This window comes from Priestia sp. FSL R5-0597 (genome assembly GCF_038006305.1).
GTDB lineage: Bacteria > Bacillota > Bacilli > Bacillales > Bacillaceae_H > Priestia > Priestia zanthoxyli.
Genome location: NZ_JBBOUZ010000001.1, coordinates 3,520,532 through 3,574,737, shown reverse-complemented (window position 1 = coordinate 3,574,737; position 54,206 = coordinate 3,520,532). Strand labels below are relative to the sequence as shown.

At 36.7% G+C, this 54,206-nt stretch carries 70 protein-coding genes, 2 pseudogenes and 1 riboswitch (1 of these 73 cut by a window edge); of the genes and pseudogenes, 48 read left to right on the top strand and 24 right to left on the bottom strand.

Annotation, left to right across the window (positions count from 1 at the left end; genetic code table 11):
- Positions 1–2: 2 nt before the first annotated feature.
- A complete protein-coding gene (locus tag MKX72_RS18795) occupies positions 3–542 on the bottom strand; it encodes a DUF2199 domain-containing protein (protein WP_155007732.1) in 540 nt (179 codons plus the stop codon).
- A 152-nt stretch (positions 543–694) separates the two neighbouring features.
- Between MKX72_RS18795 and MKX72_RS18790 the strand changes: the two genes are divergently transcribed.
- From MKX72_RS18790 to MKX72_RS18775, 4 genes are all read left to right on the top strand, one after another.
- The gene (locus MKX72_RS18790; protein WP_155007733.1) at positions 695–1,360 is read left to right on the top strand and encodes a sigma-70 family RNA polymerase sigma factor; all 666 of its coding nucleotides are present in this window, start codon (positions 695–697) and stop codon (positions 1,358–1,360) included.
- 29 nt (positions 1,361–1,389) lie between these two features.
- On the top strand, positions 1,390–1,971 hold the full coding sequence (gene clpP, locus MKX72_RS18785; RefSeq protein ID WP_034271305.1) for an ATP-dependent Clp endopeptidase proteolytic subunit ClpP: 582 nt from the start codon (positions 1,390–1,392) through the stop codon (positions 1,969–1,971).
- A 145-nt stretch (positions 1,972–2,116) separates the two neighbouring features.
- Positions 2,117–2,761: a Bax inhibitor-1/YccA family protein gene (locus MKX72_RS18780; protein WP_028409806.1), complete on the top strand. Its 645-nt coding sequence runs from the start codon at positions 2,117–2,119 to the stop codon at positions 2,759–2,761.
- A gap of 140 nt (positions 2,762–2,901) precedes the next feature.
- Complete coding sequence (locus MKX72_RS18775; RefSeq protein ID WP_257041728.1) at positions 2,902–3,036, top strand: hypothetical protein; 135 nt, start codon at positions 2,902–2,904, stop codon at positions 3,034–3,036.
- Between the two features lie 84 nt (positions 3,037–3,120).
- On the opposite strand, the gene MKX72_RS18770 is transcribed toward MKX72_RS18775, so the two are convergent.
- A complete protein-coding gene (locus MKX72_RS18770) occupies positions 3,121–3,363 on the bottom strand; it encodes a hypothetical protein (RefSeq protein WP_033579987.1) in 243 nt (80 codons plus the stop codon).
- A 200-nt stretch (positions 3,364–3,563) separates the two neighbouring features.
- Here MKX72_RS18770 and MKX72_RS18765 point away from each other — a divergent pair, with 200 nt between their 5' ends.
- Both MKX72_RS18765 and MKX72_RS18760 read left to right on the top strand, forming a co-directional pair.
- The gene (locus MKX72_RS18765; RefSeq protein WP_028414939.1) at positions 3,564–4,016 is read left to right on the top strand and encodes a hypothetical protein; all 453 of its coding nucleotides are present in this window, start codon (positions 3,564–3,566) and stop codon (positions 4,014–4,016) included.
- A 142-nt stretch (positions 4,017–4,158) separates the two neighbouring features.
- Complete coding sequence (locus MKX72_RS18760; protein ID WP_328132295.1) at positions 4,159–4,842, top strand: hypothetical protein; 684 nt, start codon at positions 4,159–4,161, stop codon at positions 4,840–4,842.
- Positions 4,843–4,946: 104 nt separating this feature from the next.
- Here the strand turns inward: MKX72_RS18760 and MKX72_RS18755 are convergent, their stop codons facing one another.
- The 3 genes from MKX72_RS18755 to MKX72_RS18745 all read right to left on the bottom strand — a co-directional run bounded on the left by MKX72_RS18755 (position 4,947) and on the right by MKX72_RS18745 (position 7,650).
- On the bottom strand, positions 4,947–5,108 hold the full coding sequence (locus MKX72_RS18755) for a hypothetical protein (protein ID WP_165636182.1): 162 nt from the start codon (positions 5,106–5,108) through the stop codon (positions 4,947–4,949).
- A 67-nt stretch (positions 5,109–5,175) separates the two neighbouring features.
- Entirely contained in the window at positions 5,176–6,492 is a 1,317-nt protein-coding gene (locus tag MKX72_RS18750) for a CitMHS family transporter (protein ID WP_034267599.1), read from the bottom strand.
- Between the two features lie 297 nt (positions 6,493–6,789).
- Complete coding sequence (locus MKX72_RS18745; protein ID WP_049165982.1) at positions 6,790–7,650, bottom strand: LysR family transcriptional regulator; 861 nt, start codon at positions 7,648–7,650, stop codon at positions 6,790–6,792.
- Between the two features lie 184 nt (positions 7,651–7,834).
- Between MKX72_RS18745 and MKX72_RS18740 the strand changes: the two genes are divergently transcribed.
- The 3 genes from MKX72_RS18740 (at position 7,835) to MKX72_RS18730 (ending at position 10,570) form a co-directional block, all read left to right on the top strand.
- Complete coding sequence (locus MKX72_RS18740) at positions 7,835–8,962, top strand: 2-methylaconitate cis-trans isomerase PrpF family protein (protein WP_063247156.1); 1,128 nt, start codon at positions 7,835–7,837, stop codon at positions 8,960–8,962.
- Positions 8,963–9,065: 103 nt separating this feature from the next.
- Positions 9,066–9,731 carry a cyclase family protein gene (locus tag MKX72_RS18735; RefSeq protein WP_155007734.1) on the top strand — a complete coding sequence of 222 codons (666 nt, stop codon included), beginning with the start codon at positions 9,066–9,068 and terminating at the stop codon, positions 9,729–9,731.
- Positions 9,728–10,570, top strand: a complete 843-nt coding sequence (locus MKX72_RS18730; RefSeq protein WP_155007735.1) for a GNAT family N-acetyltransferase — start codon at positions 9,728–9,730, stop codon at positions 10,568–10,570. The genes MKX72_RS18735 and MKX72_RS18730 overlap by 4 nt, the downstream gene beginning before the upstream one ends.
- A 27-nt stretch (positions 10,571–10,597) precedes the next feature.
- On the opposite strand, the gene MKX72_RS18725 is transcribed toward MKX72_RS18730, so the two are convergent.
- A complete protein-coding gene (locus MKX72_RS18725) occupies positions 10,598–11,182 on the bottom strand; it encodes a YjgB family protein (protein WP_049165979.1) in 585 nt (194 codons plus the stop codon).
- A 402-nt stretch (positions 11,183–11,584) separates the two neighbouring features.
- On the opposite strand from MKX72_RS18725, the gene MKX72_RS18720 reads away from it, so the two are divergent.
- Entirely contained in the window at positions 11,585–11,953 is a 369-nt protein-coding gene (locus MKX72_RS18720) for a hypothetical protein (RefSeq protein ID WP_048020426.1), read from the top strand.
- 89 nt (positions 11,954–12,042) lie between these two features.
- On the opposite strand, the gene MKX72_RS18715 is transcribed toward MKX72_RS18720, so the two are convergent.
- A complete protein-coding gene (locus MKX72_RS18715; protein ID WP_157876221.1) occupies positions 12,043–12,192 on the bottom strand; it encodes a hypothetical protein in 150 nt (49 codons plus the stop codon).
- Between the two features lie 352 nt (positions 12,193–12,544).
- Positions 12,545–12,651: riboswitch (SAM riboswitch) on the top strand.
- Positions 12,652–12,726: 75 nt separating this feature from the next.
- Here MKX72_RS18715 and MKX72_RS18710 point away from each other — a divergent pair.
- The 5 genes from MKX72_RS18710 (at position 12,727) to MKX72_RS18690 (ending at position 17,985) form a co-directional block, all read left to right on the top strand.
- Positions 12,727–13,737, top strand: coding sequence for a BMP family protein (locus MKX72_RS18710; protein ID WP_033579996.1), 1,011 nt, complete (start codon positions 12,727–12,729; stop codon positions 13,735–13,737).
- 82 nt (positions 13,738–13,819) lie between these two features.
- Positions 13,820–15,352, top strand: a complete 1,533-nt coding sequence (locus tag MKX72_RS18705) for an ABC transporter ATP-binding protein (protein WP_049166396.1) — start codon at positions 13,820–13,822, stop codon at positions 15,350–15,352.
- The gene (locus MKX72_RS18700) at positions 15,327–16,394 is read left to right on the top strand and encodes an ABC transporter permease (RefSeq protein ID WP_176544749.1); all 1,068 of its coding nucleotides are present in this window, start codon (positions 15,327–15,329) and stop codon (positions 16,392–16,394) included. The genes MKX72_RS18705 and MKX72_RS18700 overlap by 26 nt, the downstream gene beginning before the upstream one ends.
- Positions 16,381–17,298, top strand: coding sequence for an ABC transporter permease (locus tag MKX72_RS18695; protein ID WP_049165977.1), 918 nt, complete (start codon positions 16,381–16,383; stop codon positions 17,296–17,298). The genes MKX72_RS18700 and MKX72_RS18695 overlap by 14 nt, the downstream gene beginning before the upstream one ends.
- Positions 17,299–17,322: 24 nt before the next feature.
- Complete coding sequence (locus MKX72_RS18690) at positions 17,323–17,985, top strand: sulfite oxidase-like oxidoreductase (protein WP_028414925.1); 663 nt, start codon at positions 17,323–17,325, stop codon at positions 17,983–17,985.
- 33 nt (positions 17,986–18,018) lie between these two features.
- Here the strand turns inward: MKX72_RS18690 and MKX72_RS18685 are convergent, their stop codons facing one another.
- Positions 18,019–18,531 carry a MogA/MoaB family molybdenum cofactor biosynthesis protein gene (locus MKX72_RS18685; protein ID WP_049165975.1) on the bottom strand — a complete coding sequence of 171 codons (513 nt, stop codon included), beginning with the start codon at positions 18,529–18,531 and terminating at the stop codon, positions 18,019–18,021.
- Between the two features lie 12 nt (positions 18,532–18,543).
- Positions 18,544–19,032 (bottom strand): cyclic pyranopterin monophosphate synthase MoaC, encoded by a 489-nt coding sequence (gene moaC / locus MKX72_RS18680; RefSeq protein ID WP_033580001.1) that lies wholly within the window; start codon positions 19,030–19,032, stop codon positions 18,544–18,546.
- Positions 19,033–19,146: 114 nt separating this feature from the next.
- On the opposite strand from moaC, the gene MKX72_RS18675 reads away from it, so the two are divergent.
- On the top strand, positions 19,147–20,412 hold the full coding sequence (locus MKX72_RS18675) for a molybdopterin molybdotransferase MoeA (protein ID WP_098626223.1): 1,266 nt from the start codon (positions 19,147–19,149) through the stop codon (positions 20,410–20,412).
- A 14-nt stretch (positions 20,413–20,426) separates the two neighbouring features.
- On the opposite strand, the gene MKX72_RS18670 is transcribed toward MKX72_RS18675, so the two are convergent.
- Positions 20,427–20,558: a YvrJ family protein gene (locus MKX72_RS18670; protein ID WP_014458777.1), complete on the bottom strand. Its 132-nt coding sequence runs from the start codon at positions 20,556–20,558 to the stop codon at positions 20,427–20,429.
- Positions 20,559–20,988: 430 nt separating this feature from the next.
- Positions 20,989–21,420, bottom strand: a complete 432-nt coding sequence (locus tag MKX72_RS18665; RefSeq protein WP_049165972.1) for a hypothetical protein — start codon at positions 21,418–21,420, stop codon at positions 20,989–20,991.
- 156 nt (positions 21,421–21,576) lie between these two features.
- On the opposite strand from MKX72_RS18665, the gene MKX72_RS18660 reads away from it, so the two are divergent.
- Positions 21,577–22,359: a GNAT family N-acetyltransferase gene (locus MKX72_RS18660; protein WP_049165971.1), complete on the top strand. Its 783-nt coding sequence runs from the start codon at positions 21,577–21,579 to the stop codon at positions 22,357–22,359.
- Positions 22,360–22,590: 231 nt separating this feature from the next.
- Positions 22,591–22,776, top strand: coding sequence for a hypothetical protein (locus MKX72_RS18655; RefSeq protein ID WP_033580005.1), 186 nt, complete (start codon positions 22,591–22,593; stop codon positions 22,774–22,776).
- Between the two features lie 124 nt (positions 22,777–22,900).
- Here MKX72_RS18655 and MKX72_RS18650 read toward each other — a convergent pair.
- A pseudogene (locus tag MKX72_RS18650) lies at positions 22,901–23,095 on the bottom strand (winged helix-turn-helix transcriptional regulator); the annotation flags it as partial.
- A 325-nt stretch (positions 23,096–23,420) separates the two neighbouring features.
- On the opposite strand from MKX72_RS18650, the gene MKX72_RS18645 reads away from it, so the two are divergent.
- Positions 23,421–23,990 (top strand): MEDS domain-containing protein, encoded by a 570-nt coding sequence (locus MKX72_RS18645; protein WP_028414918.1) that lies wholly within the window; start codon positions 23,421–23,423, stop codon positions 23,988–23,990.
- Positions 23,991–24,239: 249 nt separating this feature from the next.
- Positions 24,240–25,112, top strand: coding sequence for an AraC family transcriptional regulator (locus tag MKX72_RS18640; protein ID WP_155007736.1), 873 nt, complete (start codon positions 24,240–24,242; stop codon positions 25,110–25,112).
- A gap of 378 nt (positions 25,113–25,490) precedes the next feature.
- Here MKX72_RS18640 and MKX72_RS18630 read toward each other — a convergent pair whose 3' ends face one another.
- Entirely contained in the window at positions 25,491–25,697 is a 207-nt protein-coding gene (locus MKX72_RS18630; RefSeq protein ID WP_340760670.1) for an SPW repeat protein, read from the bottom strand.
- A 189-nt stretch (positions 25,698–25,886) separates the two neighbouring features.
- Here MKX72_RS18630 and MKX72_RS28340 point away from each other — a divergent pair, with 189 nt between their 5' ends.
- The gene (locus MKX72_RS28340) at positions 25,887–26,159 is read left to right on the top strand and encodes a DUF3973 domain-containing protein (RefSeq protein WP_049165968.1); all 273 of its coding nucleotides are present in this window, start codon (positions 25,887–25,889) and stop codon (positions 26,157–26,159) included.
- A 43-nt stretch (positions 26,160–26,202) separates the two neighbouring features.
- Here the strand turns inward: MKX72_RS28340 and MKX72_RS18625 are convergent, their stop codons facing one another.
- Entirely contained in the window at positions 26,203–26,844 is a 642-nt protein-coding gene (locus MKX72_RS18625) for a DUF1232 domain-containing protein (protein WP_028414916.1), read from the bottom strand.
- Between the two features lie 119 nt (positions 26,845–26,963).
- Between MKX72_RS18625 and MKX72_RS18620 the strand changes: the two genes are divergently transcribed.
- From MKX72_RS18620 to MKX72_RS18600, 5 genes are all read left to right on the top strand, one after another.
- Positions 26,964–27,545, top strand: coding sequence for a manganese efflux pump (locus MKX72_RS18620; protein ID WP_063247141.1), 582 nt, complete (start codon positions 26,964–26,966; stop codon positions 27,543–27,545).
- A 390-nt stretch (positions 27,546–27,935) separates the two neighbouring features.
- Positions 27,936–28,373, top strand: a complete 438-nt coding sequence (locus MKX72_RS18615; RefSeq protein WP_235918727.1) for a DUF3267 domain-containing protein — start codon at positions 27,936–27,938, stop codon at positions 28,371–28,373.
- 557 nt (positions 28,374–28,930) lie between these two features.
- Positions 28,931–29,116: a hypothetical protein gene (locus tag MKX72_RS18610; protein WP_028414911.1), complete on the top strand. Its 186-nt coding sequence runs from the start codon at positions 28,931–28,933 to the stop codon at positions 29,114–29,116.
- An 81-nt stretch (positions 29,117–29,197) separates the two neighbouring features.
- Positions 29,198–29,479 (top strand): hypothetical protein, encoded by a 282-nt coding sequence (locus MKX72_RS18605; RefSeq protein WP_034267520.1) that lies wholly within the window; start codon positions 29,198–29,200, stop codon positions 29,477–29,479.
- Between the two features lie 196 nt (positions 29,480–29,675).
- Positions 29,676–30,167 (top strand): hypothetical protein, encoded by a 492-nt coding sequence (locus MKX72_RS18600; protein WP_155007737.1) that lies wholly within the window; start codon positions 29,676–29,678, stop codon positions 30,165–30,167.
- A gap of 79 nt (positions 30,168–30,246) precedes the next feature.
- Here MKX72_RS18600 and MKX72_RS18595 read toward each other — a convergent pair whose 3' ends face one another.
- A complete protein-coding gene (locus tag MKX72_RS18595; RefSeq protein WP_155007738.1) occupies positions 30,247–30,477 on the bottom strand; it encodes a hypothetical protein in 231 nt (76 codons plus the stop codon).
- Between the two features lie 270 nt (positions 30,478–30,747).
- Here MKX72_RS18595 and MKX72_RS18590 point away from each other — a divergent pair, with 270 nt between their 5' ends.
- A complete protein-coding gene (locus tag MKX72_RS18590) occupies positions 30,748–31,266 on the top strand; it encodes a YfiT family bacillithiol transferase (protein WP_098999659.1) in 519 nt (172 codons plus the stop codon).
- Positions 31,267–31,478: 212 nt separating this feature from the next.
- Here the strand turns inward: MKX72_RS18590 and MKX72_RS18585 are convergent, their stop codons facing one another.
- Together MKX72_RS18585 and MKX72_RS18580 are read right to left on the bottom strand one after the other, a co-directional pair.
- A complete protein-coding gene (locus MKX72_RS18585; RefSeq protein ID WP_049165965.1) occupies positions 31,479–31,949 on the bottom strand; it encodes a hypothetical protein in 471 nt (156 codons plus the stop codon).
- A 4-nt stretch (positions 31,950–31,953) separates the two neighbouring features.
- Complete coding sequence (locus tag MKX72_RS18580; RefSeq protein ID WP_155007739.1) at positions 31,954–32,742, bottom strand: hypothetical protein; 789 nt, start codon at positions 32,740–32,742, stop codon at positions 31,954–31,956.
- A gap of 265 nt (positions 32,743–33,007) precedes the next feature.
- Here MKX72_RS18580 and MKX72_RS18575 point away from each other — a divergent pair.
- Positions 33,008–33,109, top strand: a pseudogene (locus MKX72_RS18575) (esterase); the annotation flags it as partial.
- A 221-nt stretch (positions 33,110–33,330) separates the two neighbouring features.
- Here MKX72_RS18575 and MKX72_RS18570 read toward each other — a convergent pair.
- Positions 33,331–33,489 carry a hypothetical protein gene (locus tag MKX72_RS18570; RefSeq protein ID WP_165636196.1) on the bottom strand — a complete coding sequence of 53 codons (159 nt, stop codon included), beginning with the start codon at positions 33,487–33,489 and terminating at the stop codon, positions 33,331–33,333.
- Between the two features lie 83 nt (positions 33,490–33,572).
- The gene (locus tag MKX72_RS18565; RefSeq protein ID WP_047750082.1) at positions 33,573–33,782 is read right to left on the bottom strand and encodes an alpha/beta-type small acid-soluble spore protein; all 210 of its coding nucleotides are present in this window, start codon (positions 33,780–33,782) and stop codon (positions 33,573–33,575) included.
- 513 nt (positions 33,783–34,295) lie between these two features.
- Here MKX72_RS18565 and MKX72_RS18560 point away from each other — a divergent pair.
- The 10 genes from MKX72_RS18560 to MKX72_RS18515 all read left to right on the top strand — a co-directional run bounded on the left by MKX72_RS18560 (position 34,296) and on the right by MKX72_RS18515 (position 41,448).
- A complete protein-coding gene (locus MKX72_RS18560; protein ID WP_028414907.1) occupies positions 34,296–34,502 on the top strand; it encodes a hypothetical protein in 207 nt (68 codons plus the stop codon).
- A 133-nt stretch (positions 34,503–34,635) separates the two neighbouring features.
- Positions 34,636–34,818, top strand: a complete 183-nt coding sequence (locus tag MKX72_RS18555) for a hypothetical protein (protein ID WP_033580015.1) — start codon at positions 34,636–34,638, stop codon at positions 34,816–34,818.
- A 218-nt stretch (positions 34,819–35,036) separates the two neighbouring features.
- Positions 35,037–35,780 carry an HAD family hydrolase gene (locus tag MKX72_RS18550; protein ID WP_033580016.1) on the top strand — a complete coding sequence of 248 codons (744 nt, stop codon included), beginning with the start codon at positions 35,037–35,039 and terminating at the stop codon, positions 35,778–35,780.
- A 125-nt stretch (positions 35,781–35,905) separates the two neighbouring features.
- Positions 35,906–36,094 carry a hypothetical protein gene (locus tag MKX72_RS18545; protein WP_028414904.1) on the top strand — a complete coding sequence of 63 codons (189 nt, stop codon included), beginning with the start codon at positions 35,906–35,908 and terminating at the stop codon, positions 36,092–36,094.
- 183 nt (positions 36,095–36,277) lie between these two features.
- The gene (locus MKX72_RS18540; protein ID WP_033580017.1) at positions 36,278–36,616 is read left to right on the top strand and encodes a CotD family spore coat protein; all 339 of its coding nucleotides are present in this window, start codon (positions 36,278–36,280) and stop codon (positions 36,614–36,616) included.
- A gap of 201 nt (positions 36,617–36,817) precedes the next feature.
- The gene (locus MKX72_RS18535; RefSeq protein ID WP_016766356.1) at positions 36,818–36,925 is read left to right on the top strand and encodes a YjcZ family sporulation protein; all 108 of its coding nucleotides are present in this window, start codon (positions 36,818–36,820) and stop codon (positions 36,923–36,925) included.
- Positions 36,926–37,209: 284 nt separating this feature from the next.
- Positions 37,210–37,362 carry a YjcZ family sporulation protein gene (locus tag MKX72_RS18530; RefSeq protein WP_013058439.1) on the top strand — a complete coding sequence of 51 codons (153 nt, stop codon included), beginning with the start codon at positions 37,210–37,212 and terminating at the stop codon, positions 37,360–37,362.
- Positions 37,363–37,553: 191 nt separating this feature from the next.
- Positions 37,554–37,967 carry a helix-turn-helix domain-containing protein gene (locus tag MKX72_RS18525; RefSeq protein ID WP_033580018.1) on the top strand — a complete coding sequence of 138 codons (414 nt, stop codon included), beginning with the start codon at positions 37,554–37,556 and terminating at the stop codon, positions 37,965–37,967.
- Between the two features lie 1,398 nt (positions 37,968–39,365).
- Positions 39,366–40,724, top strand: a complete 1,359-nt coding sequence (locus MKX72_RS18520) for an SLC45 family MFS transporter (protein ID WP_047750085.1) — start codon at positions 39,366–39,368, stop codon at positions 40,722–40,724.
- 166 nt (positions 40,725–40,890) lie between these two features.
- Positions 40,891–41,448 (top strand): sugar O-acetyltransferase, encoded by a 558-nt coding sequence (locus MKX72_RS18515; protein WP_034267473.1) that lies wholly within the window; start codon positions 40,891–40,893, stop codon positions 41,446–41,448.
- Positions 41,449–41,579: 131 nt separating this feature from the next.
- Here MKX72_RS18515 and MKX72_RS18510 read toward each other — a convergent pair whose 3' ends face one another.
- Positions 41,580–42,749, bottom strand: coding sequence for an MFS transporter (locus MKX72_RS18510; protein WP_155007740.1), 1,170 nt, complete (start codon positions 42,747–42,749; stop codon positions 41,580–41,582).
- Positions 42,750–42,830: 81 nt separating this feature from the next.
- The gene (locus MKX72_RS18505) at positions 42,831–43,340 is read right to left on the bottom strand and encodes a cyclophilin-like fold protein (RefSeq protein ID WP_154992250.1); all 510 of its coding nucleotides are present in this window, start codon (positions 43,338–43,340) and stop codon (positions 42,831–42,833) included.
- A gap of 178 nt (positions 43,341–43,518) precedes the next feature.
- Here MKX72_RS18505 and MKX72_RS18500 point away from each other — a divergent pair, with 178 nt between their 5' ends.
- The gene (locus MKX72_RS18500) at positions 43,519–44,421 is read left to right on the top strand and encodes a LysR family transcriptional regulator (protein WP_154992248.1); all 903 of its coding nucleotides are present in this window, start codon (positions 43,519–43,521) and stop codon (positions 44,419–44,421) included.
- 529 nt (positions 44,422–44,950) lie between these two features.
- On the opposite strand, the gene MKX72_RS18495 is transcribed toward MKX72_RS18500, so the two are convergent.
- The 3 genes from MKX72_RS18495 to MKX72_RS18485 all read right to left on the bottom strand — a co-directional run bounded on the left by MKX72_RS18495 (position 44,951) and on the right by MKX72_RS18485 (position 46,310).
- Entirely contained in the window at positions 44,951–45,226 is a 276-nt protein-coding gene (locus MKX72_RS18495; RefSeq protein ID WP_140451129.1) for a hypothetical protein, read from the bottom strand.
- A gap of 47 nt (positions 45,227–45,273) precedes the next feature.
- Positions 45,274–45,432 (bottom strand): hypothetical protein, encoded by a 159-nt coding sequence (locus MKX72_RS18490; protein WP_156830711.1) that lies wholly within the window; start codon positions 45,430–45,432, stop codon positions 45,274–45,276.
- Between the two features lie 113 nt (positions 45,433–45,545).
- Positions 45,546–46,310, bottom strand: a complete 765-nt coding sequence (locus MKX72_RS18485; RefSeq protein ID WP_228123018.1) for a COG4705 family protein — start codon at positions 46,308–46,310, stop codon at positions 45,546–45,548.
- A 510-nt stretch (positions 46,311–46,820) separates the two neighbouring features.
- Between MKX72_RS18485 and mreC the strand changes: the two genes are divergently transcribed.
- From mreC to MKX72_RS18440, 9 genes are all read left to right on the top strand, one after another.
- Positions 46,821–47,612, top strand: coding sequence for a rod shape-determining protein MreC (mreC, locus tag MKX72_RS18480; protein WP_186808508.1), 792 nt, complete (start codon positions 46,821–46,823; stop codon positions 47,610–47,612).
- Positions 47,613–47,794: 182 nt separating this feature from the next.
- A complete protein-coding gene (locus MKX72_RS18475; RefSeq protein ID WP_154989919.1) occupies positions 47,795–48,490 on the top strand; it encodes a response regulator transcription factor in 696 nt (231 codons plus the stop codon).
- 261 nt (positions 48,491–48,751) lie between these two features.
- The gene (locus tag MKX72_RS18470; RefSeq protein ID WP_154989921.1) at positions 48,752–49,435 is read left to right on the top strand and encodes a response regulator transcription factor; all 684 of its coding nucleotides are present in this window, start codon (positions 48,752–48,754) and stop codon (positions 49,433–49,435) included.
- Positions 49,436–50,854 (top strand): HAMP domain-containing sensor histidine kinase, encoded by a 1,419-nt coding sequence (locus MKX72_RS18465; RefSeq protein ID WP_155007742.1) that lies wholly within the window; start codon positions 49,436–49,438, stop codon positions 50,852–50,854. It begins immediately after the preceding gene.
- Between the two features lie 140 nt (positions 50,855–50,994).
- Positions 50,995–51,663 carry a phosphatase PAP2 family protein gene (locus tag MKX72_RS18460; RefSeq protein ID WP_155007743.1) on the top strand — a complete coding sequence of 223 codons (669 nt, stop codon included), beginning with the start codon at positions 50,995–50,997 and terminating at the stop codon, positions 51,661–51,663.
- A gap of 492 nt (positions 51,664–52,155) precedes the next feature.
- Complete coding sequence (locus MKX72_RS18455; RefSeq protein ID WP_033580025.1) at positions 52,156–52,311, top strand: hypothetical protein; 156 nt, start codon at positions 52,156–52,158, stop codon at positions 52,309–52,311.
- Between the two features lie 281 nt (positions 52,312–52,592).
- Positions 52,593–52,922 (top strand): PadR family transcriptional regulator, encoded by a 330-nt coding sequence (locus MKX72_RS18450; RefSeq protein ID WP_034267458.1) that lies wholly within the window; start codon positions 52,593–52,595, stop codon positions 52,920–52,922.
- Positions 52,909–53,472, top strand: a complete 564-nt coding sequence (locus MKX72_RS18445; RefSeq protein ID WP_155007744.1) for an HAAS signaling domain-containing protein — start codon at positions 52,909–52,911, stop codon at positions 53,470–53,472. Before MKX72_RS18450 ends, MKX72_RS18445 begins: the two co-directional genes overlap by 14 nt.
- A protein-coding gene (locus MKX72_RS18440; protein WP_155007745.1) for a DUF4097 family beta strand repeat-containing protein crosses the window boundary here: on the top strand, positions 53,462–54,206 show its 5' portion. It continues 119 nt past the right edge of the window; the window shows 745 of its 864 coding nt (coding positions 1–745); the start codon lies at positions 53,462–53,464; its stop codon lies beyond the right edge, outside the window. Before MKX72_RS18445 ends, MKX72_RS18440 begins: the two co-directional genes overlap by 11 nt.

Here is a 54,206-nt window from a genome sequence, read left to right as displayed (position 1 = left end):
TTTTAATAGGTAGCCAATTGTTTTTGTATGTCTTTGATTCGCTCTAGCGTTATCCCTTCCCGCTGCTCGGTGGCTAAAGGATGATCGGTTGGTTCTAATTCAATGAGAGGTCTCGTTCCAACAGGTCTTGTATGCACATTTGTTTTTAAATTTAACGTTTCAGGATAGCCTGGAATTGAAACTGAAAACCAGCCGAAATAAGGCGGTTCATGTTCTCTTTCGTCACTTTCCCATAAATTTATCATTCGATGAAAATTTTCTTCGCTTAAAGAAACCCAAATGTTCCAAATGAAAGGGTCTTCTTCATTAAGAACGGGAATTTCAACACAGCCTCTGACGAAAAAATGTTCTTGATTCATGATACAAATCTCTGAATATAGTTCAAAGTCGTTTTGTTTTTCGTCTTCTGACGCCTCATAATAGTAAAAAGGAGCTTCACTTGTATAACTCATAGGCAAAGCGGGCAGAGAGTGTTCACAAGTTAAGTCTTTATAGTGAAGTTTGTTCGTTTTCTTTTTGCCGTATAATCGTCTTCTTCGCATATCATTTTAGACTCCTTAGATAAAAGTATCTTCATTATAATACAAAAAAATGGCTGCTTAAGCGTATAATGTATAAAAAAGTTTGATTCCCCGTATCTTTTGAACTTCCTTTAATCGTTTAGTAAATAGAGAGTGCAAAAGGAGTGAAAACCATGTCACATTCAAAAAAAATTGAAAAACAAACAGAAAGCTTTAACGATGCCTGCTGGAACGAGCATTACCCAAAACTGCAGCAGTACTGCCGCTTTTTAGCACAAAATGTGTGGGACGGAGATGATATCGCGCAAGAAACGTTTTTAAAAGCTCAGCGATATAAAGGCGAAGAGCACAATTTGTCTTCTGCGCTGTTAAATAAAATTGCGTACCACCACTGGATTGACCTGCTGCGAAAACGAAAGCGTGAAGGAATAGTCGAAGAAAAAGCTTTGGAACAACAAGCCGACAAGCATGCGTTTGATAGTAAGGGACACTCGGTCGAACTGCTGCTTAGTCAATTTACGCCGAAGCAAGCGGTTATCTTTTTCTTAAAAGAAGGCTTTCGCTATCAGCTGAAAGAGATCGCTTCGATTTTACAAACGTCAGAAACAGCGGTGAAAAGCAATTTACATCGTGCTAAGCAGCGGTTAGAAAAAGACAGTGAGCCGTTTTCTACAGATTCTTTTTGGAATGAACAAGAACGCAAAAAGCTGTCAGAGCTGTTTTATAAAACGTTAGAATCGCAGGATCCAGCTCTTTTGATTCAAGCTTTACCTTCCTTAAAAAGCATCATCCAAAAACCGACGTATACTCCGACATGCACTCTCTACATGGCTGCATAGCCATATTACGTGTGATAGGGAGGATATATATGAGTACCATTCCATATGTAATTGAACAAAGTAACCGCGGTGAACGTTCGTATGATATTTATTCAAGGCTGTTAAAAGACCGAATTATTTTAATTGGTGATGAAATCAATGATCATATTGCTAACAGCGTGGTCGCGCAGCTCTTATTTCTTGCGGCAGATGATCCTAAAAAAGATATTTCACTGTATATTAACAGCCCCGGAGGTTCGACTTCAGCAGGGTTTGCGATTTATGATACGATGCAGTACATTGAGCCGGACGTTCAAACAATTTGCACGGGCATGGCCGCTTCTTTTGGCGCACTGCTTCTACTAGCAGGAGCAAAAGGAAAGCGCTATGCGCTTCCGAACAGTGAAGTTATGATTCATCAGCCTCTAGGAGGAGCTAGAGGGCAGGCGACTGAAATTGAAATTAGCGCCCGGCGGATTTTAAAATTGAAGCAGCATATTAATGAAATCATATCAACACGAACGGGGCAGCCGGTTGAAAAAGTGGCAAACGATACGGAACGAGATTATTTTATGAGCGCTGAAGAAGCAATGACTTACGGAATTATTGATGGCATTCTGTTGCCGAAATAAAGAGGTGACAAGCAAGCATAGACGGTAGCGTCTATGCTTGCTTGTCTATAGAAATAAGAAAAAAGACCTTAGTATTATCTTTATTTTTCTTGAAAAGGTAGGTATTATATAAAATATAACAGATTTTAGAAAGAAGGTTTTACACATGCAAGAAGTGATTGGAGTAGAGCAGCGGTCTCTGTTTCAAAAAGTATTAGTCACATTTATTTTTTCGTTATTTATTTCCACAGTTGGCTTATACGTAGGTCAATATGTGCCGCCGGCTTATTTTCTTCCTTTAGCGATTGCTGAACTTGTGATGCTGGTTGCGGCATTTATGTTACGAAAGAAAAAAAGCGTAGGATATGGCTTTACATATGCTTTCTCATTTATATCAGGCATCACGCTGTTTCCGATTGTCAGCTACTATGCATCAGTAGCGGGAGCGCAAGTCGTTCTTTATGCGTTTGGAAGCACGTTCGTTATTTTTACGGTGATGGGTGTAATTGGCGCAAAAACGAAAAAAGATCTAGGGTTTTTAGGCAGCTTTTTATTAGTGGCGCTGTTAGCACTAGTGTGCATCAGTATTTTCTCGCTGTTTAGTCCCTTAACAACGCCTGGACTCATGGCATTCTCAGTGATTGGTACCATCGTTTTCTCACTTTACGTACTATATGATTTTAACAAAATGAAGCATGGTGAAATTACAGAAGAGCTTGTTCCACTGCTGGCACTATCTCTTTATTTAGACTTTATTAATCTATTCATCAACTTGCTTCGCTTTTTTGGTATTTTAGGCAGCGATGATTAATAAGAAATAGGCTGGGACAAAAGTGTTCTAACTGAAGGGCGATCCGAACGGTGAAGATTCTTGATGGAGAATCTTCACCGTTCGGATTTTTTTATTGGTAGGATGAGCGTAGGTGTCATCCATTTAGATGCTTCTAGCTGTTGATTGGAGGGCAAGGCGGAGACTCCTGCGGGAGAAGCGGAATAGGTGAGAACCCGCAGGAGCGGAAGCGACGAGGAGGCTCAGCGGCCGCCCGTGGAAAGCGAAGCCTTGCACGGAAATCAACAGCGGTATAATAAGCAGTCCACCTCATGTATCCAATCTGTTGATCTTTAGATGGGATTGATGTAGTTATATCACAATCTCTTTTTTTGTTTTAGTTATTCTCCGCCATCCCCATCTCCATCCTCGCTAACGTCATCCTCTGTTTTTTCATAGTTTGGTCCGGTAGCGTAAGGTTCTTTCCAAAACTTTTCAAGCCACGTGGAGCCTGTAGCGACCGCGCCGTTTTTAGCATGAATAAATTCACTGATTGTATATATTTCAACGACTTGCTTTCGATATTTACGAAATAAAAATGCGCTGGCAACAACGCCAATACTGATGATTACATACGTATTCATGGAATCCTCCTTATAAAAGGGTTAGTGTTACGTATGACGCATAGTAAAAGAATATGCATAAGACGTTGTAACCAAACAGATTGATGTAAATCATAATTGTGACGATTTTTCATGGTTTCTCTTATGGATATTTTTGGTATTATATATTTGTGATGAAAAATAAGATGAGGAGAAGAGCGAGTCTTAAGAGGAGGGGAAGTATGAATAAAGTAGTTCTTACATCGTTATTCTTTTTCTTACTAGTTGGTTGCAACCAAGAGAAGGTCAATGTATCTACACCTAATGATGAACAAGTTCCAGTGTCAGGAAGCATTGTGGTTAATGACAAAGAGTATGAAATGCGAGTAGGAGAATATGAATGGAACGGTGACGATGGTGCGCACATAACCAAAACGGATTCTTACTCACCAAAAGAGGTTGCTAAAGAATTTGATGACCTCACACTAGAGAAAGATACCAAAGTTACAATTCTACTAAAAAACAATCCAAAACTTACAATTTATCAACTAAACAAAAATAATCAAAAAGAAAAAATTAAAATAACGGATAATCATATTGAAGTGTCTTCAAAGAGCGGTTACTATCTTTACGAAGTATCGGGTAAATGGCCTCATGGAAAGGCAACTTATTTATTTGATGTGAATGTGAAATAGCGAACTGATCGGATATTTGGGAGTTATAGTGAACTGCTATACATGCATGAATTTAAAAGAAGTTCGTTTAGTGGTGCGAGCCTTTGAAAAAATGGTAGTATAGAGCAGGTACATAGAGAACGCAAATTTTTTGGAAGGATGCATGCTAGTGGTGAATTTTAACGAGTTTTTTACCATTTCTTCGTATGAAGTAATGGAGCATTCGAGTCGAAAAGAAAACGGAAAGAATATAGATGAATATGAAGTGATGTTGTATAACGAAAACGTTAGTCAAACAGAAAATGTGATGATTAAATTTAAAAAGGTGAGCGATGAAATAGCAGTGGAAAAAGTACAAACTCTCTCTTACTTTAATCAACAGCGTCCTAAACACCCCTGTAAGATTTGCGGCAGTGAAGTGATGGTAAAAGAGAACAGCACTGAAGAACTGGATGTTTACGCGCATAATTGTTCATTTAACGATGAAGAAATAGAGGATTGTTTAAGAGAACTAGTACAAAATGAACTTTTGCAGGATGGGTTTACTCAAGAAGAATTTGAACGGAACTATGGAGTTAACTACCGTGATGACAGTAATAAAGAATATGGCTTTTACGACGCGCAGCAACGAAATACTTTTTATACCATCTTTAATGATAGTGTTTATCACACCTCATACGCAGGACCACAAGAGCTCCGCTGCAAGTTTTGCGGGATGGACGAAGAGCTGCTTGTTGTAGACGGAGCTTTCTATCAAAAATGTACAGCATTAACTCCACATACTAATCGAATTATTGATATGATTGAAGCAAGAAAACAAAACGAACCAGACGTAACAAAACGTTGATGAGAGAAAAGGGCCGGAGCTTGAGAAGAACAAAAAAAAGAAGCTTCCTTTTGAGCGAAAGGAAGCTTATCAAATTTGTACCTATAGGGTTGAGTGGTGCATAATTAAATAGCTATCGGAATAACCGATGAATCATTAAAGTAAGCAACTTCTGAAAGAATACTGCAGCCTTTCAGCTTTTTGAGCTGAGAAAGCGCTTCTTCTTTACTATCAAACTCGTACATTTTTATTTCATCTTTTCTGACATAACACGTAATCACATACATTTTAGAAGTACCTCCACCTATCATGTAGAATTTATTAATAAAAAGCTATAGCAGCTTTTATTCCCTATTAAAATAGCGTAAGTGCGCCTGTGACAATAGCAAGGACAATGAGAACAAGAGACGTTAAAACGGCCCATTTAAATGCAAAGCGCTGATGTTCACCAAGATCAACACCTACCATACCTACAAGTAAGAAAGTAGAGGCAACGAGTGGACTTAATAGATGAACAGGTTGTCCGAGTACTGAAGCTCGCGCAATTTCCATTGGATCAATTCCGTAGGAAGCAGCTGTTTCAGCGAATATTGGTAAAACACCAAAGTAATAGGCGTCGTTACTCATCACAAATGTAAACGGCATGCTTGTCAAAGCAACGATTGTTGGTAAAAACGAACCGAGTGAATCAGGAACTAAATGAATTAACAGGCTTGCCATTTCGTCAACCATTTTAGTGCCGGAGAGTATTCCTGTAAAAATACCCGCTGCAAAGACAAGAGCTGCAACGGTTAACGCGTTGCCTGCATGAGCCATTAAACGTTCTTTTTGATCCTCAAGTTTTGGATAGTTAATCATAAGAGCAAGCGCAAAACCAATCATAAATAAAACAGAAACGGACCAAATACCAGAAACTAATACGACCATAAGTGCAATGGTTAAGGCTAAGTTAATCCAGATTTTTTTAGGCTGCGTAATATCTTCTTGAGAAGTTAAAGACGCGTCTTCAGCAAAAGCAAGCGAGCTTTTTAATTCAAACTGCTCGATGTCAATAGCACCAAGTCGTCTGCGCTCTTTTTTTCCAAGAATATAGCCTGTAAAAATCACCCACAAAGCTCCGCCAATTAACGTTGGAAGAAGTGGAATAAAGAACTCTGATGCATCGAGGTGAAGGGCGACAATCGCACGAGTAGCCGGGCCTCCCCAAGGTGTCATGCTGCTCATAATACTAAGAGAAAGCATCGCAACCGTCGTTAACACTAACGGGCTCATATTCAGACGTTTATACAGTGGAAGAAGAGCAGAAACCGTAATCATATAAGTAGTTGTACCGTCTCCGTCTAGTGCAACTAAAAGCGATAGAAGAGCGGTTCCAATCACGATTTTGAGCGGATCGCCTTTTACGATTTTTAACAGCTGCTTAATTAATGGATCAAACAGGCCGGCATCAATCATAACGCCGAAGTATAAAATGGCAAACAGCAGCATCGCAGCTGACGGAGCTACTTGTTTTAACCCTTCTAGCATCATGTCTCCGACGCCTTTGCCAAACCCTCCAATCACGGCAAAAAGAAGTGGAATGACCATTAAAGCTACGATAGGAGACATCCTTTTTGACATAATGAGATACGTAAAGACAATAATCATTGTAAAACCTAGTAGTGCTAGCATTCAAACAACCTCCTTTATTTTCCCTCTTTTCTTTGAAAGCGTTTACTTTTAGAGTAAAAAAACGTGACTAACATCTCTCATCCCCATGTATGAGCTGTAGTTTGATTATTAAGAATTTTTAAATCCGCTCTTTACCCCCGCTGATGTTTCTTGTTTTCATGTTAGTACATTTTGAAAAATAAAGGAAATATAGGTTTTTTTAGAAAGTTCATAAAAAAAATTTATAATGGTAGTCTAGAAAAAAGCTTGGTCCAAAAGAGAGATTCTCTAAAGACCCAAACTTTTTAGCTTTTTGCTTTATTGTTCACTTAGCTTTAAAAAGTCAATAAATGCTTTCACGACCGATAGATTTAAGTAAGAAGGATCATACATGAGCCACGTGTTTCGAAGCAAAGGTGATTCATCTCGGTATGAAAGTCCGTATGTATATAAGTTGTCGCTGGAGTGAAGGCAAATTTCTGGTAAAATCGCAAAGCCTAAATCATTTTTAACCATTTCTTTAGCTGTTTCTTGCCGGTCAACTTCCATTGCCACAAACGGAGGCTCTGAAAACTTGTCATGCCACCAGTCTTGAATGAGATCTTTTAGCGACGTATCGGTTTTATAGTTAATATAAGGCAGGTTCGGCAAGTCATCGATCGCAATTTCTTTTTTTGAAATTAAGCAAAGCCGCTCTTTTGTCAGCAGTGATTTTTCTCCGTTCCACGGATAATTGCCTCGCAAAATACCAACATGAACACGCGAAGAGTCTAATAGATTCATAACTTGCGTACTCCACCCTGTATTTACGCTGAACTGTACGTTTGGATAGTGAAGAGAAAACTGTTTTAAAATCTTTGGAAGCTTATGCTGTGCGAAGTTACTCGATACCCCTAAGCGAAGCGTGCCTGTAACGGTTTCGCTCATATTACGCATGCTGTCTTTTGTTTCTTGCAGCTGCTTCCACATGTTTTCTGCATAGCGAACAAGATGCTCACCTTCAGATGTAAACTCAATTCCTTTTTTCGTTTTGAAAAAAAGCGTTACGCCAAATTCTTCTTCAAGATTTTTAAGGCGGTAGCTTAAAGAAGGCTGTGATACGTAGAGCCTTTCGGCCGTTCGCGTAATGTTCTTTTCTTCGTGAAGCGTTTTAATTAGTATCCAATCTTTTTGATCCATTCCAATTCCCCCTTGTATTTAGATTATAAAAAAATTTTTAAAAAGACAATAAATTTTATGTATTTTACTTATGACCACCTCTATTATACGATAAATGGCAAATGAACCGGTTCTAAATAGTAAAAAAATAAAATGGTTTGATGAACGCCTCGGCGTTTGTTAGTAGGAGAGAAAGGTGATTAAGATGACGCGTATTCCTGTAACGGTTATGAGAGGTGGAACGAGTAAAGGGGTCTTTATCAATCATGAAGAAATGCCTGTGAACAAATCGGATTGGGAACCGTTTTTGCTAGATATAATGGGAAGTCCGGATCAACGTCAAATTGACGGGTTAGGCGGAGCCAATTCGCTGACAAGCAAAATTGCGATTATTAAAAAATCAGATTTAGAAGAAGCTGACGTAGATTACACGTTTGCGCAGGTCAGCATCAGCGAATCTCTCGTTGATTTTAAAGGAAACTGCGGCAATATCTCCTCAGCAGTGGGGCCTTACGCAATTGAACAAGGACTTGTACAAGCTGTGGAACCGGTGACCAAAGTGCGGATTTATAATACGAATACTAAAAAAGTAATCGTAGCGGAAGTAGAAGTAGAAAACGGGAAAGTGAAAACAGAAGGAGAATGTATGATTCCTGGAGTGCCAGGTACGGGTTCACCTATTTATCTTTCGTTTGAAAACGGAGAAGGAGCCGTTACCGGAAAACTGCTTCCGACCGGGAACGCTATTGATCTTCTGCAAACATCTATCGGAACAGTAAAAGCATCAATTGTTGATGTAGGAAATCCGCTTGTATTTGTTAAAGCAGCGGATATTGGCCTAAAAGGAACAGAACTTCCGCATGAATACACGGACAAACAGCTGAAGCTATTTGAAGAAATTCGCTCCATTGCAGCGGAAAAAGCGGGGCTCGCACCTCAAGACAAAGCAACTAAACTATCACCAGCGGTTCCAAAAATGACGATTATTGCTCCTCCAATGGACCACCGCGACGGGACTGGCAGAGAAAAAGCTGCTTCTCAAATGGACGTATTAATTCGCATGATGTCGATGCAAAAACCGCATCAAACGCTTGCGATTACAGGAGCAATTTGTACAACGGCGGCTATCTATACAAAAGGCACGCTTCTGTCAGAAATGGTTCAACTAAAAGGCGATACGGTTCGACTTGCTCATCCAATGGGAATTATGGAAACCAGTGTAGATCTAAAAGAAGGACAGGTTAATGGAATCAAAGTAGTGCGTACGGCCCGTCTTATTTTTGAAGGATTTGTTTATACAAAGCACGCGTACGATGTATGTTTATCAAGTTAATCAAGTTAATAACGTTCTCTAAAAAAAACTCTTTCTAGGAAACTAGGAAGAGTTTTTTTGTGTTAGAATATTTTTACTAAATATCGAAAAAGTGGGTGGTAGTATGAAAAAAAGAACGTATATTGATTTAAGCCACATCATTGAAGACGGAGTTATCACACATAAAGGCTTGCCGGCACCGATCATTTGCGACTATTTAAGCCGAGAAGAGTCTAAAAAGCTTTATGAACCAGGGACTGAATTTCAAATCGGTAAAATTGAAATGGTCACGAATACCGGTACGTATATTGACGTGCCGTTTCACAGATATAAAAACGGAGCGGATTTATCTCAAACAGCTATTGATAAAACAGCCGGACTGGAAGGAATAGTAGTTTCAGTCGACCCGATTTTAACGGCTATTGATGAATCTCATTTTCACCATATAGACGTAAAAGGCAAAGCGGTATTAATTCACACGGGATGGGATCGCTACTGGGATACAGACGATTATTTAGAAAACCACCCATACTTAACAGAACGCGCGGCAGCTTATTTAGTGTCTCAACAGCCCGCTCTTGTCGGAATTGATTCGATGAATATTGACGACACAAAAGGAAAAGCAAGACCAGCTCATACGCTGCTGTTAGGAGCGGACATTGTGATTGCTGAACACTTATGTCACTTAGATCAACTAACGGAGTCCTTTTTATTTTACGCCGTGCCTCCTAAAATAAAAGGAGCCGGAACGTTTCCGGTAAGAGCATTTGCGGAGTTAGAAAGAAAATGATCCAGTTACATAGATACAGGGAAGTGCAGAAATTTAAAAACCAAGTCGAGCCGCTTTTAGAGAAAAATGAAGTTCTTCACAACTTAGCGCTTGGCATTTTACACAGCTTGCAGGAAAACAGCAAACCAAATTTTATGGGTGTTATTTTAAAAGACAGCCGTGCTGCGCTTGTGTTACTGCAAACCCATCCTCAGCAAATCATCCTGTCTCAAATACAGAAGCTAACGAATGATGAGCTGAACGAAGTAGCGGAGCTGTTACAAGAAACCGCCGTACCGGGCTTAGTTGGAGAAAGGCAAACGGTTTTATATCTTTCTCAAAAACTAGCAGCGCTAAAAAATCAAGAAGCTTCGTTGAAAATGGATCAGCGCATTTATCGGTTAGACAAAGTGAAAAAAGCTGCGGACGCGGAAGGAGTGCTGATAAAAGCAAAGTTGGAGCATCTTCCGCTCGTGACGGAATGGATTTGGGAGTTTATGGGCGTCATTGGAGAGCCTGTATCAAAAGAGCAAGCTGTCAAAACAGGCGAAGCTTTTATTAAAGCAGAACGGCTATTTTTATGGGAAGTGAACGGGAAGTATGTGTCAATTGCTAATGCTACGCGTCCGACAACCCACAACGTTACGATTAACTTTGTGTATACGCCGCGGGAAGAACGTAAAAAAGGCTATGCATCAAGCTGTGTGTCCACGCTTTCTCAGCTTATGCTAGACAGCGGTTTTCAAACAACAAGTCTATACACGGACACGACAAACCCTACGTCTAACAAGATTTACATGGAGATTGGGTATGAACACGTAGCTGATTCCGCATTAGTTTTATTTCATGAAAAAAAGTAGCAGGCTGCCTGCTACTTTTTCTATTTCTTAAGGTTTTGCAACTAAGTTTACGTGATTCAACGTTTTGCTATCATCAAAAATAAATTCAAGATCATAGGCGCCGGCGTGATACGTGTATCTCGTTTGAGTCGTACCATCACCTTTTACTTTGCTTGTAAAGTTTGGCTGACCTAATTCTTTCTTTAAGTTAGCTTGTGTGATGGACCCTAAATTTGTTTGACGCTCTACATTTGTACCAAAATAGCGGATTTCGTTAATGACATTATTTTGGTCATAACCAAATGCATATCCAGGGTGACCCATTTCCGCATGATAGTAGTCAAAGTTATTTGATGAACCTTCAGGCGGAGGACCGAACTGATCTCGAACATCTTGACGCAGGCTTTTGCCAATTTTTAAGTCTGCTGTTAATCGCGGCACTTCACCTTTCACCGCGGCGTTATAAATTTCGTTAATGTTTTTTACAGCTGTTTGACTTTGACTGCTTGTTTCTTGAGATGTAGCTGCGTGGGCTGGGGTATCAAGCTGAGCCACGGGAGCAAATCCAAACGCAGCAATTCCTGTAATCGTCGCAGCAGCAGCCGCTTTTGATAGTCGTTGTTTCATTTTCATGATTTTTTCCTCCTATATATAACGATTTAGCAATCTCAGTCTACCTAAAAGAGAAGGTAGGCCAGAATGGTCAAGGAGTCTTAGTTGAGTTGGTAACTGATATATATAATGTAACACGCCTTTCAGAATATAAACGTCAGGTAAGGTGAAAAGCAAAAAACGATTCATTTCTCATAGGTGAAAAGATTGGTTTTTATTCCTTTATTATGTAAAAAAACGTAATATAGGGAGGATTCTAAGTCTTTATAAAAAACTAGATAATAACTGTAAGTATGATACAATAAATCAAGTATTTGTTAAAAATATATATTGCTGCTGTGTATCTAGGGCTTGGCGTCAAAACAAGTTTAGGGCAATCTGTTGTGTTAAATAGAAGAAAAAGAATGTAAAGGAGAGAAAGAAGTGTCAAAACGATTTGTACTAACCGTAGCCGCTGGAGGATGTATCATAATCTTCGGCGCGCTGCTGCTACTAAACTGGGAAAAGGTGTTTGGAGACTACCGTCCCATTCAAACAGCAACAGCCGTATTCAAGTTAGAAGTGGGAAGTCAAGATGTAGCAAAGACTACGGATTCAGATAATGTTCTTTACTATATGGTGAAAAAAGGACATTTAGATGAATATATTCAACTGATGAATGAAAAAGGCTATGTGTTAAAAGAGAAAGATATTGATCATAACCGACTTGTTTTTAACAATGGACAAGAGGATGAGCAAATTTACTACAAGCGCTTTGCTAGGAAGTATACGATGATTGATGGAGAAGGGTAAAAGCCTTCACTTGGAATTACTACATACTAAAATCATTAAAAGAAAACACCACCTTGCGAATAAAAGGTGGTGTTTTTTGTTAGATTATCTCATCTTAGTTTTACTCTTGCTATCCCTGTTACGACCATACTCGTAATAAAAATAACTATGATTCCAATGTTGGTCGGGGTATCAAAAAATGTTTTTGAAATGGCTAAAGCGATAATAAGCCCAATAGCTATGCCAGATAGTTCTTTCATTAATTTCACCGTTAACACCTCTTAACAATATTACTAAGGAAAAGTCTAACATTATTGGTAAAGTGGTTTCAATTAATAACACATTAACCGAAGAGGTATAATAGAACTTATTTGCTACCACTAAACCCTCTTGACCGTCAACAGATTCAGTATAAGTGCTTTGTGAAGAAGTATAGAATGATTCAAGAAGTGAGGTAAAGGCTTTAACTTTTATTTTATATTTTAGTAGACTAAAACCGTATAATCCTATCTGTTTTTGAAGTTTTTTTGCGTGAAAAAGAAAAATAATATTGACAATTGTTGAAAAACTATTAATATTGACTATATTACATAAAACAAATAGCTATTGTTTTCCTTATCAAGAGAGGTGGAGGGACTGGCCCTGTGAAACCCGGCAACCGCTGTCTATGACAGAATGGTGCCAAATCCTTAAGAACAGTATGTTCTTGAAGATGAGGAAGAGACGTTTGGTTAACGAGCTCTTCCTTTATATAAAGGAAGAGCTTTTTTTATATTATAGGGGGAGTAAGTTAAATGAAGAGATTTCTTATTTTAGCAGTTGCGCTTGTACTACTCGTAACGGGCTGTCAGTCAAAAAGTACAAAAAGCAGTGGAAGTGAAGAGAAAGGAAAGAAGCGAATTGCTCTTGTTTTGCCTGAAAAGATTGGAGTTAACCCGTTTTTTCAGCAAATGGATGATGGAGCAAAGCGCGCTGGGAAGAAGTATAACATTGATGTAAAGACAATTGAATCTACGGACCAAGCAGCCATTGAAAGTAATTTGCGTGCTGCGGTAGCCGAAAATTATGACTTGATTATTACATCTTCTTTTGAATCCGAAGATGCGTTGAAAAAAGTAGCTCAAGAAAATCCGCAGCGTCAATTTGCGATTATTGATACAGTGGTCGATTTACCAAATGTAAGAAGCGTTGTATTTCGTGAGCAAGAAGCTTCATATTTATTAGGAGCAGCGGCAGGATTGATTACGAAAACGAATAAAGTAGGAATGGTTGCAGCTGATGATATTCCATTATTAAAAAAATGGACGGTAAGTTTTAAAGAAGGATTACAATCAACAAATCCAAAAGCAGAGTTTCTAGTAAACTATGTTGGAAGCTTCTCTGATCCAGCTAAAGCAAAAGAACTTGCTATTTTACAAGCTTCAAAAGGCGCTGATTTTATCGCCGGAGCATCAGCAGTAGGCGACTTGGGTGTATTTGAAGCAGCAAAAGAAAAAGGTTTTTATACGGCAGGACAAGATATTGACCGTACGGAAGTAGATCCAGAGCATATCGTTTTATCGCAGTTAAAAGGATCTGATGCAGCTGCTTATGAAACGGTAGAAGCACTCGCAAATGACAAATTTAAATCGGGCGTAGTGACATACGGCTTAAAAGAAAAAGGTGTTGGGTTAACGTATGTGACTCAAGACAGCAAGACGCCTCTTAGTGACTTTGTAGGACAAGATGTGATTAATCAATTAAAAGAAATTAAAGATTCGATTATTGATGGAAAAACAGTGGTAAAAGATCCGTTAGCAAAGTGAGTTGAGAAGAGAAGTCGAGTAAGGCTGGCTTCTCTTTCTTATTTTTGAAAAAAACCTAAAGGGGAAAGGAGCAATGAATGGAATGAGTGAGCTGCTGCAGTTAACGAATTTAACGAAGAAATACGGTTCATTTTTAGCAAACGATAACGTGTCTTTTACGCTAAAAAAAGGCGAGGTTCATGCGCTGGTCGGAGAAAACGGTGCTGGTAAAACAACGTTGATGAGGATGCTTTACGGAATGGAAAAGCCGAGTTCAGGAAGTATTCAGCTACATGGGAAAACCGTCTCGTTTTCATCTCCTGCGGATGCGATTAAAAACGGAATAGGCATGGTGCATCAGCATTTTATGGTTTTTCCTCATTTTTCAGTGGCTGAAAATATTGTCTTGGGGCATGAGCCAAAGAAAGGTCTCTTTTTTAATAGAAGGCAAGCGAAAGAGGATGTTCAGCAATTAACCCAAACCTATCAGATTTCAGTAGATGTTCATAAAAAAGTAAAGCATTGCTCAATTGGAGAACAGCAAAAGATTGAAATTTTAAAAGTGCTGTATCAAGGAGCAGAAATCATTGTTTTAGACGAGCCTACCGCTGTACTTACTCCTCATGAAGTGAAGGAACTATTAAAAACAATCCGTTTTTTGGCTTCACAAGGAAAAAGCATCATTATTATTACACATAAGCTGCAAGAAGTGATGGAAGTAGCGGACCGCATCACGGTTCTGCGAAATGGTAAAGTAGCCGGCGTCACAAATAAAGAATCTACTAATGCTCACCATTTAGCCAAGCTGATGGTAGGACGAGAATTAAAAGAGCGTCCTGCAAGAGTGCCGTCACAAGGCACCTCTCATTTAAGCGTACAAAATCTCTTTTTAAAAGGAAAAGGACAAAAAAACGTATTGCAAAATGTGTCTCTTCACGTTTCAGCAGGAGAAATTGTCGGTATTGCAGGCGTTTCAGGAAATGGGCAATCAGAGCTGCTTCAAGCAATCGCTGGATTAGTAGAAACAGACAGCGGAAGTATTAAACTTGGAGATGAAGATCTTACAGGGCAATCTGTGCGTGAAAGAAGAGAAGCAGGAATCGCTCATATTCCAGAAGACCGCTATATGTGGGGAGCCTCTAAAGACGATACGATCGAAGAAAATGCGCTGATGGGCTATCAGTATAAAGCTTCTTACTCGAAAATGGGCTGGCTGAAAAGAAAGATATTCAATTCGAGCGTGGAGGAATGGATAAATGAATTTTCGATTAAAGCCACTTCATCTAAGCAAAAAGCAGGAGAACTGTCAGGGGGGAATCTGCAAAAATTGATTGTTGCCAGAGAGCTTGGCCAAAACACTTCTTTTCTACTTGCTGCCGAACCAACGCGAGGAGTGGATATTGGGGCAATGGAACGTATTCACGACGCTTTGATTCAAAAACGCAATAATGGATCGGCTATTTTACTTGTATCTTCTGAGCTGTCGGAGATTATCTCACTATCAGATCGAATTTTAGTGATGTACGAAGGCAGTATTGTTGGAGAGCTTACAAGAGAAGAAGCGACGGAAGAGAAACTAAGCATATTAATGGCAGGAGGAACGGTAGAAGGTGATACAGTTGCAGAAACTTCTTAAATCATTGATCCAACCAATTGTTGCGGTCATTTTTGGCTTAGCAATAGGAGGCATTATTATCTCCTTAACAGGTGGTTCGGTTTTCCAAACATATACAGAGCTCTGGAATGGAGCGTTTGGTAATTTTTATTTCTTCACTACTACGCTGGCTCGCGCTACGCCTATTCTGTTAATTGCGTTAGGTGTCGGATTTGCTTTTAGAGCAGGTGTGTTTAATTTAGGTGGAGAAGGACAGATGGTCGTTGGAGCTATCAGTGCAGCGATTGTTGCTTATTACCTGCCGGCTCCAGGGGTAGTCAAGCTGATAGCGGCTATTGTCGCTGCTGTTGTGGCAGGAGGTTTGCTTTCCGTTTTAGCAGGATGGATGGAAGCCGCGTTTAAAATTCAGCTTGTCATTTCGACCCTTTTATTAAATTATATCGCTGTTTTATTTGCAAGTTATTTAGCAGGTCACCCTTTTCAAGATAAAACAGGCTCAGCTGCTCTCGCTCAGACGCCTATGATTGAGCAATCAGCATGGCTTGGAAAAGTGTTTCAAGGAATGCCTCTTCATATCGGATTTATCATTGCTTTAATTGGTGCGCTACTGCTGTGGACAGTGCTTCGCTACTCTGTGTTTGGGTACGAAGTGAACGCATCTGGAAAAAATCCGTTGTTCGGAGCGTATGGAGGCATTCATCAAGTAAAAGTAATGCTGTTCAGTATGTTTATTAGCGGGAGCTTGGCTGGATTAGCAGGAGGGTTTGAAGTGCTTGGTTCACAGTACCGATTTGTAGACGGTGCGCTTACCGTTCCTGGATATGCATGGACTGGAGTGATGGCTGCTCTGTTAGCAAAATCGAATCCAATCGGCATTATTTTTACGTCTCTTTTACTTGCCGCTTTGCAAACAGGAGCGATGGGGTTAGAGCGTAATACAGAAATTCCGTTAGAAATTGCGAGTATTATGCAAGCTGTACTCATTCTATTTATCTCGGCAAAATTCACAAAGCAGTGGTGGAAAGCAAAAAAGAAAGGAGCTGATATTCGTGGAGCTGCTTGATTGGTCACTTTTAAATGCAACGCTGCGAATGGTTGCGCCTATATTATTAGCGGCGCTAGGCGGAATGCTTTGCGCGCGCGTGGGCATATTTAATGTAGGGCTAGAAGGTCTGATATTGATTGGGGCTTTTAGCGGAATTGCCGGTAACTATTATACTCACAATGTCTTTTTTGCGATCGTGATTGCGGCTGGAGCAAGCTTACTTTTTGCGTTGCTTTTTGGAATGATGGTCGTGATGTTTAAAGCGAATGAAATTGTTGTTGGGGTGTCTATTAATTTTTTAGCACTGGGCTTAACGACATTTTTACTCCGGACTATTTTTCATACAAAAGGTGCCTATTACGATAAAAACATGCACGGGATAGGCACATGGGATATACCTTTAATTAAAGACATACCTATAATCGGCGACATTGTTTCCGGGCAGTCACCGCTTGTCTATTTTGCATTTTTAGCAGCTATTGCTTTTTATATCTTTTTTTATCGAACGATTTTTGGTTTTCGTCTTCTAGCAGTAGGCTACAATCAAGTAGCAGCAAGTACGCTTGGGTTAAAAGCAATAAGATATCAGCTGTTTGCGATCGCAGCATGCGGAATTCTGTGTGGGATTGCAGGAGCACAGCTTTCATTAGGGCAAGTCACGATGTTCTCAGAAGGCATGACTTCAGGGCGTGGATTTATTGCACTTGTTGCGATGATGCTCGGTCAGTCTCATCCGATCGGTATTTTAGCATCGAGTATACTTTTCGGTTTAATGGATGCGGTGAGCACACGACTGCAAGGTTTTTCAATACCGACCGAGTTCACGATGATGGTGCCGTATGTACTTACATTAGCAGCGATGTTTTTCCTGCGAGATAAAGGAGTCGAAACGAATCAAACAAGTCAGCAAAGTGCACGCTGATAAAAAAATAAAGAGGTGGTACCTATGAACAAAGCAGACCGTATTAAACGAATGAAAACACCGGAAATTGATCCAAAGTATGAAGGACGAGTGCCTCCGGGTCAGGTAGTAACAGAGCGCTTTCCCATTTTACATGAAGGCGACGTGCCGGAGTATAACTTAGAGGAGTGGACGCTTCGCGTGTTTGGGTTGGTAGACAAAGAAGTGACGCTTTCGTATCAAGATATATTGAACATGCCTCAAACAACGGTGAAATGTGATATTCATTGCGTAACGAGATGGACAAGACTTGATAATGAATTTACGGGCGTGCTGTTTACAGACTTTTTAAAAGCAGTTGGCGTGGAGTTGAAAAGTAAATACATCATGCTGCACGGAGATAATGACTATACGTCAAACATTGAAGTAAAAGATTTACTGAGAGACGATATTCTTCTCGCTCATTCCTTTAACGGAGAGCCGCTTACACCTAAGCATGGATATCCGCTGCGATTGGTTGTGCCGCATTTGTACTTTTGGAAAAGTGTCAAATGGCTTCGGGGCTTTGAAGCTATTGATGAAAACCATCCGGGCTTTTGGGAGCAAAACGGCTTTCATCTTAGAGGAGATCCGTTTAAAGAAGAGCGTTTTTCTGGAGAAGATTTAGGCATTCCAGAAGATGAGTGGGTACATAAAGACTATGATTAATAAAAATGCCTATGCGTGTGCATAGGCATTTTGTTAGCGCTGGCGGTTTAATTCCCACACAACGTGGCGAAGTTCAGGCAAAATCAGTTTGGTCATAGCTAGGCGAACAGCACCGCTTGATCCTGGTGTAGAAAAAACGGCTTTTTCGTTAATCGTCCCGGCAATTGCCCGGCTCATAATCGCTGCGCTGCCAATGTCTTCGGTGTAGCTCAGCATGCGAAACAGCTCGCCAAACCCGACGATTTCTTTATGAATCAGCGCTTGAACGGCTTCAATTGTGACGTCTCGTTTTGTAATGCCGGTGCCGCCGTTTGTGAGAACAACGTCAATGTCCTCAGCACTGCATCCGGTAAGTATCGCTTGTTGAATCGACGTTTGATCGTCTTTTACAATTTCATAGGAAGCGACCTGCATCTCGTGTTCTTTCAGAAGTTGAATCATTAGCGCGCCGCTTTTATCGGTTTCTTTTGTACGTGTATCGGATACCGTAATGACTTTGCAGCGAACGGGCTGAGTTGCTTTGGATTTATGTTCATGTACGCTCATTATGTACCTCCTTTACGCTTCCGTACGCTTGTAGTCACCGTTTTTGCCGCCTGATTTTTCAAGCAGATATGTTTCGCCGATAATCATGCCTTTATCAATGGCTTTGCACATATCATAAACGGTTAGAGCGCAGGCAGAAGCGGCAGTTAAAGCTTCCATTTCAACGCCCGTTGAGCCTTCCGTTTTAACCGTTGCTTCTATTAATAAACGATACTTGTCATTGCTTGTATCCCAGTCAAATGAAAGGTTTACGCCTTTTAATAAAAGAGGGTGACACATCGGAATAATGTCAGACGTGCGTTTTGCTGCCATAATCCCTGCTACTTGTGCAACAGCAAGCACGTCGCCTTTTCCGATTTTATGTTCTACAATGGCTTCGTGAATTTCTTTGTTAACAAGTATGCTTGAACGAGCTGTTGCAACGCGTCGAGTGATAGATTTTTCGCTAATATCGACCATATTGGCACGGCCTTGGTCATTAAAATGTGTAAAAGAAGACATCGGTGTTTTCATCCTTTTTCAGTAAATTTTGTTGTATGATAGAAACAGTGAGATATGCTATGATTTTACACCATAGCGTAAAAAGTGAACAGACATAAAGGAAGTGAAGAATGTATGTTAGAAAGCAGAACACCTATTTCAATTCCTGAAGCAATTGAAAAAGTTATGACATATAAAAGAAAAGGCAGCATCGAACGCGTATCGATCACCGAAAGCTACGGGCGCTATTTAGGAGAAGATATTATTGCCGACCAAAACGTGCCTCATTTTAATAAATCGCTTTATGACGGCTTTGCGGTTCGAGCACAAGACTGCGTAGAAGTATCAAATGGACATTCTGTAGAGTTCGAAGTTGTAGGTGAAATCGGCGCTGGCTCTGTTTTTGAAGAAGAAGTAAAGCCGTTTCAAGCAGTGCGCATTATGACAGGAGCGCAAGTGCCTCATTCATGTGATGCGGTTGTGATGCTTGAAGTAACGAAGTCGTATGAAAAAGAAGGCAAAACGTATATGGCGTTAAGCAGGCCTGCTTCAAAGTGGGAACACATTGCGTTAAAAGGAGAAGAAACAAAAAAAGGAGACGTGCTCGTTTCAAAAGGAACGCGCATTAATCCGGGCGTCACGGCTTTTTTAGCTACGTTTGGCTATGCGGATGTAGCCGTGGTGAAGCAGCCGGTGGTTGGCGTGTTAACAACGGGAAGTGAACTGCTTGATGTAAACGAGCCGCTAGAGCCAGGAAAAATCCGCAACAGCAACTCTTATATGGCACTTGCGCAAATCGTAAGAAGCGGGGGAATTCCGAAATATTTAGGGAAGCTTGAAGATGATTTTGACCGCTGCTATGAAGCGGTAGAAAAAGCACTTGAAGAAGTGGATATTTTACTGACAACCGGAGGGGTATCCGTTGGTGACTATGATTATTTGCCGGCTATTTATGAAAAGCTTAGTGCCAATGTGCTGTTTAACAAAATTGCGATGCGACCGGGAAGCGTCACAACAGTCGCAGAACGAAACGGACAGCTGCTGTTTGGATTATCAGGAAACCCATCTGCTTGCTATGTCGGGTTTGAACTGTTTGTACGTCCGATTGTTCGCAGCTTTTTACATTCACCGGCGCCTCATTTACATAAAACAAAAGCGGTGTTAAACGGCCGTTTTAAAGAGCCTAACGCATTCACAAGAATGGTGCGAGGAGAAATGACAGACGAAGGGGGAAGGCTCTTAGTAACGCCTGTTGGCATGGACAAGTCGGGTGCTATTTCATCTTTAGCTGCGGCGAACGGCTTGATTGTTCTTCCGGGTGGAGAGCATGGATACGATAGGGGAATAGAAGTGGATGTGCTGCATCTTGAAAAAGAAGGTACAAGTTCGCTTTGGGTATAAAAGCAGAAGTCTGCTTATTGCTTGTCCTTTTTTTCAATAAGAATTTGAAGCAGTTCTGTAATTCGATCTAATTTGCTTTCAATGCGCACGAGTAAGTAAAAAGATAGCGCAACTGGAAAGCCTAATTCTTTAATATAACTAACCAAGTTTTCTATAATTGCATACCTCCTTCACTTAGAAGATATATTATCATATGTGATTTCTAAGTATTTGTTCGCAGGACATACACCCATTTTCAAGACAAAAGTCCTTTGAAAATAAGAAAAAGCAGCCTCGGCATTGGCAAGCGAGGCTGCTTTTTTTGTAAGGGTTCATTTATACGTATTCGAGTATAAATGACTATTAAATTTTAACATGTTTTTGAATATAAATACTACTTTGGATGTGTTCTAACATATGAATAAAAGGTGCGCTTTTAATTCATCAATTACGTTGGTTCTCCTAATCAAAAGCCAACTAAATGAAGGATGTATAAAAAGCGGCATATTCTATAAAAGTGACTCTTTCAGAACCCTTACTTCCCTAGGGGTTCTCTTTTTTCCTGTGTGCCTAAGAGGGTGGTTTGTGTACACGGTCTTAATCCTGAGATAAATAAATCCAGTTCATTTCATCAAATTCTTCAATACTATAATTTGCGCCTATGCTTTTTAATATTTTATTGAAGAATTTTAGATTAACTTCATGATCATACAAATCTTCTTGAATGTATTCTTTTATAATAAAGTTTGTTAAATTTGTATTGTTAACAAAGTCTGAAAAGAACGATGTTATAAGGTCTGAATCTTTTTCGTTTAATTTTTCATCATTAATGATCGAAATCCTAAAAACGTTTAAAATCGCGTCAATATCTTCTGCATCCATATAACACAATGGATCTAGTTTTTTATCTTCTTCTGTAAACGGATTTCGAGTGTCTTCAATAACTACATAAGATATGATTCTTCCATTCCTTGATACATGGAAGATTTCTAAATCACGCAATTTTAAAATTCTATGAAGCGAGATCATAAGTTCCTCCTATTAAAATGTTGATGTACGATATTTTAATAAATTAGATATTGGTAAATCTAAAAAGTATAGTATTCAGTTTACAGTAAAATAATCTTGTGTGGTATTAATTAACAAATATGTAAACATATACTTTGTTAAGGAGGAGTAGATAAAATGTATTATTTAGAACCAAAAGATTATGATAAGATACATAACATTTTAAAAGCATCATTTAAGACTCCTACATTTGCTTTTTCTGTCGTTAATCATGTTATTGAAGGATCTGTGTATGTAAATGATCGTATGAGGCCAACGTCAGGATTTCTTAGAATACCTGCAGGTGACTATTATGTATTTGGTAAAGGAAATGGTGGGGTGTTTAATAAATCTCTCTATCGTTACTTCGTTGAGAATGTTTATGGTAAGGAAAAACGTTTTACTGTTTTTACTCCATCCACCGACTGGGAGGCTTTTTTTGACGAGACTTTCGAACCGTACGTAAAGAAAATGATGCGTTCTAAGTATAGATTTGTTCCTTCAAAAGTTCCTTCTCAGTATAATCTTCCCGATCTTTATGAGTTAAAAGATTTTAACTCCGACGCTTTAAGAAAAAGTAAGAATTTTAACGAATCATATATAGTGGATTACTGGGGATCAGAAAGTCATTTTCTGAAAAACGGATTAGGCGTTTGTGTTATCCATAAAGAAAATATTGTCGCTGAATGTGTGTCGATCTTTCATAGTGGAACAATAGCTGAAATCGATATTGTGACTAATCCTAGCTATAGAGGACAGGGACTGGGAAAGATAGTAGGTCAAGAGTTTGTAAAAAAGTGTTTAGAAAAGAACGTTATGCCTGCTTGGGATTGCGATAATAATAATGAAGCGTCAAAAGTATTAGCTAGTAAACTTGGATTTTCTAATGAAGAGAGTTACGCTCTATATGTATTAAAATAAAAAGCCCTAGAAATATGGTTTTTTTCTTTGTACCAACAACATATTTTAAGTTAACTAAGTCTAATTATGATAGGTATGTTACAATGTAATTATAAGGAAGAAGAGGTGGATATAGGGATGTTGACGGCAGTAGTTGTAACTGTTTCAATTTTATCTTTAGCTTGGATTGTAGGGGAAAAAGAGCAGCCGAGGAAACAATGATTAGAAGAAAAAGCATCTGAGGTGGTATATATGCAAAGACAGCAAGGCATTACTGTCCTTTTATTAATGTTAGGAATGGCAGCTATTTCTTTAGGGATGGCTTTGAAAAATGTATTTGAGTACTCTCCTACGGTAGGGTGGCTTCTAGGAACCGCAATATTAACAGGTAATTCTATTTATACAGGTGTACAAATTAAAAAGAAAAGTCATACATAATTAATTTCAAAAGTGCTTGGATAAACATTATCCAAGCACTTTTTTAGCTTATTACATTACAGTAACTACTCGTGTATAGGCTATATCTAAAGTACACGAATCTATTAATAAATATAATTTATATTTAAATTTCTTCTTTTTCCATTGCTCTCGCATTAATAATTCTGTGCTTATGCGTTTCTCCCCAGTCTTTCATAAGTAAAATGATTGGTTCGAGAGATCTTCCGAATTCGGTTAGGGAGTACTCTACTTTTGGGGGGATTTCTTTATAGATTTCACGGTGAACAATCCCGTCTTTTTCTAACTCTCTTAATTGAAGGTTTTGAGAGGACATAAGTGAATATAGAAGAAACGTTAGAGCTTCTCTTTTAAGTTTAATTCCATAATTATTTCTTGTTAGGTTTTAATCGTATTTGAAAAGGGTATAGTATCCTTTAGTCAAGCTGCTAGAATAATTGTCGCAAACGTTTGCAATCAATATAGATACACTGTTCTAAAAAAGCTGTCCACCCCAAAACAAAGGGAAGAACATCCAATTTTGACATGCAGGAACGCAAAGCGTAGAATCTTTCTAACAGATAAACAAATTACTATTTTAAGAGGCTTAAAATTTAGGTTGATTTTATATAAGGGAGCGTACATATTTGAAAAATCAGTTTGCTCAATTAATACAGAATAATGAAAGCGTTCATATTTACTACAACATTGACGATATGAAAAGTTACTTAGACAATCTTGTGTCTTATATTGTTTCGGGTATTGAACAGAAGAGACATACTTTAGTTATAGAAAGTGAAAGATTAATTCCATTAATTTTTGAAAAATTAGAGGGAATTCTAACTAAAGATCAATTAACCTATATACATACTATTAATAATTTTGATTATTACTGTTCAAGTGGAAGTTTTCAGCCTGCCATAATCTTTGAACACCTTTCTAGACACTTAGATCCTTTCTATAAAAACAATACATCTTTTCAAATATGGGCTCATGTAGAATGGGGACAGCAAGAAGGAATTATACCTATTCTAGAAGAGTTTGAAAATGAAGCCGATAAATTAGTAAATAAAGGCGGATTGTATTTAGTATGCGCTTATGATGAAGAGAGAGTACCAGAAGTTCTTAAGCTCGCTTTAATGAAATGCCATCCATACGTAATTTTAGAAAATAAAATTGCGCCATCCCATTTATATGTAATGACAGATGCAGTGTAATTGCTATTTTGGTTGGGATTTGCTCATAAAAACACAGGTGAATAGAGAACAAATAAAGAGCCTTATACTTTAAGGCTCTTTATTTGTTGTTTTCGAAAGTTATTATGTTAACTAAAATTGCATCTTGAATAGCTTGTTTAAGTTTGTGAAAACTTATGAACAGAAGAAAAAAGCCTGCATAACTGTGCATGAAATGTCGGATAGCTCTATTCAAATCCTGCTATTCTGATAATAAGGGAGGTCATATAAATGGATTTGCTTAGAAATATGAATAGAGCTTTAGACTATATTGAGGAGAATTTAACCAATGATATCGATTTTAGAGAAGTAGCAAGGCTGGCTCTTTGCTCTGAGTATCACTTTAAAAGAATGTTTTCTTTTCTTGCAGGTATTACTTTATCAGAATATATTCGCCGAAGACGACTTACACTTGCAGCATTTGAACTTAAAGATAGTAACATCAAAGTCATTGATGTTGCGATCAAGTACAATTACAGCTCCCCGGATTCGTTTACAAGAGCTTTTCAAAATTTGCATGGTATAACTCCTTCCGAAGCTAAAAAGAGCGGCAGTTCACTTAAAGCATTTCCAAAAATGACCTTTCAGTTATCAATTAAAGGGGGAAATGAGATGAATTATCGTATTGAGGAAAAAGAGGCCTTTCATATAGTCGGTATTAAAGAAAAAGTTCCAATAATCTTTCATGGAGTCAATCCAAAGATTGCTGCTATGTGGGAAAGCTTGAACGATGAAACAATACGTGAATTAAAAGAACTTTCTAATGTTACACCACTGGGTTTGCTTAGTGCATCTGTGAACTTTTCTGAAGGGAGAATGGAGGAAAAAGGGCAGCTGGACCATTATATCGGTGTAGCCACAACTAAGGATTGTCCCCATCATTTAGTACAACTTGAAGTGCCAGCTGGAACATGGGCTGTATTCGAAGCAGTCGGACCATTTCCTGACACATTACAAGATGTATGGGGACGAATTTATTCAGAATGGTTTCCAGCCTCAACTTATGAACAAGTAGAAGGGCCGGAAATCTTATGGAATGAACATAAAAATGTAACGTCGCCAACCTTTAAAAGTGAAATATGGATACCCGTGTTAAAAAAGTAATGATGACTCCGTAATGGAGAGCAAAGGTAGATCGCAAATGTGATCTACCTTTGCTACTTTATAGCTTTCTATCAACTACATTACGTTGACTAAATAAATATGTACCGTCCTTACATAAAAAGCAGAAAAAGCTCCCTATTTCCGTAGGGAGCTTTTCTGCTAGGAGAATTATTTCTCACATAGTCGATACGTTGCGGTATCTTGAGTAGTTTAAGCAAACACTGGAATATTATTCGCTTTTTAACTTACAGCTTTTAATTTTAATCTTGCTTTAGAGTTCAAGCTCCATAAACTAAGTAATACGGTCATTAACCCAAGTATGACGCTAGACCAAAGCACACCGTCTGTTAATGAATAAATAAAGGGAAAAAGAATAAACTATAATCCGGTAATGAGCGAAATCCAATTTTGGCATGAATTCCATCCGGGTTTAGTAACTCCCCAAAAAGACATAACCAGTTGAAGGGTTCCAAATACAATACTTGCTGACGTAGCCCCTGCATCGTATGAAAACCCAAGCATCCACGGGGCCATAACAAACCAAATACCGATTACAGCGTTAGCAATTCCTCTTGCTTTCATCATTATCTCTCCTCAAATTATGATACTCGTAGTGATGTCATGATTAAACTATATGTTTGGAAGTAACGTGTGTTGAGTATTCATCAACGCCTGTTGAGATTTTTTCAACTTTTCATGTAGGAACAAGCACTTCTGTTGATGAGTTCTCATAAGATGTTTCAAAATCAAGTATAAGAAAGAGAGTGAAAACAAATGTACTATTGTGTTAATTGCTGCAGATTGCAAAATGAACATCTTATTAAGAGTAAGTTATTTGAAAATGGAGTCTATATAGATCCATTTGTAGGAGAGAAAATCCCTTTAGGTATGTGTGCACATAGATGCAACCATGAGTCATGCGAGCCATGTAAAAAAGAAAAAATTATTAAAAAGATTGTGCCAAAGGAATTATCTAAATTAAAGAAGGCAATAGAGTATTTGCCTGCTCATCGTCATGGTTCAGAAAAAGTTCCATTTTCACAATAAATAGCGGAATGCCGCGTTCAGTTCCCTTAATAAAACTCAGTTTTTATTCCGTAAGTTGATTCATCACTAGTTGTACAGCTATTGCATCGTCTAAATAACCGATTGGAAAGACGTAGTCTGGAATAATATCGGTAGGCAAAATAAAATACAATAGCGCACTTCCCAATATAGAGCGCTTGGCGGCTGAGGTTTCTTCGCTACAATATTCAAGATACATTTGCTTTAATTGGTCGATGAAAGTACCAACGCTTCCTACTTGCTCTATTTTGGATTGAAAGTTATTTATGATCATGCTGTGTCCTTCGTCTGTCTGTGCATATTGCTTATATTTTGTTAGTTCTTGTTTTACACGTTCAATCGTAAAGTTGGTATCTGCTATATTAAAAGATTTAAGTATTTCTTGAATTTTATCGATGGAGTAATGAATGCCTGTTTCTAGTTCATTTTCTGTATGGTTTGAAGCAGCTTCAGCAGGATCAATCAATGCTTCAAGAGGCGTATTTAAATAGTGTGCAAATTGCTTTAAATGATGTAGATTTGCTTGCTGCTTTCCATTTATAATCCGTGAAATAGTTGCCGTATCAATCCCCGTAAGTGAGCTTAGTTTCCGCATAGATAAAGCATTTTCCTTTAATAAAGACCGTAATAACAGACCAAGGCTTTGTTCATTTTGGATGTTAGACATTGCGATTCACCTCTTTATATTTTTCAACGCGCAGTACTCATTTTATTGAAGGTTTATCAACAATATATGCAACAAGTAAGCAAATTTCCTCAATATTATCATCAAAAGGAGAATACAAAATGGAATGGTTATTCATTTTAGGTTTTGCCCTATCATCAAGTATAGATAACTTTGGTGTAGGAATATCTTATGGAGTACGAAAAATCAGGATAAAATGGCTTTCTAATTTACTAATAGCAGCTATTTGTTTCCTCTTTAGCATGACCGGGATTATGTTTGGCCGATGGCTTTCAACGATTTTACCAGGGGTGTTCCATGTTATTGTAGCCGTCGTATTATTAACGCTAATTGGAATTCGAATTATTTTATTAGTTGGTTCCCAAAAAAATAATGAAATTGATGAATTAGATAGTAGTGGTCAAGAAAACGTACGATATATTGGCTGGGTTGAAAGCAGTGTGCTAGGTGTTGCACTTTCAGCCAATGCACTTACAAACGGTCTAGGAGCGGGTTTACTTGGTTTATCACCTTTAGCTATTTCGCTTACATCAGCATTTGGTAGTTTTATAACGGTATGGCTAGGAGTAATGGTGGGGCAAAAAGCAGCAAATGTTCAAATTGGGAAGTTTACATTAGGTCAATTTGGAACGTTAATCAGCGGGATTACGATTTTAATTGTAGCTTTTACTCAAATATTCTAAAAGAAGAGACGCCATTTAAAGCAAGCGGCGTCTCTTCCTTATGTTTTAAGTTAGTACATTATGTTGATCAAGTTCGTATATCGTGTTCATCCACTAACCTATGATAAAATGGAAATATAATCAATATATTCAATATATTCTTTATATTAGGGGGGAGGGACATATTGATCAACTTACAAATGCTGCAGTGTATTTACTTACTCAATATTTAAATAATAAAGTGTAATATATATTAGGAGATTTTACGTTAAAACAAACGCATAATTAGTGGAAGTTTGGACAAGGGAGGGAACGCTTATCATCATTTGGTTTCGCCACTTGCCACAAATAAGCAGGGACTTTTCTGAATGGACGCCTTTTATCCAGAATACGTGGTATCGAAAACACTATATGAAGTTTGTATATTTACTTCAAATTATTATTCTATTGATACCTTATTTCTTTGGAGCAGACTTTACTCACATCAATCTCTTTTATCTTATTATAATGGGTATGATTGTCTTTGCTATTCATGAATGTCTGCACGTTTTAGTCGTATATAAAAAAGGTGATGTGAGCTTGACATTTAGCGGAATATTTTTCTGGCTCAATACAAATGCAACTCTATCTAAAACGAGATATTGGATCTTTATGAGCTTGCCTTTTCTTGTATTATCGATAGTTCCTGCTATTACGTCGTTCTATGTATCAGGAAATATTAGATCCATCCTATTATTTGTATGTTGGATAAATACATTCATTTCTGGCTCAGATATCTATAACTCATTTTTAATTGCGATTAAACCGAAGAACTCGTTTTTTTGCAGAGGTTATTACCAAGTAAAGTAGTAGGACAGGGGTCTATTTGTACTAATACCTAAAAAGGGCACCTATAGTAATTAGGTGCCCTTTTTGTGCTGGTAATCCGTTTTATACTAGTTAGTTTCGGGTAACCTCCGTTCAAACAGTATTCTAAAATTATGTTAAAATGTAATTATAAGGAATAAGGGGTGGATATAGTTATGGTGACTGCACTAGTTGTAACGATTTCTATATTAGCGTTAGCTTGGAGTGCTGGACAAAGAGAACAGAGGGAGTAACTATATGTATTATTTGTATATAGAATCGAGATGATTGGATAAATGAGCAAAAGAAATGTTTTAGTCAAGTTGATGTTCTTTTTAGGATCATTTTCTATTATAATCTTTGGGTTTATTTTAAAACAGGGATTAACAGGGTTGCTTTTATCTGCTGCCTGTATTATATCCGCAGGGTTTTTAATGAAAACTGGAGTTACAAAAAGAAGGGGAAACTAACATAGCTTAGCTTCTCCTTCTTTTTGATAAGTGAAATAATTATAATTATGTTAAAATATAACTATATTTACTTTTTTGGTGGTGAAATAGATGGATAATCGAAGCTTGGGATTATTTTTAGTCGGTATAGGAACAGTCTTTCTGATTTTAGCTTTAACATTACATATAGCTGGATTATTATATGGTGTTATTTTAGGAAGCAGCATATTATTAAATGTTTCAGGGGCAGGTATACTTATGAAGTTTATAGCTGATGAAAAACTGGCTAATTTGTAGAGATCTTATAAAGTAAGATCTCTTTGTTATGAATCTTACGCTAGAATGTATTTATTAGAAATGTTTGGAGGGTATCCTGTTTTGGAAATGAACTTTTTTTGGTTAGCGTTAGGATTAGCTGCCCTTGGTTATTTTATAGGCGATGGTTTAAAAAATTTTAGTAAACCTCAAAGGAAATCAAAATATCCTTATTTGATTAAAGAAAAAGATCTGCACTATCACTTTCATTTGAGTAAGGGTGAAATTGAAGAACTGTTAACTAAATGTCCTGGAGCTCCAAAAATAGAGCTGAAAGGGACTACATATTATCCGTATCATCAATTCGTTGACTGGCTGTCGTCTAATGAAATCTATAAGGTGTAAAGGAGGGGAAGCATTTAGTCTTTAAAGACTAGATGCTTCTTTTTTTGAAGATTGGATGCTAATGCCATTGCCACTAGAAATAAACGTATGTCATCGTTAGCTGAGTTATCTTTGCCTGGAATCGTTGTGGTATATTACATAAACTTTCAATTTTAGGTAATAATATTTACGAAAATAAAGTTTGAGGAGACAATTCATGCGTAAGTATAAAAGAAAATTGATCATTTCTTTAAGCGTGCTAATCTTCCCATGGTTAACCGCGCCTTTTATAGGAACAAAATCATTTGTCCGTTTTTTGCCTGTAGCTACTTTCGCTAACTTATTCATCATTGTGTTTACCGTCATTGCCAATCAGAAAAAATGGTTTAGAAATAACAATCCTTTATTTCCTAAAGCACCCATAGATTTTACTTATATATTAGGTCCGCACTTAATAGGAACACTTTGGATATTTAAGCTAACGTACGGCTCTTTTCTAAAATACTTACTTGCCAATACGGTGTTAGACTGGTTTAATATTTTCCCTTTTGGCGGTGCTTTGAAAAAAGCGGGCATATTTAAAATGAAAAAGATGTCGCCAAGCATGTACTGGGGGATGACTACGGTTTTAGCCATTGTTTTATATGGATATCAGTACATTGTGGAAAAAGTAATTAGGCAAACCAATGATTCTCAGTCAAGATTATAAGCGCTTAAAGCAACTATCCAAAAAAGATCTTCTAATAGCTGAAGGTCTTTTGTTATTTCTGTGGGGAGCTATGACGTATTTATTTAACTTTTTTTATTTTCCATAATAAGGTTGCAAGGAAGGCACTAAAAAAGCCAATAGCAATTAAACAAAAACCAATTTGATACAAAATGAAATTCCAGCTGTCTGCAAAAGAAAAAAGTGTAATTCTTCCTGATTCTATAATATCAACGATAATAAATAATGAAAGGGTAATAAAATATATTAAAAAGAACTTTTTGTAGAAATAGCTTTTATAATCACTGCTCATTTTACTCACCTCAACTTAATTTTACGCCAAGTTTTTCTATATGTTTATTGTTTTTATTAAAAACGGCCTAATTTAGGGGGGGGAATTATCATGAATTATAGCAAAGGCAGGTCTTTGTACTGCGTAGAAGGTACATGAGGGTAACTGAAAGTACACACCATATTTATAAATTATAATTTTTCACCTATATTTAATTCTGAATATTTGAATTTATTTATATTTAAAATTGATATAATAGATATTAACAAAACTAGAAAGGGAGGAAGAAGTATGTTTAATCAATATCCCATTGGAAAATTTACCGTGAAGAAAAATATTCAAAAAGAAGATATTCAAGGTTGGATTCATGACATTGGAGATGCACCAAAGCAATTAGCTTATGCTGTAGAAGGGCTGACAAACGAGCAGTTAGCTACGCCTTACCGAGAAGGCGGCTGGAAATTAAGTCAAGTTGTCCATCATTTAGCTGACTCACATATGAATGCTTATACTCGTTTTAAATTAGGCTTAACAGAGCAAGCACCTACTATTAAGGCCTATGATGAAGTAGCTTGGTCAACTCTGCCTGATAATGATTTACCGATAGAAGTTTCTCTTCAACTTTTTTCAGCTTTACATAAGCGTCTTCATAAAGTTTTAAACTCACTTGATGAAAAAGATTTGAAGAAAATGATCCACCATCCTGAAAATGGGGAAGTGACGATTGAGCAATTAATAGCCACTTACGCTTGGCATGGAAAGCATCATATTGCTCATATTACCACATTAAGAAATCAAAGAGGATGGTAGAATGGCATTTAACATATGTTAGAACCAAAAAAGCTCTTTTTAAGAGCTTTTTTGGTTCTAATAAATGACATTATGCTAATTAAAGAGTATACAGCTTAAAAACAGGAAAACTCCCTCAATCCCTCAAACCGTTAAGGAAGTTATCTCTAATCCTGAATAGTGATTCATTCATCCTGCATCTCGCTATTGTATTGTACGATGGTGACTTATTTTTATAAGCCATCCGATTTGACTTTCGAAACACCTAAGGCAAGGTTTTCCCACAAAGTTTGTTCAACCACTCCGGCGTCCACCGTATGACAATCAACAATGAGTATGACTTCCGAATGTTTGCCGCGTAAAAGCCGTTGATTTTTCCTGACTACTTTAAACATAAATAGTTTAATTCCTAGTCCTAAGATAAATCCGATAAAAGCACTAATTAGCCCCCAGTAGATGGGTCCCCAACTTAGTTTAAAACCAATGCTTGCACCAATGACTGAAAAGGCTGTGGCTAGAGTCATTCCTAAATCAATAAGAGAAACTCCATCGGCTCGATGAAGGCTATCAAAAATCCGGCGATCTTCCGTTCGATTATTGAGAGGAACAATAAATATATCTTCTTTCTTTATCCCTTTTCTTTCTAGCTCTGAAACAGCTAATTCTATGTAACTGGAGTATTCAAATGTAGAAAAGACCTGCATATTTTCACTCCACCTTTTTTCCTTTCGCAATACAAAAGCTTGGATGTTGATACGTTTTCTCAAAGAAGTTTTTCTGCACTCTTTCAGCAAGTTTATTATTCTCCACCGTATTTATATAGGAGTCAAAGGTAGCAAAACCATATAGAGAAGGGAAAAATAACAGCCATTCTTTATTTAAAACGGAAGTAGCCTGTTTTATTTCTCCTAAAAATAGAAGAGAAATCCCTTCAAGCAGGTGAGAATAATAAAAGAAAACAACCGCCCAGACAATAACAAAGAAAGCACCAATGATCCGATGAATATAGAGTTGTCCTAGACCTGGCATCAGCAAGGACCAGACAACGGATAGGATGGGATTCCGTTTATCTAAATAGTTTATTTCCATCGCTCCTATACTAAAGGTGTTGAACCGATGGTTTTCTCGTTCAGCTAACACGTATATTTTATTTAAATCAACGGTTGTTCGGTAACTATCCCATATAGCAAAAATATAAACGGGAATATAAATAAGAAGCCATCTTGTATTAAGAACATCTTTGGCCATATCAATGTTTCCTTGAAAAGAATAAATCATAGCTAAATTCACATGAGATTTAAGGTTTATGACGACTTCCCATACAAATAACACAAAGCCGCGAAGGTATTTAGACAGTAGTAGATGCCCAAACCCTGGAAAAGCTGCTGACCACCAAGCGATAATATAAGGGTTTCTTAAATGGATTTGAGTCGTTCCAAATATACTGACATGAGCAATATAGCGTCTTGCAGTATTGTCATTTTTATAATTATTCATTTACGATCTCCTATGGATTCGAAAAAAAGATACTTTGTATACCTATCATCCGTATTTAATATGGTCTTGCTCATTTATTTTATGCAATTCATTGATATACTCCTAATCTTTATCTAAATGAAGAGTTCTTTGACAAGAAAACGTTCTTTATTTTTCCATAAAGAGCTTTTTTACATGTTGTTTCTAACAATTGGTATTATGTTAATAAAGAGGTGGTTAAATGCTTCACGGCGTCTTGATTCGTTTGTTCAAGATATAGAAATATATTCAACTTTGTGACATTGGACATATTGGGTTGCTTTCAAATAGTCAGGTTAACGCGTACATAAAAGAAGGGCTGAATGGCGAGGGACAAAATACAAACTAATTATTTTTCAGGTGGACAAGGCAGGCTTGCCTTTTATACATTGGGGATTAGACCGTTTGCCTTTGAGTTTCACCAGTATAGACCTGATGAAACACACCCGAAGTCACAGTATTTCCCCCGTCGAAATAGAGTAGACTGCTAAAAGTACCTCGGTTAATTGAGGTACTTTTATAGGTTCTTATACAAAGAGTCCGTGATTAAAAACTGCTTAAAGTGTTTTTTTAATCGCGCATTGCGCCTGCTTCTCGAGAAGTCATTGCACCTTGTCCTTCATTTATGTCTCTTTGGATTTCTTGTTTTACTTTTTGAGCATTTGTTGCAGAAGCTGCTGATTTTTCAGTAAAGCCCGCATTTTCTTTAGCCGGTTGATTTTGCTGCATATAATCTCTCCTTCCTTTTTTATTCGTACAAAAAGGAAGAATGGAGATCCATTCTTCCTTCAGCCATCAATTATAAAGTTGTCTTAGAAGCGTCCGCCGCCAAGTTGTTGCTGAGCTAATTGAACAAGACGTTTTGTGATTTCGCCGCCTACTGATCCGTTTGCACGTGCAGTTGTATCAGCACCAAGGTTTACACCAAATTCGCTAGCGATTTCATATTTCATTTGATCGATTGCTTGTTCAGCACCGTATACTAATAATTCGTTGTTGTTGCTGCTTTTGTTGTTTGCCATGTTGTGTCACCTCCTTGTTTTCCTTAAGTTTCCTAGAGGGCAAGAAGTATATACATGGTAATTTGTGGGTGTTTAGACCTTATCATTTAATGATACTAAAGAGTAGAAACAAGTTACGCTGTGAAAAGTGGAATTACATGTTTCATTTCCTTGTGAAGAAAACTATACGCTTGCCATGTGTAGGAGAAAGAATGACAGTTCATTTGTCATTCTTTTTTCATGTTCAAGAGTATACTAATTGAATGACAAAGGACTAACTCTTTAAAGAATTAGTCTTTGGATTAATAAAAATGATTACTTTTTATAGCTATTTTAAGAAGTGTGTTTAGTTATTCTTCCTCTGTAAATTCAGTTTTGACGTTTTAGTTTCCCTATTTCGTAAAACAATTAAGCATGTTGTACATATCTCTTAGCAACAAGTATCTAATTAATTCTGGGGAAATAAAAATATAACTTAACCTTCCACTTATTTTATCTTCAAATTTTCAAACAATAGGGCTAGGAGGTGTTTTTATGCCAAAGAAAGACTTTAAAGACGTTGATAATTCAGGAATTGCAGAAAGAGTTGATTATAACAACTATAAAAATAAAGATAGCAATAATGACCCTACGCTTAACCGTATTGTCGAAGAAGACGGACGTGCTCTTGACCCAAGGGAATCTTTAGAAAATTTCTTTACTGACCTTGAAGGCGAAGAGCCACAAGAAATTACAACGTAATAAAAAAAGTCAAAAATGGCGGCTCTTTTTTAGCGAAAAGACCTATGAAACGTAGCTATTTTTATTAGAGGATCTGCTGTAAACGAGTTAACATGATTTAAAAAAACGAGGGCTATTAATAGAGGTGAAGTTAATGTCGCATACAGAAAATGAACGAACAACGTATATGTATGATCCTTTCACTATACAAGGTCTTGAAATGAATATACCTAAAGAAGACGAAGGCAGCCAACCGCTAATAAATCGTTCAGGACTGAGTACCTCTACGTTCAAAACAAATATGAATAGAGAACATTTTGAACGTTATATTTATTAGCAGGAATATTCTGCAGCGTTTTATTTTATAAAAAGATCCTTCTATTTTATATGTTAGAAGGATCTTTCCACTAAATATTCTCATTTCAGTGTAGTAATCAATTGCTTGTGCCTAAGGTATTGGAAAATTCATCTTGGTTTTAGGCGTGGATAGGTAAAGCGGTTAGTATTTATATATATATATTGTCTGTACATCCATTGTAGAAAGGATTTCACGAAATGCAGAAGCAAACCTTACTTTTTAATTTAGACGATACGCTTGTTCACTGTAATAAATATTTTAGAGACACCATAAATGCTTTTGTGGCTCAATTGCAGGAATGGTTTGAGAAGCTGACTAAGGAAGAAATAAAACAAAAGCAGTTAGAGATAGATTTAAAAAGCATCGAAAAGTACGGCCTTCACTCTTCCCGTTTTCCAGAATCATTAGTAGCTACTTATTTGTTTTTTAGTGAACAAAATCATCAAGATATTCATGAAGATAGAGTCGAAAGAGTCAAAAAAATTGGCCAAAGTGTATTTGAAGTACCGGTAGAGCCTCTGCCAAATATGTATGAAGTATTAGATAAGCTTAAAGAACAAGGACATGATCTCTACTTACACACAGGTGGAGACGAGGAAAATCAAGGTAGAAAAATTGTTCAGCTAGAGCTAGCTAAATACTTTGAAAAAAGGGTATTTATTTCTGAACAAAAAGATACATCTGCATTAAAAGAGATACTAAACCAAATTAAGTACGATCCAAAAAAGACTTGGATGATTGGCAATTCATTAAAAACCGATATAAGACCGGCAGTAGAAGTTGGGATACATGCGATTCATGTACCTTCTGAACTGGAGTGGAGCTATAACCAAGTTGAAATTGATATTGCGCCAAAAGGTAAAATGATAACCGTTCATTCACTGCTGGAAGTTCCAGAAATCATTCAAAAGCACGCTCAAGAAACGGTTGTGTCCACCTAAGGTCATATGTAAACAAAATATACAGAAACAGCTAACCGTTGATTAAACCTTACCTAACAGTAGCCAGATAAAGCTCTTATGTTTTTTCTAATCAACTCACATACTATACAGAGGAGGTGACTGATATGGGAGGTCAATCCAAAGAATCAGAAAAAATGATATGTGAAGATCATAATTCTCCAGTTGATGAAAGAAGCTACGATTTATACGAAGCGACGCGTAATTCACTTTTACGTAATGAATTAGACGATAAAAACAAAACCATTTTAAATAATATTGATAACGGAGCGATGGATGTTAATCTTGAGGAATAATGGGCATTAAAAAACCTTTTATTTCTTAGTATCATAGCTATGTTACTAAGGATACACATTTTTTCTCTTAGTAAAAAAGACCCTAACTATTTAGGGTCTTTTTTAGGTATTTGTCCAAACATTCTATGGTTGTTTCACATACAGTAATAGGAGTCTACTAACAGAAAGGAGAAGATTTTTAATATGAGAAACAACTATCCTTATCAGAACTCTAATTACGGTGGTTATCACGGGGCTATGTATCCTCAGCAAGGTAACTGCGGTTATCCTCAAGCTAAACCTTGTGGTCAATTGCCTCCTCAAACCATGCCTGCTCAGTATGACCCAGTTAAACAAAATACATCTTTTACTGGTCAAGATGTGTTTGTGCCAGTGGTGCATCCGAGTCATACTACAAATGTTTATCAAAAAAATTATAAATATATGCACTCATTCCCGCATACAGAATCCGTTGTATGTCAGGAAACGCACCAACATTTTTGTGCTCCAAGCTGTCCTCCTAGACCTCGTCCGTGGTGCTGATAGCCAAAAAAGCCCCTTCATTTTAACAATGAAGGGTTTTTACTATGTGAAATTTAGGATGTTATTTAGCTATCGTTAAACAAAATAGCCCATTTTAGACCAAAATCCAATCGATATGAGCTGTGTCTACATATAATACCTTAACCCATGTAAGTTTAAAGTTTTTTCCTTTAGTTAAATATCACGAAAGGAAGTGTTTATATGTCTAGTTATGGTGGAGCTGGTTCTGGTTTTGCTTTATTAGTTGTTCTGTTTATTCTTCTTGTCATTATTGGATGCAGCTGTTACGGCCGCGGATTTGGCTATTAATAAGAATAAAAAAGTCTTTCTCTAATTAGAGAAAGACTTTTTTATTCTAGGTTGTGCAGGGAGTGCTTTTATACGCAATAGAACTGATTGGGCGGAATTCAAACAATCTATTGCAGAGGGTGTACCACTCATATATGGGATCTGAGGATGCTTCATTGTATGTAAAAGAAACTAAAAGGTTATTGTTTTTTTATAGTGATATAAAACGTAGTCTATCCACTTCGTGGAGCACATTTCGTTTTTTATCATATGCTAAATGTATGAAGAAGAAGGAGGTGGAGTTTATGTTCTTTGGCGGTTATGGCGGAGGTTGTGGCTATGGTTATGGCGGCGGCTGCGGTTACGGAGGTGGCAGTGGTTTTGCTTTAATTATCGTGCTGTTTATCTTATTAATCATTATTGGCTGTGCTTGTTGGGGAGGATTTGGCGGTTGCTAATTATTAGCCTGCCTTTATCTCTAACTTAAAAAAGTTAGCTTTATGCTAGCTTTTTTTCTGTGTTGAATTTGTACATGTCCAGTGATTACGCTTTATATTTGCCGCGTTAACCAATGGTTTACAGCTTGTTACTAAGCGTTTATGGAATTTTTTACATATTTATTGTAAGCTAAGCCTTAGAGGTGATGAGAGTGAATTTAGGGGAACAGCTGCAGAAGTTAAGGGAAGAAAAAAAGATGTCCAGGGAAGACCTAGCTGGGGAAATGAATGTATCTAGACAAGCCGTCTATAAGTGGGAAAATAATAAAGGGTATCCGGATATTGAGAACCTTATTAAGTTAAGTGAGCTTTATAATGTGACGCTGGATGAATTGATTAAGGGAGATCAGAAGTTTCAAAAGAAAATTGCAATAGACGAAGAGGAAGAGGAGCCAGCTACTCCAGGGTTCGTCATAGGGATTATCATTGTATTTATAGGAATATTTTTTGACTTAGGTAAATTTTCATTCTGTATTTCGATACTAGGGTTTGCAATTATGCTTTTTTATAACGAATTAAAACAAACGTTTTGGAATATAAAAAAAGATTTTAAGGAAGAAAGGTAAGTGGACAGGCTTTAAGGAACCTTAAAGCCTGTTTTTGTACTTGTAGTCATACAAACATTAACATTGGCTATTATTTTCTTTTAGAGGGTTTATTAAATATGAGTAATATAGATAAAGATGTTAGTAGTAAGGAAACGAACGGTTTTTCACAAAATTTCGTAGTCTAATTCACAGTTTTGTCTGTAAACGAATGGTGTACGGGCGATTACCATACGTTTTCGACTCTATGGTTTTTTTGTATGATTTAGGTTTTTATGTTAAGTTATGGGTATCCTCTAATTGTTTTAGAAAGGAGTGAATTTATATCTTAAAAACAGCAGTTGCCTCAATCATTGGGGGGGGTTTATTTAGCCTATGTGCAAAAGTAATGATGCATACAAGATGGTCAAAGTATTTTCTAAAAGCAAATGAAGCTACTCATAGGCCAATAAACTTTGTTCTTCAGGGAGCTTTGTTTGCGATTATCATGTTTATTATGCTTTTAATTGTAAAACCTTTTACATAAGAAAGTAGTGTGATAGCTAAAGGGATCAACTCTTAAACATTCCTATTGGTTACCAAAATATTTGCCCGGGAAATGGGGGGATGTTGTTTTCTCTACTGAACCAGATATATCCGGATATTAACAGTTTTTAGAAAGGAGTATTGGATGTTAGTTAAAGCACTAATTACAGCAATCATTGGAGGCATTCTGTTTCCATTGTTCTTCAAGCTATTTACCCGAAAATCCTTAGATAAAAAGACTACTAGCCCTGTCAGTCAAGGATTTTTCTTCGCGGTTATCTTCTTTATAATCCTTATGGTTACAAAAACCTTCAGTTAAAGTTATATTACAGATAATCTCTGTTCTATTATGGATTGCTCCAGAAGGAAATTAAGTGAATTAAAGGAACTCAAACCCAAGGAATACGTATATTCTTTGGGTTTTTTATAAGATTTCAAGAGTAAAGTCTCCTTTGACTTAGAAATATTAAAGCAATGATAATGAGTATGTACGCATAGTGTCACGAGATTCGAAGGTCTTTAAATATTTAAAAAATAATTTGTGCAAACGATTGCATTAAATTATTAGTTTAGTATATAATGTTCAAATAAAAGTATTCTAATGTTTTTAATAATTAGATTTTATGAAACTTTTAAGAAGGTATAAGCGATAGTCAGCAGCTTACGGATGAGCGGATAGTGAAAATTCTTACATACTCAAACAGCATTTTTAGACAGCACTATTAGTTATGCCGTATTCCTGAGGTAATCTAGCAAAATAGAAAACAGCCAGCCAAAGACACTAACATTTACAGTATTCATCGTTGTTTTGAAAACGTTCACAACGAATGTCGTAGCACTTTACATCAGAACATCTATCTTTTGCGGCTGTTAATTGAATCATAGGAGGCAGTTATGTTAGAAGAAAGAATCGTTGAAACCAGTGAAAAAAGCGTTCAGCCAAACTTACCTTATCTACCGATCAGTACCATATGGTTAATTAGCTTTGGATTTTTAGGTGTACAAATGGCATTCTCATTACAGAGTTCAAATATGGGACGCATATTTCAAACAATCGGTGCTGATCCAACTACATTAGGCTTTTTCTTTATTTTACCGCCGTTGGCCGGTTTAGTGGTTCAGCCCTTAGTTGGTTATTTTTCAGATCGTACCTGGATGCCAAGGCTTGGCCGTCGTATCCCCTATCTACTGATTGGCGCAATTGTAGCCGTAATTGTTATGTGTTTGCTGCCAAACGCCGGCAGTTTTGGTTTTAGTGCGGTGGCTGCTATGACTTTTGGCGCCATCACTATTTTGTTTATGGACGTATCATCAAATGTAGCCATGCAGCCATTTAAGATGATGGTTGGAGACATGGTCAATGAAGAGCAAAAAGGGTTTGCCTATTCTATTCAAAGTTTTCTATCAAACAGCGGTGCTGTGCTAGCCTGTATTTTCCCTTTTGTTTTAACGGTATTAGGCGTATCAAATAGTGCACCAAAAGGGGTAGTACCACAATCAGTTGTTATTTCATTTTATGTTGGAGCCGTTGTGTTAATTATTTGTAGTTTATTTACAATACTTAAAGTAAAAGAATATTCACCTGCAGAATTTGCAGCATACCATGGTATTCCAGATGAAGCTACAAAAGAAAATGTAAACGTTTTTAAACTGCTTCGCAACGCTCCAAAGGTTTTTTGGACGGTCACACTTGTTCAATTTTTCTGCTGGATGGGCTTTCAATATTTATGGACATACGGTACAGGTGCAGTCGCTGAAAACGTTTGGTATACGAATCAGCCGTCTAGCTCAGGCTATCAAGCAGCTGGCAACTGGTTCGGCATTTTATCAGCTGTACAGTCGATTGCCGCAGTCATTTGGTCACTAGTTTTGTCACGCGTAGCCAACAACAAACGTAAGCCAGCGTATGCTTTTAGTTTACTGCTAGGCGGTATTGGTTTTGGATCTGTCTTTTTTATTCACAATCAATGGATGCTGATTGCTTCATTTATTTTAATTGGTATCGCTTGGGCTGCTATGATGACGTTTCCGTTCACGATGCTTACCAACGCCCTGTCAGGAAAGAATATGGGAACATATCTAGGGTTATTTAATGGAAGTATTTGTTTGCCGCAAATTATAGCTTCTTGCTTGAGTTTTGCTTTGTTCCCAATAATCGGATCTTCTATGCCGGGCATGATTTTAATCTCAGGTATTTTACTTGCTACGGGAGCAGCGTCTGTTTCGATTATTAAGGAAACATATACAAACTAATTAGTAACTGTCCATGGTACAAAAGCAGCGTGGTTTCTTAGCTTTTTTGTGTTCGAGCTATTGACCGGAATCTATAAACATCTTATTTTTGTATTGACTATCATGATAAAATGTAAACGAATTCAATCTAGTGGGAAATTTGATAACAAGAATGGAGAATGAATCAATGAAAACTGAAAAAGAAAAAATGGTGGATGGCGAGCTGTATTTTCCAGCAGACCAAGAATTAGTAAAGGACCGGGAAGATGCAAGAAGGCTTGTTCGTTCGTTTAACGGTACAGATGAGACGAATTATGAAAAGCGTACGGAGTTACTAAAGGAACTATTTGGTTCAACAGGAGAACGCATTTACCTTGAATCTAACTTTCGATGCGACTACGGATACAATATCCACGTAGGAGAAAATTTTTATGCGAACTTTGACTGCACACTTTTAGATGGGGGACGAATTACAATAGGTAAGAACTGCATGATGGCACCGGGCGTACATATTTATACGAATACTCATCCTGTGAATGCAGAACAGCGAATTACAGAAGTTGAATATACCAAGCCCGTCACGATTGGTGATAATGTATGGATTGGGGGACGAGCCGTCATCAATCCAGGCGTTACAATTGGACATAATGTTGTAATCGCTTCCGGAGCTGTTGTAATAAAAGATGTTCCAGATCATGTAGTAGTGGGAGGGAATCCCGCAAAGATTATAAAGAAGTTGGATTAATTTCTAATATGCTACAAAAGCCTATTTGTGTTAAAAAAATCCGAACGAGTTAGGGTCTTGGTATGAAATCTAACTCGTTCGGATTTTTCATTTGTATGATAAACGTAACGAAAGAAAGTTGCGTTGATGTCTTATTTTGAAAGTTGACTTACAGGACGTTTCATATAACTTCTTGGTAAAATAAATATTGCGCTCAATATTAATGACAAGATGCCTACTAGTACAACGTATTGTATACCCATTCCTGATATAAATAGTCCACCTACGGCTGTACCAATGGTTGTTCCTAAGTTAACGGATGCTAAAAATAGTCCATTCGCGAAATCAGGGGCTTCTGGAGCTGCTGATGAAATCCAATATTGATTAATATTCGTTCCTATACCAGCAAATATTCCCCAAACTAAAGTCATGATAGCCATTGGCCAAGTAAATTGTCCGATAAAGAATAAAATGATGTAAACGACTCCCAATGCGAAAGGAAAAACGACTACAGTTTTAATGGCATTTTTCGTAAGTAATTTCCCTGCGATAATGTTTCCGATAATATTTGCCACACCGTACAGAACCAGCATGAAACTAATTAATTGTCCAGAGAGGTTCGTAACGCTTTTAAGATACTCAGCAAGATAGCTATATACCCCAAATACTGCTGAATTCAGTAAAAGGACGGCAATAATAGAAAGCCAAGTAACAGGTTTTTTTAATACGCTGAGCTGTTCTCCGTATGAAAGTCTTTCTATAACAGGCATAGAAGGGAAGAATGCCCACGTAGCAATAAATACTATCGCGTTAATAACAGCAAAAAACGTCATTGATAGTTGAAACGAGACTGTACTTGCAAGAAAACTTGCGATCGGCACACCAAGTACCATACCTGCAGATACGCCAATAAAGACTTTTGAAACAGCTTTTGGAGCCTCTTCCTTGCTGACTGAGTTCGTCGCCATTGTAAAAGCTGCTGAAAAATAAATTGGATGAAAAATAGCTGGAATCATACGCGCAATGATGGCAATAGCAAAGTTAGAAGTAAAGATAGAAATAATGTTACCTAAAACGAAAATACCAAGTACAAGTAACATTGCCTTCTTGCGATTGACTCCTGAAAATAATAATGGCATCGTTGGACCGGATATTGACACAGTAAGCGCAAAGAGACTAACCAGCCATCCTGCCTTTGATACACTGATATGAAAGTGGTCAGCAATGTAGGGCAGTATCCCTATAACCCCCATTTCGGTATTGATAATCCCGAAAGCTCCTAGGGTTAAGACAAATATAAGTAGCTTATTTTGTTTAGACATAAAATAAAGATCCCTCTTTCTAAAAAATGTTGTGCTCTAGTGGTTGTAAAGCGGGTTGTTTAAAGGTGTATTGTCATGTTTTTATTTAGTCACTTTTTCAATTCTACCTGTAAAATTACCATCAACATTTTCAACATTTTCTTTTCCTGATTCAATTTGACCTAGTATGATAAGGTCGTTTGTAGCATCTTCAAGATCTTTGTAAAAAATAGCTACATTTCCCCAAGGAGCGTAATAAGCAAAGTCTCCTTTTTTGGATAGGTCTCCGGCTTGTACATCATCTATAGATAATCTTTTTTGTAAAATACTAACTTTCTCTTTACCTATATAATCTTCAAACGTTACGGTTAAAGGCAGTTGAGCTAGAAAATCCTTACTTGCTGGGTTATCGTACATCCTAACAAACACTTCTTTGTTGTTGAACGTTAACTTTATTCTTGTATTTGAAATACTATCTTCTTCTGTTTGTTCTGGTACTCGGTTTAAATGCTTACTGGCATTATGGTCGGTTGCAGAAGAATTATTGTTGCCGCAAGCAGCGAGTGCAGCGCTTATTACTAAGATAGAAGGCAGATATAACATTTTTTTCATCTTAAGATCCTTTCCACATTGAATTATTAAAGATGTTGATGGTGTGATATGAACTTCTTTGTTGTTTATTCTAACGGCTTCTTCCAAATATAAAAAATACTTATATCTTATATCATGATATGTTTGATAAGCATTTCTGGAGTGTATATACTAAAGCTTATGAAAGGAGGAGAGGGATATAGAAATTCGAGTTTTGCGGTATTTTCTTACGGTTGCAAGAGAAGGAAACATCACGAAGGCCGCTGATGTTTTGCATGTGACACAGCCAACACTGTCTAGGCAATTAAAAGATCTTGAACAAGAGTTGGGCAAAAAATTATTTATTCGCAGCAGTCACAGTATCATTTTGACAGATGAAGGAATGCTTCTGCGAAACAGGGCAGAGGAAATTGTTAATATGGTCGATAAATTGGAGGCGGAGTTTAGTTCCATGGAAGAAACAATAGGTGGTGATATTTATATAGGGGGCGGGGAGACAGAAGCAATGAAACATATTGCACGAGTCGCAAAAGATGTGCAGGTACGTTATCCCAATATACGATATCACCTCTACAGCGGAAACGAAGAAGATATAACGGAACGGCTTGACAAGGGGCTGCTTGACTTTGGCATTTTAATTCAACCGGCTGATATTTCAAAATATAATTATCTTAATATCCCTGCCAAAGATGTTTGGGGCGTTGTGATGAGAAGAGACAGTCCTCTTGCCCTCAAAGAAAGCATTCAAGCTGCGGATTTATTAAACGCTCCACTAATCTGTTCACGACAGGCCATGAAGCAGACATTTTCAAAAAATGATTTTTCGGATTGGTTTGGCGAAGACTTTCATAAATTAAACATCGTTACTACATACAATCTTGCATATAATGCTGCCATTATGGTTGAAGAAGGCATTGGGTATGCCATAACACTTGATAAAATAGTCAATACGTCTACTAATAGCAACCTTTGTTTCAGGCCGTTACAGCCAAGACTTGAATCAGGTTTAAATATTGTGTGGAAAAAGCATCATGTTCTTTCAGCTGCAGCTGATGCGTTTTTAAAAGAACTGCAGGGGGGATTTTCACAAACTCTAAACTGACAGCGCATCGGTCTAGTTCAAACAAATGGAGTAAAAAGACTTATCTATACGGTATGGTAGATAAGTCTTTTTACTGCAGGTATGGAGGTGATGTTAAGAGCCTTAGGATGTTTTATTAGGATGTATTAACTCCCATTCGCCAGGGTTAGTGTCATCTGGCGATAAACCGTTAATAATATCAAGATAATGATTAGCTTTTTCGTCCATATATTTTACAGTTCTTTTAGCTTCCTTTACGGAGAGCGATTGAAGATAAAAGAGACGTACCTAAAAATAGCAGGCTTGAACGAGTAAGCGCTGATTAGAGACCGGTTAACTTTCATAGATCTTAATGGAATATAGATGTATAAAAGCGTAGCCTGTCACGAGTTCACGCTTTTATAGTGAGAGCTTAAAACGTAGACTTCATTTTTCAAAGAAGAAATTTTTAAAAAGATAAGTGAGACGAACATTTCACTAATTTTTCACTATTAGATGCTAGTATAAATATCAGTAATGCAATACAACATTTTCTATAGAACTCCCCTATTTAGGCTGACCTTTTAAGGTGAGCTTTTTTTGTGTCTGCAATTAATATGCTCCATAGAATATGGAAAAAAGTAAATATAGGCACTCCAATAAAAGCGATAAAAGCTGAAGCAATAAGAGAAGCAATCCAATAAAACTTCCATTTGCTAAAGAATTGGTAAACTAATGTAAGTATAACCGGGATAACTGCAAAATCAACGGAATTAAAACGATGAGTAAAGACCAATAATTGATGAGGGTAGCTCCATACGCCAAAGAACTTTCCGAGTTCATCCACAGTACCAACTAAAACAAAGCTAATGAAAAATACTAAGAGAATAAATATTATTCGTTGTCGGTCAATGAGGAGATAAAAAACGAATAGAAAAGCGCACTTAAAATGATAATTAGCCACCATTGAGCACTAAATAAATCATGATGAAGCCAGTAATCGTATTGTTTATCATTAACACGCTGGGTAAGAAATTCTAACTGATTAACCATAAACACCACCTCCTTACGAGTATGTGCGAAAAAGAGGTGGTTCATGCAATTAGTCACTTCGTTAGATTTTTTCTTTTTATGGGTTTTGTAATGTATTAAATAAAAAAGGAAATCTACAGCGCTTGTTCTGAGCTTACGTTATTTTGTTTAAATGTCGTATGAATCATAAAGGCAATAAGAATGGAGGCTAGGACTAGAGAAGAGCCTGCCGTACCTAAGTCTAAACCACCTTTTTCATGTGGCTTTGTCAAAAGATCTCCAAATGTTGCTCCGAAAGGGCGAGTCAAAACGAATGCTACCCAAAATAAAAACACACGAGAAATCTTTGTATAGAAGGTACATATAACAATGAATGCTAGTAAGCTGCCAATTAAAATAGCTCCACCTATATATCCAAGGCCAGACGTATCAGACAAAAAATCTCCTAAAGCTGTACCTAATGTGTTTGAGAAAAGGATGGCAATCCAATAAAGTATTTCAGCCTTGCGGTTTCTAATATAGTTGATATTTAATGAACGCTCGCTAAAATACCAGTATGCAAATATCGACAACAATATAGTGATTAATATCATCGAGCCTTTTGCGTAACCTAATGCCAGTGTACGATCCATAAAATCAGACATAGTTGTGCCAGCTACGCTAGTTGACAGAATAACAGTCCAATAAAGGGCCGGAATATACCTCTTAGAGCTTAGTTGAGCTACAAGTGTAATTAAAAATATACTAAAAAAGATCAGCGTACTAACTGCATATCCAACTCCTAATGTTTGTGCTAACAAGTCACCTGCGGTTTCACCCAGTGTCGTAGCAGAAATCTTCATAATCCAAAAAACAAGGGTAATTTGTGCAATTTTATTCATTGGCGAAGATGCTTGCATTTTTAATTTTTCTCTCCTTCTTGTGCTAACTGTTTATTCTCTTAAATAAACGGCACACTTGCCTAACGTTTTTCTTAAAGAAATTTTTTAAAAGCTTCATCGCTGCAATTCAAACTGTACAGTCTTTTTCTAAAATCAAAATGAAAAATAAATAAGAATTTAATGAGATTTTTATAAAAAACTTTTTATTAATGTTTTAATTAAATGTTTTATCAACTCTGTTGCACCATGATGTTTTTATAAAAATAAAATATTTATTTTTTATCGGATTCTCATTTTAATTTCATTTAAATTTCATTACACAGTATTAAATTTAAATTATGTGAGCCAAGTTTTTTAAACATAACGTTATGCCTTCAGCTTTTGAAACTAGAAAATAAGTACAATTCATTAAAAGAAGGAGAACGTTGAACAGTTGTTAAGAGGTCAAAGATGATGATACTTAAGAAGTTTTTAAGAAACAGCTAGTAAGATTATAAATAGCATGACTATTGGTAGGAAGGTGCCATTGTGATACGTTTTCAAAGAAAGAAGAAAAGACATACATATATTTTGATAGGAGGGATTCTTACTGTAGGAGGACTTATTTTTGTTGGAACCTTGTACAAAGGTAGCTTACTTTCTTTAGACAATCTTTCTTGGAGTGAACCTCAACAAGTGAGTCAATTATTTTCCACTTACAAAGAAAACTCTATCTTAAAGAATAAGCTAGCCACTGAAAATCAGGAGGAAGCAAATGCTTATAAGTTGGAATATGAAAATAAAGTCTTAAAAAAAATTTTAAAAGCGGAAGATCAGGTGAAAACCTATAATCCTGTAACAGCTACCGTAATTGGCCGCTCAACGAACAACTGGAACAATGAATTAACAATTGATAAAGGAAAGAAGCAGGGGTTAAAAATAGATATGAATGTGCTAGGTACAAATGGAGTCATTGGGAAGGTATCCAAAGTTTTTTCGTCAACCTCTATCGTAGAACTAATTAGCTCAAACCTTAGGACAAACCGTATGGCGGTAATGTTAAAGGATAGGAAAAGCGTGAATGGAACATTAGAAGGCTACGATGATAAAAAAGGTAATTTAATTATTAGAAAAATCCCTAGTGAGGCTGAGGTTAATGTAGGAGATAAAGTTCAAACCTCTCCTATCAGTTCAATCTTTCAAAGGAAATTAGCCTTAGGAAAAGTCATCAAAGTAAAGCCTGATGAATATGGATTAACGCAATTGGCCGTTGTAAAACCCTCATCCAACTTTAATGATATTAGTGAAGTAATTGTTATTAAAGCAAAGAACAATGGGTAGGGAATTTAATATTACATTCTATATAGAAGTCTTTTATCTTATGTTTTTATGTTCAGCACTTAAAATTTCTTATTGTCCACTGAGATGTTGGTTTTTGATAGCTATACACTTCTCTTTATTATTGGAAAGAGCGATCGATATGCAAAGCAAAAATATAGAGATTGAAAAGAGGGGTTAGTTAGATGAAAGAAAGTATTTTAATTGTGGAAGATGAAGTAGAAATAGGCAATATATTAAAAATGGAACTTGAACATGAAGGTTACCAAGTGAAAATTAAAAACAATGGAAGAGATGGTCTCGAAATGGCCTTATCAAATATGTTTGATTTAATTTTACTTGACATTATGCTACCGGAAATGAGTGGTATAGAGGTCTTGCGTAAAGTAAGAAAGAGAGAAAATTACGTGCCTATTATTCTTTTGACAGCTCGCAACTCAACTCTAGACAAAATACTGGGGTTAGATCATGGCGCAAACGATTATATAACTAAGCCATTTAAAACTGAAGAATTGCTGGCTCGGATACGTTCTTTACTACGTTATAAGCACCTTGTTATTAGGAATAAGGTAGAAAAAGACTCGTTATTATTAATTGAAGATATGGTTATAAATACTGAATCAAGAGAAGTAACTAGAGCTGGGCAAAAAATCAGCTTAACCCCTAAAGAGTATGATTTATTAATTTACTTAGTCATCCATAAAAATAAGACGGTTACTCGTGAAGGAATCTTACTAAATGTATGGGGATATGAATACGAAGGAGATACAAATATACTTGATGTTTATATAAGTTATTTGAGAAAGAAAATTGAAGAAGGATTTAGTCCCTCACTCATTGAGACTGTTCGAGGTATAGGATACACCATTAAAGAAAATTAAAGAAACAAGGAAAGCAACTTTATATGATTCATTAAAGAAGATTAAGAAATAAATTCATTTATTCTTAATCTCTTTTTTATTCAAATCTAATTTTTATTTGATAAATTGAAGAAAAGCCTATAAAGAAGAAAGTCATAGAAAACTTATTTCATATTTCTTCTTATTATCTTTCAAAATTGAGGGATATAGTACTAGTACTCATATTCATTTGTAGAAGCAGTTTTTACGTTTTTAATTTTTAGACAAAGGAGAGTACTTTATATGCAAAAGGTACTAATTGTAGAGGATGAAGAAGGATTAGTAGAATTTTTAGAATTAGAACTAAAATATGAAGGATATTTAGTTGACGTAGCTTACGATGGTCGTACTGGTTTAGATAAAGCAACCAAGCAGAAGTACGATATTATATTATTGGATTTAATGATGCCTGGATTAAATGGAATTGAGGTATGCAGAAGACTAAGAACAACTAAGGATACTCCTGTTATTATGCTCACAGCTAAGGATAGTGTCATGGACAGGGTAATGGGGCTTGATAATGGAGCTGACGATTATTTGTCCAAACCATTTGCAATTGAAGAATTATTTGCAAGAATGCGAGTCATTTTTAGACGTCAAGAAAACAACAAGATGCTGAATCAGAAGCTACTATTAACATTTAAAGATATTGAACTTGATTTGGAATCAAGAACAGTGATAAAAGAAAAAAAACTAATTGAACTCACAAATAAAGAATTTGAACTCCTAGCCATTTTTATGCGTAACATTAACAAAGTATTAACGAGAGACATACTTTTAGAGCAAGTGTGGGGGTACGATTCAGTTGTTGAAACGAATGTTGTCGATGTATATGTTAGATATTTAAGAAATAAATTAAGTGCGCAGGACAAAGAGTTATATATTCAAACCATCAGAGGGGTTGGGTACGTGATGCGTGATGTTTAAATGAGAAAGTGGATAAATTGTATAAAAGATTTACCTATAAGATGGAAGATAACGTTATGGTCTTCCATGTTTTTATTTTTTCTTTTTCTCTCTTATAACCTCTTTCAATACATTGTGATCGATAACGGTATTTTAAATTATGAGAAGCAAAATGGTATTCATCAATTAAACGAGGTTCTCGCTTTTATTCAATCTGATGATGAACCTTTATCCTTAAAACAAATTGAAAACAGTGAAGGATACTTATCGAAAATTAATGAAAAGAATCAGTTGATTCGTGTTCTTGATAGGAAAGGGAACATTATAACCAGTACCTCAAACAATGTTTCACCAAACTGGCAGCAACCGAAGGCGGTGAAGCACAAAGAGTATAAAGTGATTCGAAACCACGATGAACGTCTACTCGTTCTTCGTTCTCCAATTGTCACCGACAACTTCACTGGAACGGTTGAAATTGTTAGAAATATGGAGATGTCTGATGCTTTTATGGACAAGATTTTTTTATTAATGCTTGCTGCAGGGATAGGCTCACTAATCTTTAGTATTCTAGGTGGAACCATTCTAGCAAAGAAAATACTATCTAACGTTCAAGCGTTAACATTGACGATGAAAAAAATAAAAACAAATGGCCTTGAAGAACGTGTTCCAGTTAATGAAAAAAACGATGAATTTGCTCAATTAGGCAGTTTATTTAATGAGTTGATGGATAGCCTCGAAGACTCTTTTTTACAGCAAAAACAGTTTGTAGAGGATGCTTCACATGAATTAAGAACTCCGTTAGCCATTATCCAAGGACATTTGACATTGTTAAATCGCTGGGGGAAAAATGATGCAGCAGTATTAGATAAATCCTTGAAATCCAGTCTGAAAGAAGTAGAGCGTTTAACGAATCTTGTGCAAGAATTATTGGAGCTATCTCGAGCTGAAAATAGTCTGATAAATCCTGTAGATGTTGAACCTATTAACGTATTGGCCACTGTTCAACATGTTGTAAGGAATTTTGAAGTACTGTATGACAACTATGAGTTTAAAATAAGACACTCACATGAAAATCTGTACGTGAATATTTCTTCTCGCCATCTAGAACAAATATTAATCATTTTGTTAGATAATGCAGTCAAATATTCTAAGAAGGAAGAGAAAGAGGTAGTTATAGACTGTTCTCTCATCAATGAAAAGGTATCCCTTAAAATAATGGATAAAGGAATTGGAATTCCAGAAGAGGATATACCTTATATTTTAAATAGATTTTACCGAGTGGATAAGGCAAGGAGCCGAAAACAAGGAGGACTTGGCTTAGGACTGGCTATAGCCAAACGATGGATTGAAAAGTACCACGGTACGATTAACATCGAGAGTAAAGAGGGCGAAGGAACAAATGTAACGGCTGTATTGCCTCTGTTTACTAACTCTCTATAAATGTGCATATAAAACAAGCTCTTTATTTTTAATACTCCTAACTTCAAAAGCAAAGAAGCATCAAAATCTAAAAGTAAAAAGACCTTATCACATTTCATCAAAAGCAGCTTGATAAAGCACAGAAAGTAGAGGTGTCTAGTATGAAGTTGAAGTTTCAATTTACACTTGCTTTTATATTAAGCTTGTTGTCCCTTATTTGTTTTAGTGGGATGGCTCTTTTAATTAATGGATCAAAAATTGTCGCATTTGATCGGTCTATTATATCGCTAATTCAAGGGTTCGAAACTCCTGGGCTAACGACTATTATGAAGTGCTTTACTTTTATTGGCTCTACGCCATCTGTTGCAGTGATTTCTCTTTTTAGTTTGTTTTTTCTCTATAAAGTATTAAAACATCGAACGGAGCTTATTTTATTTATCGCGATTATTGTAGGTTCTCCAATCCTCAATGAGCTGCTAAAGCTACTTTTTCATCGTGCACGTCCTGATTTCCATCGATTAATCGAAATCAATGGTTATAGCTTTCCAAGTGGGCATGCAATGAGTGCTTTTGCTGTTTACGGCGTCCTTTCATTTTTGCTCTGGCGTCATATTTCTACTCGCTGGGGACGTACACTTTTAATCGTTATTAGCACTACAATGATTCTAGCAATAGGTATTAGTCGTATTTACTTAGGCGTGCATTATCCTAGCGACGTTATTGGAGGCTATTTTGCTAGCGGCTGCTGGCTAGCTATTGCTATTTGGTTCTATCAACGCTATCAGGAGAAGAAGATTGAGCAAAGAAGATCTACTCAAAGTAAAGAATGAATACGATGATATATCAACGCGAAAATAACCACATAGGCTAAGGATGCAAGTGACTGGCTTCATAATTAAGTGTGGATTATCAAAAGTACTGATATGAACAGCCAGCATTGATTTATGGACGTTTTTTCAGTAGGGGGAATAAAAAACGAATTTATAAGAACTGCATTTTTTATAAAGATGATACACCACCTAGGAAATGAAATTTTTGATAGCATTCTACTTAAAACAGTCATAAAATTGACTGTTTTTATTATTAGAAAATGTAAAATAACGGTTACTTTTTTCTTGAACTTATTACAAAAAAATCAAATGAAATTGATCCATTTCTATCGATTGTGGCGAAAACTGTTAAATTTTATCTTAAAAAGTGATATTCTTACAGGAATTCAATCAATATACTTTCAAAGCCATTTGTGGATTTAATTTTTACAGTATAAAAAATATTGAGAGTCATGATTACTGTATTACTCTGAGACTAAGGATGAGCAATGTATGAACAAACTTACAATACCAGCCATATTAGTTATCTTCGCTTTATGGATCTTATTACAATTAGCTTTAGATGGTAATATCTTTAAAAACCCGCTAAATTATTTTATCTTAATTACGATTTTCTTTTTATTTATCAAGCAAGCAAAAGAAAAATAGCCTAGAATGTTCGCTGCTGAGTAGTCTATAGTTATAGGCTGCTTTTTCTTTTGGCCGCGTTAAAAATAATTCCATATATAAGCTAATTAGAAAAAGAAGGTTGAACCTTGCTTTATAAAAAATACCTTATGAATATAAAATGGTTAAAATTTTAAAAAATATTAAACAGTACCTTGCAATAAACAATAGCTGGTGATATATTGTAATTATTAGGAAGTTATTATAAATCAGTACTATACAATAAACAGTAGTGGACTGTGAAAAGAAAAGGGTGAAGAGCAGTGAACGTGCAATTTAAAAAAGGGGTTTTAGAGCTATGTGTCCTTGTGTTACTTGATAAGAAAGACCGCTATGGATATGAATTAGTTCAAAAAATCTCCGATCAAATTGAAATATCAGAGGGGTCCGTATATCCTCTTCTGCGCCGATTAACAAAAGAAGAATATTTTACAACGTACTTAAAAGAATCTACAGAAGGTCCTTCAAGAAAATATTATCAGCTTACAGCTAAAGGAAGGGAGTATTTATACGAACTTATCGATGAATGGAACGAATTTTCAAGAGGTGTTAATCAATTAATTAAAGAAGGTGTGAACAATGTCGAAGAGTAAATTTTTACAGCAATTAAATGAATCCTTAAAACCATTGTCCTCAAAAGAACGAGCGGACATTTTACAAGATTATGAAGAACATTTTTCCATTGGCTTAGAAGAAGGAAAAACAGAAGAAGAAATTGTAGCGTCGCTAGGATCCCCGAATCAAATAGCCAAAGAATTACTGGCAGATTATCACGTTGAGCAAGCAACAGCTAAGGCAACAACTCAAAATATTTTGAGAGCCACTTGGGCCGTAATTGGTTTAGCTTTTTTTAATGTAGTAATTGTTCTTGGTCCGGCCGTTGCATTAGCTGGCTTTATTTTATCAGCTTGGGCCATAGGTCTATGTTTCTTGCTATCTCCTATTCTAGTTCTCGGTGAGGCTATTGTACATTGGAGCGGCTTTTTTTCCTTTAATTTATTTATGTCTTTAGCATTTTGCGGAATTGGATATTTTATTATGCTAGGTATGTTCGTTGTAACGAAGCTAGCTATAAAAGGCTTTGTACGTTATCTGAAATACAATGTATCACTGGTGAAAGGCGGTTTAAAACGTGTTGAATAAAAAGAAACTCTCCGTTCTTGCAGGCATTCTCATTCTTATTGGGGTTATAGGAAGTCTCCTTACTTATCGTGCTATTGATCCTGAACCTATTTCAAAAGAAAAAACGATCAACAGTAATCAAGTATCCAAGGTAAACATCGATACGGATAATACTCGTGTTCATGTGTATCCTGTCAAAGGTGATAATATCAAAGTAACATTAAAAGGCGAAACATCTCCTAATATAAAAAGAGACTTCACTACTGACGTTAAAAATTCAACGCTTTTTATCTCCTATAATGAACAGCAGCGCAGCTGGGTCAATTTTGACATTGTTAGTGTATTAAAACCGCTATCCATCAACGTTTATCTGCCTAAAAAACAGTATAGTTCATTGGTGATTTCCAGCAACAACGGATATGTGTCTGTTAAAAAATTACGTGCAGCGGATGTTTCTGTCCGTGCAAACAATGGACGTGTGGAATTAGAGGACATTGATTCACAAAACCTGACCACCAGCGTACACAATGGACTCACAAGCATAAAAAATGCTGCGGCAAAAATAGTTGGAGTAAAAGGAAATAATGGGAAAATAACGCTGAGTAACGTGCAAGGTAGTTTAAAAGGCGAAACGCATAACGGAAGTATCGCTCTCAAAACAGAAGAACTTGATCGAGATATTGACTTTAAAACGAACAATGGAAAGATTAAGATTACGACGGAAAAAGAACCAAGTAACGTTCAATTTAACGTTT

What these genes read in the sequence shown, in the direction of transcription:
- MKX72_RS18685 (WP_049165975.1), bottom strand. Translation starts at nt 18,531, where the DNA reads ATGAGCGTACATGAACATAAATCCAAAGCAACTCAGCCCGTTCGCTGC.
- moaC (WP_033580001.1), bottom strand. Translation starts at nt 19,032, where the DNA reads ATGTCTTCTTTTACACATTTTAATGACCAAGGCCGTGCCAATATGGTC.
- MKX72_RS18545 (WP_028414904.1), top strand. Translation starts at nt 35,906, where the DNA reads ATGGGAGGTCAATCCAAAGAATCAGAAAAAATGATATGTGAAGATCAT.
- MKX72_RS18625 (WP_028414916.1), bottom strand. Translation starts at nt 26,844, where the DNA reads ATGTCTAACATCCAAAATGAACAAAGCCTTGGTCTGTTATTACGGTCT.
- MKX72_RS28340 (WP_049165968.1), top strand. Translation starts at nt 25,887, where the DNA reads ATGTACTATTGTGTTAATTGCTGCAGATTGCAAAATGAACATCTTATT.
- MKX72_RS18585 (WP_049165965.1), bottom strand. Translation starts at nt 31,949, where the DNA reads ATGCAGGTCTTTTCTACATTTGAATACTCCAGTTACATAGAATTAGCT.
- MKX72_RS18465 (WP_155007742.1), top strand. Translation starts at nt 49,436, where the DNA reads ATGAGAAAGTGGATAAATTGTATAAAAGATTTACCTATAAGATGGAAG.
- MKX72_RS18550 (WP_033580016.1), top strand. Translation starts at nt 35,037, where the DNA reads ATGCAGAAGCAAACCTTACTTTTTAATTTAGACGATACGCTTGTTCAC.
- MKX72_RS18565 (WP_047750082.1), bottom strand. Translation starts at nt 33,782, where the DNA reads ATGGCAAACAACAAAAGCAGCAACAACAACGAATTATTAGTATACGGT.
- MKX72_RS18535 (WP_016766356.1), top strand. Translation starts at nt 36,818, where the DNA reads ATGTCTAGTTATGGTGGAGCTGGTTCTGGTTTTGCTTTATTAGTTGTT.
- MKX72_RS18485 (WP_228123018.1), bottom strand. Translation starts at nt 46,310, where the DNA reads ATGCAAGCATCTTCGCCAATGAATAAAATTGCACAAATTACCCTTGTT.
- MKX72_RS18690 (WP_028414925.1), top strand. Translation starts at nt 17,323, where the DNA reads ATGAACAAAGCAGACCGTATTAAACGAATGAAAACACCGGAAATTGAT.
- MKX72_RS18665 (WP_049165972.1), bottom strand. Translation starts at nt 21,420, where the DNA reads ATGATCTCGCTTCATAGAATTTTAAAATTGCGTGATTTAGAAATCTTC.
- MKX72_RS18555 (WP_033580015.1), top strand. Translation starts at nt 34,636, where the DNA reads ATGTCGCATACAGAAAATGAACGAACAACGTATATGTATGATCCTTTC.
- MKX72_RS18470 (WP_154989921.1), top strand. Translation starts at nt 48,752, where the DNA reads ATGCAAAAGGTACTAATTGTAGAGGATGAAGAAGGATTAGTAGAATTT.
- MKX72_RS18490 (WP_156830711.1), bottom strand. Translation starts at nt 45,432, where the DNA reads ATGGTTAATCAGTTAGAATTTCTTACCCAGCGTGTTAATGATAAACAA.
- MKX72_RS18755 (WP_165636182.1), bottom strand. Translation starts at nt 5,108, where the DNA reads ATGTATGTGATTACGTGTTATGTCAGAAAAGATGAAATAAAAATGTAC.
- MKX72_RS18730 (WP_155007735.1), top strand. Translation starts at nt 9,728, where the DNA reads ATGATCCAGTTACATAGATACAGGGAAGTGCAGAAATTTAAAAACCAA.
- MKX72_RS18780 (WP_028409806.1), top strand. Translation starts at nt 2,117, where the DNA reads ATGCAAGAAGTGATTGGAGTAGAGCAGCGGTCTCTGTTTCAAAAAGTA.
- MKX72_RS18790 (WP_155007733.1), top strand. Translation starts at nt 695, where the DNA reads ATGTCACATTCAAAAAAAATTGAAAAACAAACAGAAAGCTTTAACGAT.
- MKX72_RS18515 (WP_034267473.1), top strand. Translation starts at nt 40,891, where the DNA reads ATGAAAACTGAAAAAGAAAAAATGGTGGATGGCGAGCTGTATTTTCCA.
- MKX72_RS18570 (WP_165636196.1), bottom strand. Translation starts at nt 33,489, where the DNA reads ATGCAGCAAAATCAACCGGCTAAAGAAAATGCGGGCTTTACTGAAAAA.
- MKX72_RS18715 (WP_157876221.1), bottom strand. Translation starts at nt 12,192, where the DNA reads ATGAAAGAACTATCTGGCATAGCTATTGGGCTTATTATCGCTTTAGCC.
- MKX72_RS18765 (WP_028414939.1), top strand. Translation starts at nt 3,564, where the DNA reads ATGAATAAAGTAGTTCTTACATCGTTATTCTTTTTCTTACTAGTTGGT.
- MKX72_RS18795 (WP_155007732.1), bottom strand. Translation starts at nt 542, where the DNA reads ATGCGAAGAAGACGATTATACGGCAAAAAGAAAACGAACAAACTTCAC.
- MKX72_RS18610 (WP_028414911.1), top strand. Translation starts at nt 28,931, where the DNA reads ATGGATAATCGAAGCTTGGGATTATTTTTAGTCGGTATAGGAACAGTC.
- MKX72_RS18760 (WP_328132295.1), top strand. Translation starts at nt 4,159, where the DNA reads ATGCTAGTGGTGAATTTTAACGAGTTTTTTACCATTTCTTCGTATGAA.
- MKX72_RS18655 (WP_033580005.1), top strand. Translation starts at nt 22,591, where the DNA reads ATGCAAAGACAGCAAGGCATTACTGTCCTTTTATTAATGTTAGGAATG.
- MKX72_RS18660 (WP_049165971.1), top strand. Translation starts at nt 21,577, where the DNA reads ATGTATTATTTAGAACCAAAAGATTATGATAAGATACATAACATTTTA.
- clpP (WP_034271305.1), top strand. Translation starts at nt 1,390, where the DNA reads ATGAGTACCATTCCATATGTAATTGAACAAAGTAACCGCGGTGAACGT.
- MKX72_RS18595 (WP_155007738.1), bottom strand. Translation starts at nt 30,477, where the DNA reads ATGAGCAGTGATTATAAAAGCTATTTCTACAAAAAGTTCTTTTTAATA.
- MKX72_RS18590 (WP_098999659.1), top strand. Translation starts at nt 30,748, where the DNA reads ATGTTTAATCAATATCCCATTGGAAAATTTACCGTGAAGAAAAATATT.
- MKX72_RS18580 (WP_155007739.1), bottom strand. Translation starts at nt 32,742, where the DNA reads ATGAATAATTATAAAAATGACAATACTGCAAGACGCTATATTGCTCAT.
- MKX72_RS18475 (WP_154989919.1), top strand. Translation starts at nt 47,795, where the DNA reads ATGAAAGAAAGTATTTTAATTGTGGAAGATGAAGTAGAAATAGGCAAT.
- MKX72_RS18735 (WP_155007734.1), top strand. Translation starts at nt 9,066, where the DNA reads ATGAAAAAAAGAACGTATATTGATTTAAGCCACATCATTGAAGACGGA.
- MKX72_RS18520 (WP_047750085.1), top strand. Translation starts at nt 39,366, where the DNA reads ATGTTAGAAGAAAGAATCGTTGAAACCAGTGAAAAAAGCGTTCAGCCA.
- MKX72_RS18460 (WP_155007743.1), top strand. Translation starts at nt 50,995, where the DNA reads ATGAAGTTGAAGTTTCAATTTACACTTGCTTTTATATTAAGCTTGTTG.
- MKX72_RS18455 (WP_033580025.1), top strand. Translation starts at nt 52,156, where the DNA reads ATGAACAAACTTACAATACCAGCCATATTAGTTATCTTCGCTTTATGG.
- MKX72_RS18530 (WP_013058439.1), top strand. Translation starts at nt 37,210, where the DNA reads ATGTTCTTTGGCGGTTATGGCGGAGGTTGTGGCTATGGTTATGGCGGC.
- MKX72_RS18560 (WP_028414907.1), top strand. Translation starts at nt 34,296, where the DNA reads ATGCCAAAGAAAGACTTTAAAGACGTTGATAATTCAGGAATTGCAGAA.
- MKX72_RS18505 (WP_154992250.1), bottom strand. Translation starts at nt 43,340, where the DNA reads ATGAAAAAAATGTTATATCTGCCTTCTATCTTAGTAATAAGCGCTGCA.
- MKX72_RS18510 (WP_155007740.1), bottom strand. Translation starts at nt 42,749, where the DNA reads ATGTCTAAACAAAATAAGCTACTTATATTTGTCTTAACCCTAGGAGCT.
- MKX72_RS18600 (WP_155007737.1), top strand. Translation starts at nt 29,676, where the DNA reads ATGCGTAAGTATAAAAGAAAATTGATCATTTCTTTAAGCGTGCTAATC.
- MKX72_RS18745 (WP_049165982.1), bottom strand. Translation starts at nt 7,650, where the DNA reads ATGGATCAAAAAGATTGGATACTAATTAAAACGCTTCACGAAGAAAAG.
- MKX72_RS18725 (WP_049165979.1), bottom strand. Translation starts at nt 11,182, where the DNA reads ATGAAAATGAAACAACGACTATCAAAAGCGGCTGCTGCTGCGACGATT.
- MKX72_RS18630 (WP_340760670.1), bottom strand. Translation starts at nt 25,697, where the DNA reads ATGATGAAAGCAAGAGGAATTGCTAACGCTGTAATCGGTATTTGGTTT.
- MKX72_RS18615 (WP_235918727.1), top strand. Translation starts at nt 27,936, where the DNA reads ATGAAGTTTGTATATTTACTTCAAATTATTATTCTATTGATACCTTAT.
- MKX72_RS18540 (WP_033580017.1), top strand. Translation starts at nt 36,278, where the DNA reads ATGAGAAACAACTATCCTTATCAGAACTCTAATTACGGTGGTTATCAC.
- MKX72_RS18740 (WP_063247156.1), top strand. Translation starts at nt 7,835, where the DNA reads ATGACGCGTATTCCTGTAACGGTTATGAGAGGTGGAACGAGTAAAGGG.
- MKX72_RS18620 (WP_063247141.1), top strand. Translation starts at nt 26,964, where the DNA reads ATGGAATGGTTATTCATTTTAGGTTTTGCCCTATCATCAAGTATAGAT.
- MKX72_RS18675 (WP_098626223.1), top strand. Translation starts at nt 19,147, where the DNA reads ATGTTAGAAAGCAGAACACCTATTTCAATTCCTGAAGCAATTGAAAAA.
- MKX72_RS18705 (WP_049166396.1), top strand. Translation starts at nt 13,820, where the DNA reads ATGAGTGAGCTGCTGCAGTTAACGAATTTAACGAAGAAATACGGTTCA.
- MKX72_RS18640 (WP_155007736.1), top strand. Translation starts at nt 24,240, where the DNA reads ATGGATTTGCTTAGAAATATGAATAGAGCTTTAGACTATATTGAGGAG.
- MKX72_RS18750 (WP_034267599.1), bottom strand. Translation starts at nt 6,492, where the DNA reads ATGCTAGCACTACTAGGTTTTACAATGATTATTGTCTTTACGTATCTC.
- MKX72_RS18710 (WP_033579996.1), top strand. Translation starts at nt 12,727, where the DNA reads ATGAAGAGATTTCTTATTTTAGCAGTTGCGCTTGTACTACTCGTAACG.
- MKX72_RS18770 (WP_033579987.1), bottom strand. Translation starts at nt 3,363, where the DNA reads ATGAATACGTATGTAATCATCAGTATTGGCGTTGTTGCCAGCGCATTT.
- MKX72_RS18445 (WP_155007744.1), top strand. Translation starts at nt 52,909, where the DNA reads ATGTCGAAGAGTAAATTTTTACAGCAATTAAATGAATCCTTAAAACCA.